Consider the following 53,201-nt stretch of genomic DNA (forward strand, 5'->3'; position numbering starts at 1 on the left):
AAGTGCCATGGCCTGGCACCGGCACCCCCCGAAATCGCGACCTTTGAATTCGCAGGACCGGCAAGGTTCTTGCATCCAAGCATCCCCGCGATAAGCGTTGAAGGCGGCGCTGTGATACCAGATATCCTTTAACGGGGTTTCCCCGATCCGCTCGAATGTGAGCTGTGGGATCGTTTGTGCTGCGTGACAAGGCAATACGTGCCCGTCGGGCGCGATGTTCAAGCCGACCATACCCCAACCGCCCATGCAGCGTTTTGGCGCGTTTGAGTGGTAGTCTGCGGGGACGTAGTCCAACACCAAACGCCCCTCCAGCCGCTTGCGTGCCTCTGCCACGATCTTGCTTGCCGTGTCGGCTTGCTCTTTCGTAGGCATCAAGGAATCGCGGTTCTTCAACGCCCAGCCGTGGAACTGCACGATAGCAACCTCGATCCGCCGGGCGCCCATATCCATCGCCATCTCGATGGCTTGGGGAAGCTGATGCAGGTTTTTCCGGTGCAAAACCGTGTTCAGCGTCAAGGGAATCCCGAGTTCCCCGATCCATTCGGCGGCTTGCATCTTCCGTTTGAAGCCGCCTTTGTAACCGCCGATGTAATCCGCCATCTCGGCATCAGTGCCTTGCAAAGATAGCTGAACATGGTCCAAACCTGCCTCGTCCAAATCTTGCAAGCGCCGTTCTGTCAGACCGATGGCAGAGGTGATGAGATTTGTGTAAAGACCGGCTGCCCGGGCTGCAGCCACGAGTTCTGTGAGGTCTCGCCGTGCCGCGGGTTCCCCGCCGGATAAGTGCAGTTGCAACACGCCCAGATCGGCGGCTTGGCGAAAGGCATCGGCCCAGACATGGGTCGGCAATTCCTGTTCCTTGCGCGCAAGATCCAGCGGGTTCGAGCAATAGGGGCAAGACAGCGGGCACCGGTGGGTCAACTCGGCCAGCATGGCAATGGGTGGTGGAACCTTCATGTGGCCACATCCATGATCCGCCGGATCATCAGCCCATGCAGATATTCCCCCACATCTGATGTGATCTGGTCCAACGGGGCGTCGTATTTATCGGCCAGTGTCCGGGCTATGGTTTCAAATGTGCGCGTTCCGTCGATCTCTAACAAGATGGCGTGGCCGATCGGATCCAGGCTGATCGTGCGCTCGGGCGCGAGCAGGACCCATTGGTTCCGCACCTTGTCATGGTGCAGGCGAACGCCCCGCGGGATCACCGGGATGCTGGCCGCAGGAAGGGTCATGACGCTTTGGCCGCCTGCGCCTTCAGAAAAGACCCGGGTTGCCAGGCACCGGGTGGGATCCGCGCCGGATCGACATAGGCTGCGTGGAGGGCATCCAACTGGGCCCACAAGACATCGGTTTTAAAGGTCAGGGCCGCTGCAGCGGCATCCTGTTTCTCTGCCGTGTCGGCATGGTCCAACACCCAGGACAGCCCGAATGCCACATCCTTGGGCGCTTCCTTGAGACGATTTTTGAAATAGGACAGGCTGCGATCATCAGCGAACGCATAGTTCGCCAACAGCCCCTCGATGCGCGCTGCGTGTATTTTCGGCGCGAAGAGTTCGGTCAGAGAGGCCGCTACCGCCTCCAGCAATGCCTTGTCGCGGACAAAGCGAACATAGGCGTCAACCGCAAACCGCGTCGCGGGCAGGACACCTTCCTTGCTGGCCACGTAATCGCGGTCCAGCCCCACGGCATCTGCCAAACGCAACCATCGCTCGATCCCGCCCTCATTGTCGCCGGTCCCGTCATGATCCTCGATCCGCGACCGCCAGGCGCGCCGTAATTTGGGATCGTCAACGCGGCTCATGAATGCCGCATCCTTCATGGGGATGCTTGACTGATAGTAAAAACGGTTGATCACCCAGGCCCGCACCTGATCGGGGCTGCACCCGCCGGAATGCAGAAGGTGATGGAAGGGGTGTTTATCGTGATAACGCTGGGCACCGATCTGGCGCAGCCGGACCTCGAATGCGGTCATTGTCATAGCTCGACCTCCAATCCATCATAGGCGATCTGCCATCCCTGCGCCTCGGCCATCTGACGTTCGGGCGCGTCGGGGCGCAAAACCGGATTGGTGTTATTCATGTGGACATAGATCTTTCGCCCAACATGCACATCAGCGAAGGCTGCCATTGATCCATCCGGTCCTGACATCGACATATGACCCATGCGCGCGCCGGTTTTTTGGCTGAGGCCCGCATCCACCATCTCGTTATCTTGCCAAAGTGTGCCGTCGAAAAACACGGCGTTCGCGCCGTGCAGGCGCTGTTTAAGATCGCCTGTCAAAGCGGCACATCCAGGTATGTAGTGGGCCGATGCGTTGGCAGTTTCCAAGTGAACACCCACGGTTTGCTCACCCTCTAGCTTGGTCTCGACCGTCCCGGTTTCAAGGTACAAGGGCACCTTGCCCGGCACGGGATAGAGCGTTGCAGTCAGTCCAGGCACAAGCTCAACCGGTGTATTCAGGGCAACGGTAACGCGATCGACAAACCGCGCATTTAACGCGTCGAACACGGAATTTGCAGCGATCACATCGTGGATTTCACGCGTCGCAAATAGCGTAAATGGCTGCTGTTCCCGAAGTGTCAGCAAGCCTGCGATGTGATCAATATCACCATTGGTGAGTAGAACTGCTTTGATCGGGCTCACGCGCAGGTCGGTCGGATGAAGCTGATGTGACTGCCGCAGCTGTTCCCGAATGTCAGGCGACGCGTTGATAACCGCCCAGCATGTATCATTGGCCGAAACTGCCATGGATGACTGCGTTTGTGCCGGTATGGCCCCGGCCCGCGCAAGATTGCAATTCTCGCAACCGCAATTCCATTGCGGCAAGCCGCCACCTGCGGCAGCCCCGAGAATATGCGCGCGAAGACCCATTCAGTTGCTCCGCGCGCAGGTCTTCAGAACAGGGGATCGTTCTCGTGGTCGTCCTGATCCGGGCCATACATGTTGATTTCCATGCCGCACTCGATCTCGCGGATGATTGGTTTCTTCCAAGCCATGCCTAACTCCTCCAGTTATCTTGTACCAGCCAAAGCGTAGGTCGTGGGACGGTGGCGCGTCTCTTGGACTATGGTCGCAGGATCATCACCTGATCGTGTCCGGGTGCGATGCATGATGTTGCTGTCTAGGCCGCGTTTCGGACCGGTCTTGCGGCACGCAGGCAATCAGCCAACCGGTCAAAGGCCGCATTGGGCCCGCTTGGGGCCTTTTCGGCAATGAAGGCATCAAGGGCTGGCCAGACTTGGACAGCGGCATCGACGTCACCGTCGCTTCCGGCGGAATAGAGACCGGATTGGATCATCATTTCCGCGCGGTCATAGGCGCCCAGGCGACGCCGGGCCAAGGCGATCAATGCGTTTTCATGGTCATTCGCGGCCCCGGGCAAACTGCGAGAGACCGAACGCAGAACGTCAATCGCTGGATAGCGTCCCCGTTCCGCGATCTCGCGATCCAATACAACATGACCGTCCAGAACGCCGCGCAACGTGTCAGCGATTGGCCCCTCCATGTCGGAGCCGGCGACCAGAACAGAGAAAATCGCGGTGATATCACCGTTTGTGCCGCCTTGCCCGGGTCCTGCCCGCTCGGCCAGGGACATGATCAGGTGCGCTGTTGACGGCGGGAAGCCATGCAATCCCACACCTTCGCCAGCGGCCAATGCGATTTCGCGATGCGCTTCGGCAAACCGGGTGATTGAGTCCGCCAGGAAAAAGACCTGTTTGCCTGCATCGCGAAAATGCTCCGCCACCGTCATGGCCGACCAGACGGCGCGGCGGCGGGCGATGGGCGGCTGATCCGAAGTTGCCGCCACCACCACAGTTTTTGCCATGCGTTCCGGCCCCAATGTCTTGTCGACGAATTCGCGGACTTCTCGGCCCCGTTCACCAACCAACGCAACCACGATCACATCCGCGTCGACATTCTGCGCCAGCTGACCCAGAAGCATCGATTTCCCGACACCGGACCCGGCAAAAAGGCCCATCCGCTGACCGCGGACCAAAGGCAGGATCGTATCGAAAACAGCCAATCCCGTTGCCATGCGCGGCCCTAAATGTCGCCTTTGGGTGGCCGGTGGCGGCGCGGCGCGCAAACTGCGGGACACAGGACCTTGGATCAGGCTGCCGCCATCCAATGCGGCGCCATAAGGGTCAATGACATGGCCAAGCCAACTGTCATCAGGTGCCAATTCCGATCTGCCGATCCACGTAACCTGCTCCCCAATGCGCAGGCCGTCACAGGAGCGGTCGGGTAAGACCGTGACAGCATCGGTATTGATATCGATGATCTCCCCCATGGCACCCCCTATGGCGACTTGATCGCCGATGGCTGCCATCCGGCTCAGCCCGGTCACCCGAACCACGGTGCTCCCTGCACTGATCACGCGTCCGATCTGGTGTTCAACATTCGTATCGGCGATGCGATTGCATAAATCTTTAAATGATTGATCTTCCAAATCCGCTCTCCCCGTTTCTGGCTCTTACCGTTTCTAAAGGAATCGCAATTAAGACTTGGTTGAAAGCCGGTGGAGAAGCCCCGATGTTTGACAAACTAGAGATATTTCAACTTGCTGGCGGGATGGCCCGCCATGCTGGCGCTCGACAAAACGTCATTGCGCGCAATCTCGCGAATACAGACACGCCCGGCTTCAAATCCCAGGATATCTCCTCCTTTGCGCGTTCGGTTGATGGGTCCTCTGATACTGGGTTGCGCGCCTCCCGCGTCGGTCATCTTACGGATGCGAGTGCCGCGGGCGGCTGGCGCGTTTCCGATGCGGGCGGGGGCTCCAATGCACCCAATGGCAATTCCGTCTCCCTTGAGGGTGAGATGGTGAAAGCCGCCGAAACCCAACAACAGCATACGACCGCGATCAGCATATATCGCAGCGCGATCGATATCCTTTCCACCAGTCTTGGTCGACGGTAAGTGTGAGAACAAAGTATGAACGATTTAACACAAACCCTGGCGGTGTCGGCAAGTGCCATGAAGGCTCAGTCGACCCGGCTTCGCTATATCTCCGAAAACATCGCCAATACGGACACACCGGGATTTCGGCGCAAGATGACTTCCTTTGAGCAGGTCAAAGAGGGTGGCGAGGTTTCGGGCAAGATACAGACAGGCGGCGTCAGACTGGACCGTACGGACTTGCCACAGGTGTTTGATCCGTCTCATCCCATGGCGGACGAGACCGGATATTACGAAGGATCCAACGTCGAGATGCTGATCGAGATGTCGGACGCGCGCCAGGCGCAGCGCAGCTACGAAGCCAACATAAAAATGTTTGATCAGGCCCGGAAGATGGCCAGCAGCCTGCTTGAGCTGCTCAGAAGATAAGGAGATCCAGAATGGATGTACGGTCTACGATTGCGGCGCAAACCTATCAGGGTGCGCGTCCGGTTACTGAACCCACGGCAAAGCCGGAGGGGATGGGCGAAGGGCTGGCGAAGGTCACGCAGGACTTCGCCTCAATTCTCCAAAATGGGGAGCAGGTGGCCAAGGATGCAACTGTCGGCAAAGCCGACACGCATTCCCTGGTCCAAGCCCTGTCGCAGACAAAGCTGGCGGTCGAAACCGCTGTAACGGTCAGGAACAAACTGGTCGAGGCTTATCAGGAAATCCTGCGGATGCCGGTCTGACACCATGAATGAAGCCGTGTTCTATGACACCTTGCGCGAAGGACTCTGGGTCGCTTTGATCATTTCTGCCCCGATCCTTGCCGTGGCGCTGGTGACTGGCGTTGTGATCGGTCTTTTTCAGGCCCTCACGTCGGTTCAGGAAATGACGTTGACCTTTGTGCCCAAGCTCGGCGCGATGCTGGCGGTATTTTGGATGACCATGGGCTTCATGACCCAAACCCTCAAGACGTTTTTCGACAGCAGCCTGATCCCGCTGATCGCCGGAGGTTAATGATGAGTACTGGATATGTGACCCTGACCCGGCAGGTTGGCCTGATGCGCGAAATGCAATCTGTGGCCAACAACCTGGCAAATATGTCTACCACGGGCTTCCGTAAAGAAGGGGTCATTTTCTCGGAAGTGATCCGCGGGGTCGATGGTCCGGCGGGCTCTGTGTCCATGGGTGCAGCGCGCGTCCGACATACTGACCTCCAGCAAGGATCCCTAACGGCAACCGGCGGTCGCTTTGATTTCGCAATCGAAGGCGACGGATTTTTCATGGTCGCAACGTCAGAGGGTGAGCGGTTGACCCGGGCGGGTGTCTTCACGCCGAACGAGGCCAGCGAATTGGTCAACCCCGATGGCCATGCCCTGCTCGACCTTGGTGGCGCACCTGTCTTTGTTCCGCCTGATGCACGCAGTGTTGCGTTATCATCCGATGGCACACTCAGTGCGGATGGTCGCCCGCTGACGCAGATAGGCGTCTTTGTTCCCTCTGACCGCAATGATCTACAGCGCGAAAGTGGGACCCTGTTTTCTGCCAAAAATGGCGTTGAACCCGCTCCCAACGCGCGGTTGATGCAGGGATTTGTCGAGGGATCCAATGTCAACCCGCTGCTTGAGATCACCCGCATGATTGAGGTCCAGCGGAGCTATGAACTGGGCCAGTCGTTCCGCGACAAGGAAAGCGAGCGGACGTCAAAAATGATCGAAACAATTGTCGGCTAATCCCGAAAGGACCCACTGATGCAGGCCTTGAAAACCGCAGCCACGGGAATGAGCGCGCAGCAGATGCGCGTCGACGTGATCTCCAATAACCTCGCGAACATGAGCACCACTGGCTACAATGCCCGTCGGGCGGAATTTGCCGACCTGCACTATCGCCAGCTCGCAAAGCCTGGAACGGTGAATGCCTCTGACGGCAGCGTGTTGCCGACCGGCGTGCAATTGGGATTGGGGGTGCGGCCCTCCTCTGTTGCCATGGAGTTGGCCCAAGGGAGTCTGTCTCAGTCCGGTGGTGATCTGGATGTGGCGATCGAGGGGGAAGGATATCTTGAGGTGACGCTGCCCTCTGGCGATGCAGCCTACACCCGGGATGGTGCGCTAAAGCGCACAGGCGACGGTCTGATCGTCAATTCAGACGGCCTGCAGGTGGCGCCCGGTATCACCATTCCGGATGATACCCGCTCGATCTCCATCAATGCCAATGGAGAGATTTTTGGATATTTCGACGGGCAGATCGAGGCAGAACTGCTGGGGCAATTAACCCTTGTCGATTTCTCCAATGGCAAAGGGCTTGAAGCCATGGGTAGCAGCATTTTCCGGGAGACTGAAGCGTCCGGTCCGCCGATCCAGGGCATTCCCGGCGAGGCCGGTCTTGGCACAATCCGGCAGGGGTATCTCGAAGACAGCTCGGTTGATGCCGTTCGCGAGATCACCGACCTGATTGAAGCCCAGCGGGGCTATGAATTGAACGCCAAGGTCATTACTGCGGCTGATCAGATGCTCAGTGCAACGGCACAGGTCCGCTGATGCTGATACGTACCTTGATCGCCCTGGCTTTCGTGATCTCGGGATCGGCGGTTGCGGCCGAAACCCTGATCGCGGCACGCACCATCCGCCCTCTGACCTTGCTTTCCGCAGCGGATGTCACCGTCGTGAAAGACAAAGTACCGGGGGCGCTGCAGCACCCGCTTGATGTGGTGGGTATGGAGGCACGTGTTGCACTTTACGCGGGCCGTCCCATTCGCCCGGGCGATGTGGGTCCCCCGGCCCTGGTCGAACGCAACCAGATCGTCACCTTGTTATACGATCGGTCCGGATTGCGCATCGCAACCGAAGCCCGCGCGTTGGGACGTGCGGGGGAGGGGGACACGCTGCGCGTCATGAATCTCTCATCGCGCTCAACCGTTTCCGGCCGCGTAGATCACCATGGCCGGGTCATTGTCGGCCCAAGTGGCTCGCTCCTTGAAGACATGGAAAAGAATTAATGCGTCTCATCATCCCGGTTCTGTTGCTATTGACCATCTTGCCGTCATGTGGACGCCTTGGTCACCTGGGCAAAGCTCCTGAATTCACACCGATTGAGGCGGGTAACCAGCACCACGCCATGTCGGTCACGCCTTTGCCGGTCAGCCTTGAAGACCCACGTGACAGTGCGTCGGCTTCGTTGTGGAGCCGGGATCGTCGATCCCTGCTGGGAGATCGCAGGGCTGGTACGCGCGGTGACATCATGACCATCGTCATAGAAATCGATGAGCGGGCCGAGATATCGAACAGCACGCAACGGTCACGCGATGGCTCCGAAAACCTGAGCCTGCCGTCTTTCTTCGGTATTCCGCAGCGGATCAACGAAAAGCTTCCGGCCGGTGCATCCCTCGATGATGCGGTGACGACAAATTCAAATAGTAGCAGCGCGGGCGCCGGATCGGTACGTCGCAATGAGAAGCTGACACTCCGTGTCGCCGCAACCGTGGTCGATGTTCTTCAAAACGGGGTGTTGCGGATCGAAGGGTCGCAAGAAGTGCGCGTGAATTTCGAGATCCGGGAATTGCTGGTAAGCGGCTATGTCCGGCCAGAGGATATCTCGCGCCAAAACGAGATCACGTATGACAAGATCGCCTCGGCCCGGATCTCCTATGGTGGTCGCGGCCAGATCAGTGATGTGCAGCAGCCGCGCTATGGCCAGCAGATCGCCGATATCATCCTGCCATTCTAAAGGATAAAACACATGGGAAAGATCCTCCCCATCCTGTTGGCTGTCATCGGTCTGGGTGCCGGTGCTGGCGCTGGCTTTGTGTTGAAGCCTGAACCAACCGAAATGTCCATGGAATGCGCCTGCTCCGACAGTGATCACACCGAAGAGCCCAAGGCAAAAGAGCCCGAGAAGGCTGCCCCGGACGATCCGCGGGACTACATCAAACTCAACAATCAATTTATCGTGCCAATCGTTAGTGAAGCCCGCGTCAATGCCCTGGTTGTGATGTCGATCAGTATCGAGGTGCTACCTGAGGAGCGCGATACCGTGTACCAGCGCGAACCAAAATTGCGCGACAGTTTTCTGCAGGTTCTATTCGACCACGCAAATGCGGGCGGGTTCGACGGCAACTTTACGGTCGGGACCAAGATGTCTTCTCTACGTCGCGCATTGCTCGAAACCGCCCAAGCAACGCTCGGGGATCGTGTGACCGGAGTGCTGGTGACGGATATTGCGCGGCAGGATAACTGACCCGCACAGTCAAGCAGCTTTGGTCTTGATCGCGGCTGCCGGGGTCTGATCAATGTGAGTGACAGTGCTGTAATGGGCTGTCTCTTCGAACGCCGCTTTCCAATCAAACGATGCCGCGCGGCCAATTTTTGCTCTAGTTCTGCCAATCACGAACGCCATTGTGGAATTCTATCGGATACGACTGGATGGGCAGTCGATATTGGTCCGGCAGCTACTCGGCTGTCTTATGGGTAAGTTCCAAGGCGACCTGGTGGCGGCCAAATGAGCGTTGGGTGGCGGTGCGTTCCCGGATCGTCGCTGCGCGGGCTCGGGCCAGTGACATGTTCAATTTCCCTCGCTGTGTTTCCGCCCATCGCAACCATTGAGCGTCCACTACTATTTGAGCTGGGCTGACCTGTTCTGTGATCTTCAGACCGGACAGCACTTTTATTCTGTCCTGTTCGAGGTTGTCTAAAGCCATTCGACAGGCGATTTCAGCTTGTGACTTCTCCCTGAGCCGCACTTGTGCCGTTTGAAAAACCGCGTCGGTAATCTGGGTCAATCGCTTGAGTTTGTTACGATCCTTGATCTTCATGCCGAAGAGCCTTTCCTGGATGTGTAGGATTTTTGTGCCTGGGCCTGCATATCTTCGGCGAAACGAATGGCGACCGCGACGGGTTGATAATACTGCTCCTCGATCTCGGCGCCGATTGAGACGCTCGCATGAAGCGCGCGCGCCGTGGGCGGATCGCTATGGATGGGAATAGCAGCTTCTTGCGCAATTTCGCGGATGCGGGCTGCAATCTCGTCCGTTCCTTTGGCCACGCAAACGGGTGCCGTTCCTCGGGCGCGATCCCATTTTAAGGCGACAGCAAAATGGGTGGGATTGACGATGATCACACTGGCCTCGGGCACATCCTGCAACATCTGATTGCTGGCGATTTCCATCCCTCTCTGGCGGCGCTGTTGCTTGAGGTGCGGATCGCCTTCCGCATCCTTTGCTTCGTCCTTGAGTTCCTTGTGCGACATCCTGTTTTTGCGCATGTGATCGCTGTATTGCCACATATAGTCGACCCCCCCGATAACGAAGGAAACGATCGCAACGACGGCCAGAAATTCAAATCCGAGGTTCAGAAAGAGCTGTGTCACAAGACCAGGGCTGTAGATCAGCGAATAGATGATCTCTTCAATTTGTGTGCTGAGAAACACACCCAGGATTGCGGAGATGACGAAGAGTTTGACGGCGCTTTTCACGAACTCGAACAGGCCGGATCGGCCAAACTTGTTCTTGGCGTTGCTGATCACGGAAATCCGCGACAGTTTGGGCTCCAGTTTGCTGGGGGCGAAGATCAGGGAACGTTGGGCAAAGATGGACAATAAAACCAAAGTCGCCGGGACGGCGAACCAAGGCCATGTTGCGCGGCCGGTTGCGTCTAGCAGACCACCCGATAGGGCGACATTGCCATCTCGAAAAAAGATAGGGGCCAAGGTGTCTGCCTTGGCGATTATGCCGGCCCCGAAGTCCATGAACTGTTGGAGACTTGCAGCACCCAACGCACCTCCGGCGAGCAGCAGTCCGGCGTAAGCCGCAGCCGTGTTCAGATCTGTTGAGCGGGGCACCTCCCCTTTTTTGCGGGCATCTTCCAGCTTTTTGGCGCTGGGTTCATTTTGCTTGTCATCGTCATCATCTTGCTCCGCCATGTCACCCCCCGAACGGTGCGGCCAGGCGTGCGTTCAGCGCAGTCAGCCAGAATTGGAGCATCAAGGGCGCGCAGAGCATCAGAAGGCCAAGACCGGCGGCTGTTATCGCGGGCGCCCCAACCAGGACAACCATCAGTTGCGGCATCGCCTTGTTGATCGCGCCCAGGGCCAGGTTGTAGATAAAGGATGCCACGACAAAGGGGGCCGCTAACGTAAAGCCGAGTGAGAAGCTGCGGGCAACTGTGCCGGTCCCCCATTCCCCCAGTTGCGCACCGCCCATGGCGGCGCCAGGTGGGAAGATCTCATAGGTCAAGAGCACCGCTTCGATGAGCCGGAGGTGAAGGTCAGCGATGACCGCAATTGTCAGACCAGCCACGACAAGAAGTTGCCCAATGGCAGGTTGGGCTTCGACCATCGGCGATGCACCGAATATCTGCGACAGTGAAGTGGCATTTGCGGCGATCGAACCCGCCACCTGCAGGGCAATGATCATCAGTCTGATTGACAGGCCGAAGGCCAGGCCAATGATCGCTTCGGACACCATGAGCCAGGTGACTGGCAAGCGATCCATAACGAGGGATGTTGCCGTTTCCGTCATCGGAAGCAGGATGACGGTCATCGCAAGGGCCAGCACGAGGCGGATATTTTGGGGTATTGATCTCTCCCCAAAGACCGGCAGAACCGCAAAAGCTGCGCCGACTCTCAGAAAGATCAGCACGGCGTGCCAAAGGCCATCTTTCGCTACTGGAACGATTTGGGCCAGCGCGTCAATCATGCAGGCACAAGCCCGACAATCGAGGGGTTGGTCTCCATTCCAATCTCTTCAAATGACAGGACCGGTGACGAAATTCCCCGCGCAGATAGAACAGTGCGCAGAAACCGTCTGCGGCGCCCTGATGTGATCACTGCAGGGTTGACGCCGCTATCCGCCGCTGTCGCAAGCCATTCCGCGACGCCATCTGCCAGTTTGTTGAACTCTTCAGGAGGCAAGGCGATGTCAGGATGTTGGGTATTCGCGTCCAACTGGTATTTGGTGAAGGTATTTTCCCATTCCGGCGCAAGCTGCAGCATAGGGACGGTTCCATCAGGGCGGCGCATTTCGGCCACCAGTTGAAAGCCCAGTCGTTGGCGTACATGCTCGCAGATGGCCTCGGGTTGGGTGAAGGCAGAGCGCGCTTCGGCGACCGCCTCCAGGACAAGCGCGAGGTTTCGGATAGAGACTTGCTCTTCCAGCAGCAGCCGCAATACGCTGAGCAGCAGATCGACCGGCACCTTGTCTGGCACCAGTTCATCGATCATTTTTCGGTTGGCGTCGGCACGCATTTGATCGCTCAGATTGGTCATTTCTTCTAGCAAGCGCCGTAGGGCTTTCAACGTCATCAGCCTGCTGAAGTTTTTCTTGATCACCTCCAACAGATGCGTCGCCAGCACCTCTGTTGGTGTGACGATGGTTGTACCGGTGAGTGCAGCTTCCTCGCGCAAATCCTCGGTGATCCAGCGGGCAGGGGCTCCGTAGACGGGCTCCGAGACATCCTCGCCGGGAGGCAAAAGCGCAGGTTCGTTTGATACAAGAGCCAAGAGTTGATCCGGTGCCAACATGTCGCGTGCCTGCTCAACGCCATGGATGCGGATCGTGTAAGTGCGTGGCAATAACGATGCATTATCGGTCAGTCGGATTTCAGGGAGGATAACCCCATAGGTTGTAGCAACATGGCTGCGCATATTGCTGATCCGAGCATCCAGTCCGGTGGCCGGATCAAGGACCATACCTACCAGATCTGGAGCGAATTCGACGTGGATGTCGTCAAGATCCAGCAGATCGCCCATGGATTTCTCCACCGGACCTTCGGCTTCGATATCGTCGTCTTTGGCGAGGTCATCTTGAACACGATCCCGTTGATAGGCGATGTAGGCGCAAATACCCAAGGTCGTAGCACCTGCCAGGAACGGCAGAAATGGCAGACCGGGCACCAGGGCGAAGAGGGCCATCAAGACCGCAACCGTTGCCAACGCAGCCGGGTGTTTGCCAAGTTGACCGAATATGGCGAGATCAGTGGCGCCTTTGGCGCCTCCACGCGCCAAAAGCAGGGCCGAGGCAATGGAGATGATCACAGCTGGAATCTGCGAGACGAGCCCGTCGCCCACCGTCAGGATTGCATAGGTCTCAAAAGCCTTCCCCAAGGGCATGCCGTGCAGCGTCAACCCGATAATAAGGCCCATAACCAAATTCAGGATCGTGATGAGGAGCCCCGCGACTGCATCCCCCTTTACGAATTTCGATGCACCATCGAGGGAGCCAAAGAAGGTGGTTTCCGCCTGTTCTCGTTCCCGGCGCTCTTTTGCCTCCGAATGGCCGATAGCCCCGGCCGCCATGTCACTGTCGATCGCGAGTTGTTTGCCTGGCATGCCATCAAGGGCGAAGCGGGCGCTTACCTCTGCCATGCGGGTAGCGCCCTTTGTGATCACCATGAAATTCACGATCAGCAGGACACCAAAGACAACCAAACCCATAAAAACGCTGCCGCCCATGACGAACATCGCGAAGCCCTGAATGACATCACCTGCGGCATGGGTGCCATTGTGACCTTCACCGATGATCAGCTTGGTGGATGATACATTCAGTGAGAGGCGCAGCATCAAAGACGCCAACAGAATTGTCGGGAAGGACGAAAAATCCAGCGGTCTTTCAATGAACAATGTGATTGTGAAGATAAGGATGGCCAAGGCAAAGGATGCCGCCAAGCCAATGTCTAAAATCCACGCTGGCATGGGCAGGATCATCATGATGATGACCGCCATCAGAGCGATCGCCAAAAGAACTGTTGGGCGAAAAACTGAAGACAGCGTCAGGATCATTGGTACTGCCTTTGTTGCCTCATCAGGGGCGAAACAGATCTGGCAGATCTCGTGGGATCAGCCAGTTTGAAGCTTAGTTTGCCAATGTCGGTCTCGAAAGTCGCAATGCCTGCGGGTGATTTGTCCATTCTGGCCAAAGATCCTGATATTTATCCGGGTGGTGGGGCGAGTGGTTCTTCTGCGAGAAGGGCGTCAGCAGCTTGGCGCAAGGCGCGGCTTTGCGTGACGAGATTACGTCCTTGTTCCCTGGTAACCGGAGTAAGTGTGATCGAAGCCGCCGCCGGGTCACCGTTGTCTTGCAAGCTAAAGTCCCCGGATCCAGGTATATTGTCCTCCGCCTTCGTTTCTGAGGGTAGAGCGACAAACTCTCGCTGAGCGTCAGTTCCAAGCTTTTCAATATCTGACTGAATGCCGACGAACCAAGCCAATTGCGCTGCTTTGTTCTGCTCTCCAGCAGAAACATAGCCCTGAATTGCATCCTGATAACGCCCAATGGCAGCCATGGCGTTGGCGCGAATGATTTTTGCGTCTTCTGACTCTTCTCCTGCAAGTGTCGCCAGCGCCTCCCGGGGCTTGCCAAGCTCAAGTTGTATCCGGGCCCATAACAGTTTGTCGGTGGCGGGGGCGTCTCTATCTGGCGTACCAACCAGCGATGAAGCATCCTTTGCAAATCCCAAGTTCAGCAGCCGTTCCGCCAAATCAGGGATAGTCTTTTCCCTCAACGGCCTCTCGCCGTTCGTGATCTGTTCCGAGAAAAAGGAGGTCAGAAAGCGTTCGTCTTCCGCATTTTTTACCAGCTTAGCGATCACATCCTGACGGGCTTCTTGCAAAATCATGATGTCGGAGTTTGTCGCGTCCAGGGTTGAGAATGCGCCTTCAAAGTCGTTGCCGATCGCCTTTGCTAAAGCGAGTGCTGCGCTCAGTTTGCTGGCGATTTCTTGCCCGCGTTGTTCATAAATAATGGCTTCTGCCAATGTGCGCGTCTTCGCAGGAACAGGGGCACCCTGATCATTTCTGAGGGTCATTAACGTCAGCAAAGCCTGTGGCGTTGTCTCGGTATTTTCCGCAACCAGTGCCTTCAGTCGGCGCTCAGCCTGCTGTTCCTGGCCCATCTGTAATTCCTGCTCCGCAACGGCTTGTTTAACGGCGGGTGCGATAGTCTCGGCTGACCGTGTGACCGAATTTTGGATCGCAGCGGCAATTTCTGTCAGCCCAATTTCGCTCAGACGACCCATCAGGCTTGGCGCAATCTGCTGCTTCAAATGGTCGGGCAGCGCAAAAAAACTGGCCTGTACCGCGTTAGTATTGATTTCACTGCTATTCAGATCGCCGGAACCCGATAAAACGGCCCACAGCGCTGAAGCATTGTTGCAATTCGATAAGCCTTGGAAGATGCGGTCAGATGGTGCGATACCCTCGTCGACAATGTGCGAAAGGGTGTTAATTTGCGCGATGCTGGGATGCTGTTCCGAAGAGAGTGCTTGAAGGAGAAAACGTGCTTCGGCTCCAAAGCCAAGATATAGGTAGATAATCGCCATATCCGTTTTCTGATCGCGACTTGGTTGCCCCACCAGATCACCCAACAGGGCGCGTTGTTCTGCAAGAAGTTCAGCCGCCGTCATATCGCCACCGCGATCAGTCAGAGCCAGTTCCGAAGCAAGCTGGCAGTTTTTCTGATTGTTTCCTCGAGCATTTGCGCGCAAACGCTCGCGAACTTGATCAAACACTGTCTGAGAAGCCAGGTTATCGGGTATTGCCCCGGCTTCTTCGCCACTGCTTTGCAGGTTGGGATCTGCTGCAGGTATCTGCAGGGTAATCAGTCCCTGGCTTGACGCTCGTCCCAACTGTTCGATCAGTGCTGTTTCAAGCGTATCTACCGTTATGCTTTCGTTCGACTTGAAGAGAGGTGAAATCTCAATTGCTGGCGTCGTCGGTACTCTGATGCTTGGTTGGATCTGGGTTGGCGAAGTCGTCACGCCGATCACATCATTGGTTAGCGGCAATGTCTGATCTTCGCGTGGTTTAGGATCAGCGACTACTTCAAACGGACTATTAGGGTCGGCAGTGCCAGTAACGATATCGATGACCAATGTGTTGTTTGGGATTTCAAATGGCTTGATGTAACATGTACATTCTACAGTCAGATTGAGCGCGCCAGTGGTTTTATCGAAAGAAATCGATTGCAATCGATCACGGGGAATCAGGTCAAAGACTTGATCCAGGCCAAGGCTGATCCCTTGGCGACCAAGAGTAATCGCATAACCATCATCGGTACGTTTTGCGTCCCAACTGGTTTCCTCGGCAAAGACCATGACCAAGCGTGAGAAGTTTTCGTGCTCTCCCGACAGAACCCGGACATCTTCTGCCGAAGCGCATGCTGCCCAAGTGCAGAACCCGGCCACCACTAAAAGCGACCGCATTAAGCAGCTTCCTGTTGCTTGGTTTCTTTCAGCGCGTCTTCCAATTCGGAATAGCTGGGGCGGCAGTGGCCCGGCGTGTTCTGACGCCCTACTTCGATGCAGATGTTGGTGGCGTGATTGTGCAGATTGGCGACCAAGACTTCCCGGATCAACTGATAGAAATGGCCGTCCTCTTCGACGACGGTTTTCACCTTCGCGGCGAAAGGACCGACTAAACCATATGCCAGAAAAACGCCGAGGAACGTACCAACCAGAGCACCGCCGATCAGCTTACCCAGCACTTCAGGAGGCTGATCGATCGAGCCCATGGTCTTGATCACGCCGAGAACGGCGGCGACAATCCCGAGTGCTGGCAATCCGTCGGCCACCGTTTGCAACGCATGGCTGGAATGCATGGCATGGTGGAGATTTGCCTCCATCCGTTTTTCCAGAACTTCTTCGACCTGGTGGGGGTCATCATAGTTCATTGAAGCAGAGCGAAGCGTATCACAGATCAGATTGATCGCTTCGGCATCACTCAGAATTTTTGGATAACGTGAGAAAATTGAAGAGTCGCTGGGTGCCTCTATGTGCTCTTCAAGCGCAACCGGGTTTTGGCGGGCCAATCGGATCAGTTCGAACAACAGACAAAGAAGATCGCGGTAGTCATGATGGGCCCATTTCGGCCCTTTGAACACTTTGCCCAAGTCGCGCAGGGTTTGCTTAATCCCGGCCATATCATTTGAAATCACAAAGGCTCCGACGGCGGCACCGCCAATCATGGTCATCTCATATGGCAAGGATTTCAGTATGATACCCATCTTGCCGCCGGCGGCGAGATAGCCCCCGAAAACCATCACAAAAATGATAACGATACCGACAATGCCGATCATGGTTGTATCTCCGCCCTACGCGTTCTGCTTATCCTCTTTTGACCCGAATCGGGTTAAGGCCTGCTGAACACGTGTTCAATCCGTTGGGGCATTGAGGTTCCGCCCGGACAATATCAGGCTGACGGAATAGGCTGTTTCAGGTCTAAGCCCAGACATGACCGCCGCTGCCGCGTCAGGTTTCATCCGACCCAAAAAGCCTGCAGCGAATGTTGGCGTCATCTCTTGAAACAGTGCGACAGCATCCTTGGGCTTCATATTTTCGTAGACGCGGGTAAGCCGGTCCAGATCGCTTTCCGCAGCGGTCCCGGCGACTGCCATCGTCTCTTCCAGCCTGGTTTCAGCCTCTTCTAAAGCCCTGAGATTGGCGGTCACCTCCTTCTGGATACGGTTTAACGTCACCTCGCGACTCCGCAAGGCTTCCTCGCGTCGGGTGACTTGTTTTTCGCGTTCCAGCAAGCGGGCGAGCAACTCCGATACACCGCGACCAGTTTCGTTTTTAGGCATGCTCTCGGCCTTTTCGGCGGTGGGAATACCCTTGGCAATTGCAACGCCGGCTGTTTCGCTCATTCGGATCAAACCAGACCCCAGAAAGAGCGACGCGATGATTACCAAGGCACCTCGGCCCGGTTTTTTGATACTCTTTCGCGTCCGGCTCATACCAGCGCCTCCGCCAAGCTGTCTTGCTCGCGTTTGCGGCGCACTCTGCGCACCTTGCGCGGCTCCGCCGAGGTTTTGGGTAGATCGTGGGTTGATGCCAATAGCAATTCCAACCGAGAGGTCGCAGCCTCTGCCCGAGCCGTGAGGTCCTTCAACTCCTTGGCCGATCCGGCCGCCGTCTGTTGAGCACCTTTCAAGGCTTTTGTCAGATCATCGACCTGAACGGAAAGGACCGCAACAGCCCCACCCATGCCCTGCTCAAGATTGGTGAATTTTTTCAACTTACGCGACAACACAAAGCAGTAGAGCGCTGCGCAACCAGCTGCGGCAATCAAAAGCAAATCAGCAATAAAAGACATCATTATCCCTCAGTTGATCACGAATTCGGTAATGAGCAGGTCTCGCACCCGGCCATCCCCCACAACGAGCTGAACGCGGCGCAACATCTGCGCCCGCAACCGCAAAAGGGAGGTCGGATCTTCCAATTCCTGCGTGCTCAACGCGCGCAGATAGCCGTTCAACACATCGCTCACGCGGGGCATCAACGTGGCGACCTCATCAGATTGACCATCGACCACTTCCAAATGGCCCCGAAAACGCAGATGCGAGGTGTGTCCGGCTTCATTCAGAGAGATGATCAAGGGATCAATGGGCACGAATGCCACAGATGGCAAAGCAGCTGCCGGCTTTTCATGGGCGACGTCCTCGCCCTTGTCGCCGGTTCCGCCGATCAATCCACTATAGGTCGCATAGAAGCCCCCCCCGCCCAAAGCGACGGCAAGGACCAGGCCGATCAAAGGCGGCAGTTTCGATTTCTTCGGGGGTGCCTCGGCTTCGGCTTCTGAAGCATCGGACATCGCGGGGCCTCCTGACTCTCGGATGCCCCTCTATAGCCCCAGGACGACTAACCGATTGTTAAGTCAGATGGGCCATGGATAGCACATCCGGGCAGAAGCCCCTTTAGCAGGAGAAGAGTGGTGCAAAACCTCGTGTCCATCTGGTCATCCCTGGACGCCCGCCGCCGCGTTATCGTTGTTTTGGCGACGATCGCCGTCTTTGCATCGGTGATGTTGATGTCCCGCATGGCATCGAATCCCAACATGACGCTGCTTTATGCAGGCCTTGATAACAGTGCGGCCGGTGAGGTCGTTCAGTCCCTGGAACAGCGGGGAGAGCCTTATGATGTGCGGGGAGGTTCGATTTTTGTTCCATCCGCCCGGCGGGATGAGCTGCGCATGACATTGGCCAGTGAAGGCCTGCCAGCGGCGGGGGCCGCCGGGTATGAACTGCTGGACGGTTTGTCGGGTTTCGGCACGACATCCCAAATGTTTGACGCCGCATATTGGCGCGCGAAAGAGGGTGAGTTGGCCCGCACCATGTTGGCCAGTCCCCTGGTCTCCTCGGCCAGAGTGCACATCTCGGCCCCTGATTCGCAGCCTTTCCGCCGCAGCCAGACTGCAGCCGCATCCGTTTTCATATCACCGGCCCAGGGCGGACTGAGCCCGGCACAGGCCAAGGCGTTTCGGTACTTGGTCGCATCTGCCGTCACCGGCCTGAGCGCTGACGCCGTATCGGTCATCGATGGATCAACGGGTGTTGTGATCGCGGGTGACGAACCCGAAGCGGGCGCACAACTCAACAGTGACCGTGCGACTGCCCTGAAAAATGGCGTTGAGCGTCTGCTCGAGGCCCATGTGGGTCGTGGAAATGCCATTGTGGAATTGAGTGTTGAAACCGAAACGGCCAGCGAAGCCATTACCGAGCGTCGTTTTGATCCCGACAGCCGGGTTGCGATCAGCACGGATACCGAGGAGCGGACCAATTCGGAGAGCGGCGAAAACGCCAATGTCACGGTCGCCAGTAACCTGCCCGATGGTGACGCCGCCGCTGGCGGAAGCAGCTCCAGTCAGAACAGCGAGACCCGGGAGCGGGTGAATTTCGAGGTGTCAGAGACCCAGCGGGAGATCCTCAAAGCGCCCGGTGCCGTGACCCGGCTGACAGTCGCGGTTTTGGTCGATGGCAGAATGACCGTCGATGCAAATGGCGCCGAACAATGGGCGCCGCGCTCTCAGGAGGAATTGGACGCGCTGGAAGAACTTGTGGCTTCCGCGGTGGGTTACAGTGAGGTGCGCGGTGATGTGATCACCATAAAGTCTCTTCAATTTGAAGCACCTGCACCATTGGGTACTGAGGCCAGCCCATCGCTGTTGCAAAACCTCAATGTCGACCTGACCCATCTGATCCAGATTGCGATCCTCGCACTGGTAGCGGTGGCGATCAGCCTGTTTGTGGTGCGCCCGATCCTGACAAAACCCCAGCCCGAGATTGCGGCGGCACCTGCGCTGGCGTCCCCGGCCCCTCCGCCCGCAGCCGTCGCGGCCAGTGCGCCAGCAGTTGCGCTGGATGGGGAGATTGAGAGCGGCTTTGATCTGCCGGACGTAGCTGGCAATCAGAACTTCGATTTCAATTTGGAAAGCGGCGGTGAGGGCTTGCCCGATCTTGCCAGCTTGGGAGGTGAGACCGCCGATCCCGTCGATAGATTGCGGCAAATGATCGAAGAGCGACAGGATGAGACGCTCGAAGTGCTGCGCGGCTGGATGCAAGACGAGAAAGAAAGCGTATGACCTTGAGAGCTGTCATTCTGGAAAATTTCGACACCACGAAACCGGCACCCAAGGCTGCTTTTGCAGCGAACCAGGGTGAGCCAAAGGAGCAGTGGCTGGACGTTTTTGAGCGCGGCTACAAAGACGGCTGGGACGACGCAATCAAGGCGAGCGAGGCGGAGCAGGATCGGATCGGCGTGGAATTGTCCGGGAACCTGGCGGACCTTGGTTTCACATATCAAGAGGCCCGCGCGGCCGTTCTCAAGGAGATGCGGCCGCTCTTGGAAGGACTGTTGAGCAAGGTGTTGCCTGCCTCGACCCGCGATCTTTTGAACCACCGGCTGTTGGATGAGTTGGCGGAACTGGCGGACAAGGCGGCACATGTGACCCCTCGCATTGTAATCGCCCCCGCGAATCGCAGCCTGATCGAGGGTCTGCTGGCCGATCAAACGGCACTTCCCGTCGTGATCGAAGAGGAGCCCTCCCTTGGCGAAGGGCAGGCCTATTTCCAGTTCGGAGCATCCGAGCAGAAGATCGATCTGGATGCGGCCTTTGAGAGCCTTTCCGCCATCATCTCGGATTTCTTTGATCATATCGCAGAACCTCAGGAGAAGGCCTATGGATAATACCGCTGCAACCGGCGCGTCTAACCCGTTTTCGCAAGTCCCGGTCGAGGTCACCATCTGCGTGGGCAAGGCGCACCCTAAGGTACGGGACCTTCTGAGCCTCGAACCCCAATCCGTCCTGTTGTTGGACAAAACTGTGGATGACCCGGTCGAGCTTTATGTCGGCCAGCGCCTCATTGCCCGGGGGGTATTAGAGGAGGAAGAGGGCCAACAACCTGCACGTCTGGTCGTTCGATTGACCGAGGTTGCCCAACCTGACGGCGAACTGTGATCACTATGGGCCCGTCCTGTCGCTGGTTCGGTCTGGGGGCAGCGCTGCTGGTGGCGTCGGCTCAAACGGCTGGGGCGCAGGGCATCTCCATCGATCTTGGCGAAGGGGGATCGTTGTCTGCGGCCAGCCTTCAACTGATCGCCTTGATCACGGTGCTCAGCCTCGTACCGGGGCTTGCAATTATGATCACGTGTTTCCCGTTTATCGTGACCGTGTTGTCGATCTTGCGCCAGGCTTTGGGCCTTCAGCAATCGCCACCAAACATGTTGATCGTCACACTTGCATTGTTTTTGACGTACTTCGTCATGGACCCCGTGTTTACGGAAGCTTGGACCCGTGGCATCCAACCCTTTGTTGACAATCAGATGGAACCGGCCGAAGCCTTTACGCAGACCATGGCACCATTTCGCATCTTCATGGCAGCCCGCATCGATCCTGACACCTTTGGCAGCCTCTATGAGCTTCGCGAAACCGTCCCGCTGGAGGGTGAGATTTCCGATGCGCCCCTGTCTCTCTTGGTGCCATCGTTTCTTTTGAGCGAGATCGAGCGCGCGTTCCAGATCGGTTTTCTGATCTTCCTGCCGTTCCTGATCATTGACCTCGTCGTTGCAGCCGTCCTGATGTCCATGGGTATGATGATGGTCCCACCGGTGATCGTCTCCTTGCCGTTCAAGCTGGCGTTTTTCGTGGTCGCAGATGGTTGGGCGCTGATTTCCGGCGCCCTGGTCCGCAGTTACTTCTGACTTGCCTTGCCATCACATGCGTCCCCGCCCTGGTCCAAAAGGCTCGAAACCACCTGTCTTGCGCCACAGTCCCGCCCAGTTCTCGCTGTATTCCCGGATTCGTAAACAATGAGAGGCGCGGGGATGAAGGCGGATCCGGGTGATCGCAATCGAGGGGGCTTTGGCTCCCTAAGCTGCTTTGCGCTGGCGATCCTTGTTCTGGCGGTTGGCGGCTTGGCCTATCTTGGCGAGCTTCATAAGGCTGAAATGCGCCGCCTCGCCTTGTCCAACGACCCCCCTGCACTGACCCAGATTGCTGCACTGCAGGCAACCGATATTGGACCGGCAGGCGAGGCACGGATCATCGCTCAGGTTGACTTCACTCTCCGGCAAACGGTTGGATTTGATGGTGTGCCGGGCCTGTCAAACGCGTACATCCTGCCTCTTCTACCATCTGACGCAACGGGTGCGATACCGCCACAAGCGCTTGGTGTTTTGATTTACACAGGTGATGCGGCGAATTTCAACGACACGAGCCTTGAGGCGCTGCTCACGAATATCGTGGGCGTGGGTCAGTTTGGCCCGATCCTCGAATTGCACGGTCTGACCGAGGAAAACTGGCAGTATGGACCGCTGATCTCCCGCGCGTTCGACGGTGCTAACCGTCCCCTCTCGGATAACCCATTGATTTTCGCGCCTTTGCAAGGCTCTCGCGCAACTGCATTGGAGCCAACACCGCCGGGCGCCAGCATGATCGTCGCGTCTGGTGTTGCCGGGCTTTTGCTTGTTTTGGGCGTGGGGCTGATCGCCTTTGGATCCGGCGCCAAGGCCAAAAAGAAAAAGGCTGCGATCGTCACCCATGTCATGCTGTCACCCTATGCGCCGCAGATGGTTTCGGGCGAAGATGGTGCGCGCGCTGTTCAAAAGCTGTTGGTCCCGAACGGCTCTATGGGGGCCGATATGCCGGGCGGTGTCTACAGCCCGCCCAAAGAGGGTCTGACCGAATTTGCGCAAACCACCGATCCCCTTGATGCCTATGAAAGCGAGATCACCTATCTGGAGGAACGCCTGAACCATGCGGCCAAAGCCGGTCGCCGCAGCAAACGCCGTCCGCAGCGACAGGCCGACCCCGGTTCAGGCCCGACCCTGACCGTGCATTCCAACGACCATTACGACGACACGGTCGACCCGGGTCAGACCGCGGAACTGGAGGCTGTCGAATACGAGGCCGCCCCCCCTGATGTGGATACAGTACCGCTGGATGATGCGGATCCGTTTGTGCGCCGCCTGGACCGGTTGAAATAGCAGGGCGCCCCGGTCAGATGGCCACCTTAACATCTGGCAAATCAAGCGCCCCAATCAGATCGCGCAGTTCCTGACGGGCGGCGACATTCGACAGGCTCATCTTTTCGACCCCCACATCTTTCAGGTCCAGCAGCGTCAGACCCCGGGGAAACAACTCGCGAAAGATCACGCGCTCACCAAACCCCGGCGCCACCCGGAACCCGATCCGTTTGCTCAGCCGTCGCAGCGCGTCTCCGACCTTTTTCTTGTTGATCATCTGTTGCGCGCCAAGCCGGTTGCGCACGACGATCCAATCTATGGGCTTCAAGCCGGCTTCTGCGCGGGCCTGTCGCGCGGCCCAGACCATTTCGGCATAAACTGACGGGCCCAGAATGCGCCCATCCGCCGGATCGATCCGCGCCAGCAGGTCGAAATCGACAAAGCTGTCATTCAGTGGCGTAATCAGCGTATCCGCAAGCGAATGCGCCATCTGGCTCAATCGCGTGTAGGATCCGGGGCAATCGATCAGGATGAAATCCATCTCTGTCCGAAACGCCTCAATCGCGGTGCTGAGTTGTCGATCTTTTTCGTGCTCTCCGTTCAGCAGCTGATCCGCTGGGATCTGCGGCAACTCCCGATAGACCGGAGATGGCAGGGACAGGCCCGCCCGCGCGCAATGCGCCTCCCGGTTTTCCACATAACGCCCCATGGAGCGCTGGCGCAAATCCAGGTCCAAGGCCCCCACGCGGTGCCCCATGCGGGCCAGGGCCGTGGCCACATGCATGGATGTCGTGGACTTTCCAGATCCGCCCTTTTCGTTGCCGACAACGATGATATGCGCCATGCTCGTGACCCTTGGAAGATGCGCCCCCATCGCGCCGCGCCTGTTTAAGGCGCGACGCTGGAGAGGGAAAGCCGAATGGGCCGGTCTTACGTCACTTCCTGAAAGTCGGCACCGCGAAACACACGCACTGGAGCACCACGTTGCAATTGCTGATGCCTGTGGTGGATCTCACGCTGGCTGTCCGCGGCATGGGCCGCGGCCTCCACACTCACCAGAACCCGCAGCCGCGCCAAAGCTGCCGCCTTGTTGCGATGTTGCGACCGTTGATCTCGGGCGACCACCGCATGGTTGCGCCAAATGGCCCGCACGGCGCTGTCGGTCGTGTTCTGGTGCTGGCCCCCGGGACCACCGGCCCGGAAGCTTTCGAACCGAACCTCCGTTGCGTCCAGATGAACATTAAGGCCAGCGGGCGCAGGCAAGGCGAAGACGCCGACAAACCAGTTCTGCCGCTTATGGCCAGGGCGCAACGGGCTTTTGTGCCGCCAAAGGATCGCCCCTTCCCAATGTGCCGCAAATCTGGCCGCATCACCGCCCTGCACGGCGATGGTCGCCGATGTCGGGCCGTGTTTTGCCGCGCGCTCCGCGATATCGACGTCCAGCCCATGCTCTGCGGCCGCGTCGTGTATGCGGCGCAAGACGCCAGCGACGGCCAACCGACATTCCGCCGGTCCATTGCCGCTGCTGAGCAACAGATATGCCGCGCCCATCACCGCACCGCTTTCTTGTAGGTCAGAACCGGACGCATGACCGCCGCGATGCGGGCCAAGCCAAACTGATCAAGGTCCTGCACCACCGCTTTTGCTGATTTGTAGGCGGTCCCGGCCTCTTCAACCAACAGGTCCCGGTCCTCGCATATGATCCGTCCGCCAAACGGATTGCGGGACATCCGCGCCATGTCAGACTTCTTGCACCGCACCCGCCCATGCATCGACGACCGGTCATAACGGCGGCCTGCCCCGTGCGCCAAGGAATCCAATGCGTCCGCTCCGGCCCGAGGGGACAGGACATAGCTGTGGCTATCGCGCGATCCGGCCAGCGGCACCAACGGCTCTACCACGGCGGCCGCGCCTTTGCGATGCAGCCATTGATGACCATACCGGCTCAGATGGTTATGGGGCGCATCGGCCAGGCGGCTCGCTTGTGCGCCCAGGGCGATGGCGGCGCGCTCCGCGATCATCTGCCGGTTCAAGGCCGCCCAACGGGTCGCCTGGTCGTGCAAGGCCAGATACTGCACCGCTTCAGGCCCCGCGGGATCGAAGCCTGCATTCCAACGCCCTTCCAGACGGTTAAAAATCGCCGCCCCCATCCCGCGGGATCCGGAATGCACCATCACGCATAGTGTGCCTTCTGCCAGGCTGGTGGTCGCACTGGTCTCAACCACTTGCAGTTCGCAAAAGTGGTTCCCGCCGCCGATCGTGCCCAAGGCCGTAGCCCAGTCCTGCGGCAGCCCAGCCTCTGTCAGAACCTCCGCCATGTGATCAGCGGGGTCTTCCAATACGCGCAATCGCCGCGCAGCCTTGTCCAGTTTCAACCGCCGCAGGGGCAGATCCAACTCGAACAACGCCATGCCACAGCCGATATCCGGCCCGATCAACTGCGGATAGATCCGGTCCGCCAGAAAGGCCGCACCCACCGGGCCATACCGCCCGGGATGCAAATCGGGAAAGGCCGCGATCCGGCGCATGCCCGGCCAACCCGCGACGTGGTTCAGTTGATCCTCCGCCCGGCCTTCAATCCAGGCGCCAGGAGAATAGAATTTCGAGATCGCAGCCATATCGGCCGCGACATCCATGACAGAATTGCCCATGGGATCGTCTTTCGTCCAAAGGTCCGCGAAACGCAGACCATCATACTGGAAAGCCAGCTCCGGCTGGCAGACGGGACAGCATCAGCGCAAATGCGCGGTCAGGCTGTCCGGCCCTGAAAAGGGGAGGTGTCATATGTCATCGGCAACTCTCCTTTTATTAAAGACGATTAACCGCTGTGCTATGGCGTCTGTTCCTGCCGATCAACGGCTTTTAGACAAGCTGCAAATGTGTTGCATATATACAACAAAAAGCTCCGCAGACTATATCAGCAGAGCTTTTGTAACACGTATCGATAGCTGGATTAAAAACCCAGGCCCTCGTACTTTTTCTTGAACTTCGACACGCGACCGCCCGTATCCATCAGTTTGGCGTTGCCGCCGGTCCAGGCCGGATGGACGCTTGGGTCGATGTCCAGCGACAGCTGGTCGCCTTCTGCGCCATAGGTCGATTTCATTTGAACGATCGTACCGTCGGTCATCTTGACGTTGATCATGTGGTATTCGGGGTGCAGATTTTTTTTCATCTCGCTCTCCCTCAGGCTCTCTTGGGCTTGTAGTTGGTCTGTTCGGCGATCCGGGCCGACTTACCGCGACGCTCGCGCAGGTAATACAGTTTGGCGCGGCGGACGCGACCACGGCGCACGACAGTGATGCTGTCAATGTTGGTGGAATGCAGGGGGAACACACGTTCAACCCCTTCCCCAAAGCTGATCTTGCGAACGGTAAAGCTGCCGGCGATCCCATCGCCATTGCGCCGCCCGATGCAGACCCCTTCGTAATTCTGAACACGGGTGCGGGTGCCTTCGGTCACCTTAAAGCCCACGCGCACGGTGTCGCCTGCCTTGAAATCTGGAATGTCGTTGCCAAGCGCAGCGACCTGCTCGGCTTCCAGTTGTGCGATCAGATCCATCTGCCGCGTCTCCTATGTTGCTCGTGGTTGATCCACGAAGATGTGCGCGCCCTCAGAGCTCTTGGTCTCCATCCGGGTCCCTACCGTGCCGTGCACAGTAAGCCCGCCAGAGGTCAGGGCGTCGTTCCTTGGTCAGCCGTTCGGCTTCGCGCTTGCGCCAGCGGGCGATCTCTGCGTGGTGGCCAGACAGGAGAATGTCGGGCACCGCGCGACCCTGCCACTGGGTTGGGCGCGTATAGTGTGGGTGTTCAAGCAAGCCGTCGGAAAAGCTTTCATCCTCGACTGATGCCTGATTCCCAAGAACTCGCGGTATAAGTCGGACCGTTGCATCGATCAAGGCTTGCGCCGCGATCTCGCCCCCGGTCAGGACGAAATCACCCAACGAAACCTCTTGGATTTGATGTTCCTGCAATACCCGCTCGTCCACGCCCTCAAACCGGCCACAAAGCAAGGTTATCCCGTCAGCCTGGGCCCAGTCCTGCGCCATGGCCTGGTCAAAAGGTTGTCCCCGCGGGGACAGATAAATCTTGGGCCATTTCGCGGCATCCTCGGGGGCGCCCCGACCGGCCTGTTGCAAGGCCCGATGCACCACATCGGCACGCAGGACCATGCCTGCCCCACCGCCTGCCGGGGTATCATCGACATTGCGGTGCTTGCCCATGCCGAATGTTCGCAAGTCTATCGTCTCCAACGCCCAAAGCCCCTCCTGCAAGGCCCGCCCCGTCAATGAGGCACCTAGCACACCCGGGAAAGCTTCCGGAAACAGTGTAATCACCTTGGCGCGCCACGCCCCTTTCAAGGCAGGCGTTGGTGTCATCAGGTCACGCGGTGTGGTCGAAGCGCTGATCGATAGCCGCCCGTGGGACTTCGGGGTATCGGTCATGGCCCGGCCTTGGTCCCGACGATCAGCCGCTCCTGGCTGGCATCCCCCAGTAAGGCGATGGCACCGTCCGAAATCTCGGTATCCGTCAGCCACTGCTTGCCGCTGGCCGTCGGGTGATAGCCCAGGATGCAGACCTGCTGCCGGATATCGGACCGCGGGTCTGGATCGCGCTCCCGTTCCATCGCCGGGTCCCACGAAAGGGACCCATGGACCCGCACCAATCGACCATCGGGCCGCAACATGTCGGCAATCGGACGTGCCATGTGAACCATATCGCCATGGATCCAGACCAGCGCCACGTCAAAAGGCCCCTCGGGCAAGCGCGTCACCGCATCGGGCGCTTTCAGGTCCATGGGGCAGGAATTGGCGCCAATTTCGGTGGCCAAAGCTTCGGGGGAGCGGGCCACAAGCGTCAGGTCAGGCACCCGCGCCGCCAACCAACGGGTCGCGTCGGCCAACATTCCGGTCCCCCCCACGACCAGCGCGTTGGTGCGCAGGTCAGTCATCTGGGAACAGCCCCTCAGGCGGGTCGGCGATGACCCGGCCCGTTGTCAGATCGACGGTCGGGACGATTTCGCGGGTGAAGGGCAGCAGGACGGTGGATTTCAGACCGGGGCCAAACACCTCCAACAGATCACCAGCGCCATGGTCATGGACCGCTCGAATCTTGCCCAACGAGATGCCCCCGGTATCCAGCACCTCCAACCCGATCAGATCGGTGTGGTAGAATTCATCGTCAGGCAGATCGGGCAGGACGGAGCGGTCCGCATATAATCGCAGGCCCTTCAGCGCGTCGGCCTCTTCCTTGGTGTTGACCCCCGAGAGCCGGGCCGAAAATCCGTTCTTCACCTTTCGCGTGATCGTCAATGTGTAGCTCTTGGCCCCGTCTTCCGAGGTCAACGCACCGTAATTGGCGACATCTTCCGGGATGGCGCAAAAGCTTTTCAACCGCGCTTCGCCCCGCACCCCGTAAGAGCCCGCGATGGCGGCGACACAGATCAGATCTTTGTCTGTCATGGCGTTCCTTTAACGGGTCTCGATGGGCAGGTCACGGCGGCGTTCCTCCCATCCCAGGGTTTCCAGTTCCGGGGTCTCGCCCTCCGCCTCGGGCCACCCAAGGCAGAGGTAGCCGACAAGGACCCAGTCATCCGGCACATCCAGACGACGGGCCAGTGCCTGCGCATCCAGGATCGACACCCAACCGATCCCCAAACCTTTGGCCCGGGCCCGCAACCACATCAGCGTGATGGCGCATACGACGGAATAACGCCGCATCTCTGGCATGGATTGAGCACCCAAACCACGCCCTTTGTCCGAGCTTTCGTCAGAGAACACGGCCAGATGCACCGGCGCCTCCTCCATGCCCGACAGCTTGAGCGCACTGTAGTCTGCGGCCTCATCTCCGCCATAGCCCGCCAGCGCCGCAGCATTGGCCTGCTTGTAATTGGCCAAGGCCGCGGCGCGGGCCGCAGGGGTTTGAACCCGGACAAGGCGCCACGTTTCCGACAGGCCGACCGATGGCGCCAAACGAAAGGCGTCAAGGCAATGGGTCACCAACGCCTCTTCCACCGGGTCGCTGCGGAAGCGGCGCACATCGCGGCGCAACCGCATCAGCAGTGTCAGTTGGTCCTGGAAGTCGTCCGGAAATGCAGCCATGCCCGGACGCGCCCTTAGCTTTCGGAGGCCGCTTCGGCTTCGGCAGGGGCCTCGGCCGCTTCGGCGGCCTTGGCGGCTTTTTCCTCGGCCCGCTCTTCAGCTTTCTTTCCGGGCTTGGCCTTATTGGGGTTGTTGCGCTCCTTTTTCTCAATCTTGCCAGCAGCTTCGAGGAAACGGCTGACCCGATCCGTCGGCTGCGCGCCTTGGCCCAACCAGTAATCAACCCGCTCCATGTTCATCTTGACGCGGTCTTCGCTGTCCTTGGGCAGGAGGGGATTATAGGTGCCCAGCTTTTCGATGAAGCGCCCATCGCGCGGCATGCGGCTGTCGGAGGCCACGATGCTGTAGAAGGGACGTTTTTTTGAGCCGCCGCGGGCGAGACGAATTTTCATGGCCATGGTGTTTTCTCCTTAATGGCGTTCAGTTTGGCGCAAGCTATCCACTTGTTATCCTTGCGCTTTTTTGTGGTGCTGAATGACTTCAGCGATGATGAAGTTCAGGAACTTCTTGGCAAATTCCGGGTCAAGATTGGCCCGTTTTGCCAGGTCTTCGAGCCGTGCGATCTGGGCCGTCTCGCGGCTGGGATCGGACGGGGGAAGGTCATGTGCGGCCTTGAGATGCCCCACTTCTTGTGTGTGTTTGAAGCGCTCCCCCAAGGTATAGACGAGGATCGCATCGAGCCGGTCGATGCTTTCGCGATGCTCTTTCAGCAGGGCTGCGGCACGGGTGGCGGTGTCGGTCATGTCTTCAGGCTCCAAACATCTGGCATACACATTCCATGCACAAACCATACATATCCCGTACATACGGGGCGGGCGGGCAACGGGCGGGTCATGCAACAGCGCTTTGGCTGGTGTCATAGCGATAGACCAGGGCCCCGGGCCATGGTTTCGCTGCGTCGAGGTCCTGTTGACCGCCCAGACGCCGGGCCAACCGGGTCGCGCGGTCATTGCCGGGCCACATGTAGCTGACCAGCGCCGAAAGACCCTGCGCCCGGCTGGCCCAGTCGCGCATGGCGTTGGCCGCTTCAAACGCGATGCCCTGGCCCTCTGCCTCGGCCGTCAGAACCCAGCCGAGTTCGGGTTCCGGAAAATCGGGGTGCCGGGAGATGCCTACAAGCCCGGCAAACCGATCCCCCTCGTCGATGGCCAAGGGGCCGATGCCGTGAAGAACCCATTCCGCGACGGACAGGCAGTAATCCTTCCATGCGGCGTTTCGATCATAGGGGCCGTTGAGGAACCGGGCCCGGGGCGATGCCAGCACCTGGGCATAGGGTTCGAAATCCCCGGTGGTCGGTGCCCGCAGTACCAGCCGCGCCGTTTCCAAAAGCGGAATGCTGACATTGGCAGAGACTGTCGCGGATGCAAAGGCGGATGAGGAGGTGGCGGCCCGGGTCATGCGGCCTCCGGGTCTGTGGGGCGGTGGCGATAGACCACATCGTGGCTGTCGATGGTGGGCGCTTGCGGGTCAAGCACGGCGCCCATGCGCAAGGCCAGATCGACGGAGCGGATGTTATGCGGATCCAGATAGCTGACCGCGCCGTCCCATCCCAACTGGTCGAAGAAATAATCGCGTGTGGCGGTCACGGCCTCCAGCGCGATGCCGCGTCCTTCGACCCCGGGCCAGATCATCCACGCGATCTCCCGTTCGGGGTAGCCCGCGGGGAACCAGCCACCGGCCATGCCAAGGCTATGATCCGACCCACGCTCCGTGATGGCCCACATGCCGAAACCGCGGATCTGCCAATGGCCCATTTCGGCGGCATAGAGCATCCAGGTCTCGTATTCATTCAGCGGGCCGCCCATGAAACGCGACTGACGCGACCGAAACAGCACCTCGAAATCTGGATAGTCGTCGGGGGAGGGACCACGCAGGATCAGGCGGTCGGTTTCGATCACGGGAATTTCGCTATGGGGCATTGCGCAGCTCCTCAGGTGAGGGGTGGCGCCAGACATCCATGGTACCATAGCGGTGATGATCGAACGTGCCGTCGTGACGCGCGCCTAACCGCTCAGCCAAGGCGATGGAGCGGGTATTGGCCGGATCGATCAGGCTGATCGCCGTGGTCCAGCCGAGTGTGTCATAGGCCCAGCTGCGGGCTGCCAAAGCGGCCTCACGGGCGATGCCGCGCCCTTCGGCGGTCTCCATGATGGTCCAACTGATCTCGGGTTCGGGCCAATCCTCTGGATACCAGGGGCCGACATGTCCGCAATAGAGACCGGTTTCCTTTTCTTCGATCGCGAAGGTGCCATAGCCGCGCAAGGTCCAATGGCCGATTTGGCTGGCAACGGAGCGCCAGACATTGGTGGGGTGCATCGGTCCACCGACAAACGCAGACCGCTCGGTCTGGTAAAAGGCCTGTTCGTGGGGGATGTCGGCGGCCGTGATCGAGCGCAGGATCAGGCGATCTGTCGCCAGGGTTGGTTGTGTCATGCGGCCCCCGTCGGGTGGCGAAAGACGAGGCAGGTGGAGGCATCTTGCGGCGTGGGGACGGGCGCGTCATGGTCCTGCACCGCGCCCAGGCGTTTGGCCAGCGCGATAGAGCGGTCATTGCCCGGTGCGATATAGCTCACGATATCGGTCCAGCCGAGGGTGTTGCGGGCGTGGGCGCGGGTGGCCAAGGCGGCCTCGTGCGCGTAGCCCTTGCCCTCATGTTCGGTGGACCAGATGTGCCAGCCGATTTCGGTTTCGGGCCAGTTGATCGGGTGCCATGGACCGGCAAGGCCGATGGCCGCGCTCTCTCCGCTTGGGACGATGGCGAAGAGGCCGTATCCGCGCAGGTCCCAATGGCCTGCGAACGCCGCGAGCTTGCGCCAGGCATCGGCGGCATTGGCGGGGCCGCCCACATATCGCGACCGGTCAGTCGCGTAAAAGGCGAGGGCGGCATCCACATCCAGGTGGTTGGGGCGGCGCAGGATCAAACGCTGTGTTTCCAGTCGCTCGGTCATGGGGTGGCCTTTTCGCGCAAGGCCGGAAGGTGGGCGAGCAGCATCCCCCCGGCCATGGCGGCGAAGAAGATCACGGCGGAGCGTCCGCCCCAGGCGAGGACGGCCAAGGCCGGGCCGGGGCAGAGGCCCACCAGCGCCCAGCCGAGGCCGAAGAGGGCCGAACCACCGATGAGGCGGCGGTCGAGCCGGGGTTCGGCGGGGGCCGGCATGGGGCTGCCCAAGCGGGATTGCGTGCGCTGGGCGGCGATGCGCCAGGCGGCCAGCATTGGCAGGATCGCCCCGCCAAGGACAAAGGCCAGGGTCGGGTCCCACGCGCCGAAAATGTCCAGCCAGCCCTGGACCTTGGCCGTGTCGGTCATACCGGAGACCAGGAGGCCCAACCCGAAAAGGCTGCCGCAGAGCAAGGCGATGAGGGCACGGATCATAGCCAGCCCAGCCCGTGGCGCAGAACCGCCATCGTCAGGAACCCGGCTGCCAGATAGATCGCGGTGGCCGCGATCCCGCGTTTGGACAAACGGGAGATGCCGCAGACCCCGTGACCCGATGTGCAGCCATTGGCCAGGCGGGTGCCGATGCCCACGGCCAGTCCGCCTGCGATCAACAGGGCGGGATTGGCAGTCATGTTGGTTTCGGGTGCGCCGCCTGCTGCGATGGTCAGGATCAGCGGTGCGAGGATGACACCAGCGACAAAGGCCAGCGGTTCGGCCGTGCGGTTCGTTCCGTCGAGCAGCCGCCCGATGATGCCAGAGGCGCCCATGATGCGGCCCGAGATCAGCAGGTACATGGCGGCGGCGGTGCCGATCATCAGCCCGCCCATGAGGCCAAATATCCAGTCGATGGGCATCAGTCGGGTCTTCGGTGGCGATAGACCACGTCGCCTGGATCAGGACGCGAGGCATCGGGGTCAATGGTGGCGCCTAACCGTTCGGCCAAGGCACGGGAGCGGGTGTTGGGCGGGTCGATATAGCTGACGAAGCTGTCGAGCGTCAGGGTGGCGAAGGCCCAGTCGCGGGCGGCTGTCGCAGCCTCGAACGCGATGCCTTGGCCTTCGGCTTCGGGTTGGACGAACCAGCCAAGTTCGGGTTCGGGGTAGTTGTCGGGTTGGGTCAGGCCGACGGAGCCCAGGAAGGTCTGGTCGCCATGGCGGGTGAGCGACCAGCAGCCAAAGCCCTCGGTCACCCAGGAGGCTGTGTCGATGGCAAAGGCGGCACGTGCGTCGCGCAGGTCGAACGGGCCTCCCATGAAATGCGCGCGATCCGACATCATTGTGGCGGCATAGGCGTCGAAATCCGCGCGGGCAGGCGCGCGGAGGAGCAGGCGGTCGGTGGACAAGACCGGGATGCGGGCGGCGATGTCGTTCATAGAGCCCCCGTCGCGTGGTTGCGGATTGGCGCAGCGTCGAAGGGAGCGGCCATTTTGGCATCTAGGATGGCGCCCGGTTTGCGGGCCATCCCGAGCGCCCGCCCCGTATGGCGTAGCTGCCCTATATACATCCCGAAACCGCTGCCCGGCATCGCGGCAAATCTCTGCCAGGCCGTTGGTCGGGTGAGGTGGGCACCAACCGCGGTGCTTTGCGGATCAGCGTGGAACATAGCATCATCGCCAAAATCGCTGGGCAGGGGCGGGCAAAGGGTCAAACGCTTCCTTTGCAGCGGCGCGTTCTGGGGTTCGGGGGGTGTCATGCGTCTGGTCCAGGATGGCGCCAGATGCCCATCGTGCCGAACATGGCGTGGTCATAGTCCCGTTCGCGGATGCAGCCCAGGCGCCGGGCGACCCCTTCGGATCCCAGATTGCCCTCGGCGATCAGGCTGACAGCCGTAGTCCAACCCAGCGTGCCGTAGACCCATTCACGTGCCGCTTTTGCCGCTTCGCTGGCATAACCGTGGCCCTCAAAGCCATTCATCAGGTCCCAGCCAAGCTCGGGTTCGGGCCAGCCATGGGGGTTCCACGGCCCGACGATACCCGCGAAGGCGCCTGTCTCCCGGATCTCAACGCCAAACCGGCCATAGCCACGCAGGGTCCAATGCCCGATCTCAGTGGCAAGCGTCCGCCAGGCGCGATCGGCGTCCGCGGGTCCGCCCACGAACCGGGCGCGGTCTGAGGCATAGAATTCGGCCAAGACGGGAAAGTCCCCTTCGGCGAGGGCTCTCAGGCGTAGACGGTCGGTTTCCAGAACGGGAATGGAGAAGGGAGAGCTAGTCATAGTTTCGGTCCCGGATGGCGGTGAAGGTCGTGGTGGATGCCATCGATTGTCAGCGTGGTTTCATGCTGCGCTCCCAAACGTGTGGCCAAAGCGATGGAGCGCGCATTCGACGGTGCGATCAGGCTGATGAATGTGGTCCATCCAAGACGTTGATAGCACCAGTCCCGCGCAGCAGTCGCAGCCTCATAGGCGATGCCGCGGCCCTCTGCGGCATCGGTCCAGAGCGTCCAACTCAGCTCTGTTTCCGGCGTTCCGTCAGGCTGATAGGGTCCAACATGTCCGATGGCCGCGTCGGTGCTGCGCTCCACGATAGTGAACCGGCCGAAACCGCGAATGGCCCAGTGCCCCCAGAACCCGGAAAAGCCATGCCAAGTCGCGCGTGGCGTCTTGGGCCCACCAACCGGCGCCGCGCGCGCTGACGTGTAATAGGCCCGGTAGGCGGTCCAATCGTCGGGCGACGGCATCCGAAGTGTCAGCCTGTCTGTTTGTAGGGTTGGGGCGATCATTGGCTTGGCCCTGGATGGCGGTACAGGTCGAAAGTGCCGCTGTCATTGGTCACCGGTCCTTCGCGATGGGCGCCCAGCCGGGTGGCCAAGGCGGCAGAGCGGGTATTGGCCGGGTCGATGACACTGGTCAGGGTCGTCCAACCGAGTGTGTCAAAGCACCAGTTGCGGGCCGTCAGCGCGGCTTCATGGGCAATACCGCGCCCCTCTGCTGCATCGGTCCAGAGGGTCCAGGTCAGTTCCGGCTCCGCATGGCCTTCGGGCATGTAGGGGCCGACATGGCCAATCGGCGCCCCCGTCGCGTGCTCAACTATGGTGAAACGACCAAAACCGTGGATCGCCCAATGGCCCCAGAAGCCTGCAAAACGGTGCCAGGCCTCGCGTGCTGATATCGGGCCGCCCACGCCGACAGACCTGTTGGACGTGTAGTAGTCGCGGTAAGCAGGCCAGTCACGCGGGTCCGTCATGCGCAGGGTCAGGCGGTTTGTTCCAAGCGTGGGCGCGATCACGGAGCGGACTCCATCGGATGGACCCAAACGGTGACGTCGCTGCGATGATCCGCGGCGCTCGCGGGTGCGGCGCCGAGTTTGCGGGCCAGCTTTTCGGACGGGGTGTTGCCGTCGATAATGTAGCTGACTAAGCGCCGCGGTGTCAGAACAGTTTTAGCGTAGCTCAGCCCGGCCCGCGCGGCTTCCAGGGCAAAGCCGTGACCTTCGTGGCCGTCGAACAAGGCCCAACCCAGTTCCATATCGGCCTTGCTTGGCGGGTTATGGACGCCGGAATAGCCAACCGGCTGGCCGTCATGCTCAATCATCCACCAGCCAAAGCCCTTGAGGTGCCAGTGACCCAGGATCGCGGCAAAGCTGCGGAAGGCCTGTTTCTCATCCAGAATGCCACCGGCCCCAACCGCGCGCGCGCCGGTAATGAAAGCACGATAAACCGGCCAGTCCGCCATGGTAGGCGCGCGCAGGATCAAGCGCTCGGTCCGGAGCGTCGGGACGATCATCGGGTGGTCTCCATGGGGTGGGTCCAGATGGTGACATCCTCAAATTCAGTCGATGGGCCTTCGGGCGCGGCGCCCAACTTCGTAGCCAGCGCTTCCGACGGGGTGTTGCCGTTGAAGATGTAGCTGACCAGACGCTGGGGGCGGATAACGGCCCTGGCATAGCGCAGCCCCGCCCGTGCGGCCTCATGGGCGAAACCCTGGCCTTCTTGGCCGTCAAACAGGGCCCAGCCGATCTCCATCTCCTGTTTGTAGGGTGGGTTGTGGATACCGGAATAGCCGACGGCCTGGCCCTGGTGTTCGATCATCCACCAGCCAAAGCCCTTAAGCTGCCAATGGCCCAACATGCCCGCGAAGGTCAGCCACGCTTGTTTCGTGTCGAGCGGTCCGCCGATGCCGCCTGCGCGGGGGCCATCCACGAATGATGCATAGGCGGGCCAATCCGCCATGGTCGGCGCCCGTAGGGTCAGGCGTTCTGTGTGGAGAACAGGGATCATCGGGCAACCCCGTGGCGATAGACCAGCGTGTCGGGCTCCCCCGGCGCGGTGCCTTCGCAGGCCGCGCCAAGCCGTTCGGCCACCTGGCGCGACGCGCTGTTTGTGGCGTCGATGTAACTGACGAAACGGCCCTGGCCCAGGACACCAAACCCATGGTCGCGCAAAGCTACGGCAGCCTCCGTTGCGTAGCCTTGGCCTCGTGCGGTCTCGGCCAGCATCCAGCCAAGCTCGGGCTCCAAATCCTCCCACTCCATAGCGAGCAGGACAAAGCCGAGGGTTTCGCCGGTCTCGCGATGCTCCAGCGCCATCAGACCCGAGCCGCGCAAGAGCCAGCCTGCAGTATACACGCAGAATTCCTCCCAGGCCGCCTCGGACCCGCCGTCAAAGTCGCCGTTCAGAAACAGCGCCTCCCAAACCGTGAAATCCTCCAAGACAGGCGCACGCAGGATCAGCCGCCGGGTTTTAAGCCGGGGGAGCGCCGCGCGATGGGCCCGAGCCGCCACCGCAGCGGGGCCGGTTGGAGGGATCAGGCAGGGTTGCATTACTTCTTCTTGCCGAACCCGCTAAGGCCCGGGGGCAACTGCATGCCGCCCCCAAGGCCGGGCAACATGCCCTTGGGGGGCGAAATGCCCTTTGGCAGGGCGCCTTGGGCTGCGGCAAGCTCTGCCGGGTCGGGCCCGCCTTTGCCCATCAGACCTGACATCATGCCCTTGAGCATGCCGCGCTTGCCCATCTTCTTCATCATGTCCGACATCTGGCGGTGCTGTTTCAGCAGCTTGTTGAGCTCGCTCACCTCCATCCCCGCGCCCCGGGCGATGCGTTTCTTGCGGCTTGCCTGGAGGATCTGGGGCGCGGCGCGCTCCTTTTTGGTCATCGAGTTGATCAGCGCGATCTGGCGTTTGATGATGCTGTCATCAAAACCCGCTTCATCCATCTGCTTTTGCATCTTGCCCATGCCAGGCATCATGCCCATCAGCCCTTCCATGCCGCCCATCTTCATCATCTGTTCCAGCTGGCTGCGCAGATCGTTCATGTTGAACTGACCCTTCTGGAAGCGCTTCATCATGCGCTCGGCCTGTTCGGCCTCGATGGTTTCCTGCGCCTTTTCCACCAGGGAGACGATGTCGCCCATGCCCAGGATGCGGCCCGCGATCCGGTCCGGGTGGAATTCTTCGATCGCGTCCATCTTTTCGCCCAGGCCCACGAATTTGATGGGCTGGCCGGTGACCGCGCGCATGGAGAGCGCCGCCCCGCCGCGCCCATCCCCATCCATCCGGGTCAGGACCACACCGGAAATGCCGATGCGCTGGTCGAAGTTTTCTGCCGTGTTCACCGCGTCTTGACCCGTCAGGCCGTCGACGACCAGGAGCGTCTCGCGCGGGTTTGCAACGTCGCGCACCGCCTCGACCTGTTGCATCAACTCTTCATCGATGGACAGGCGGCCCGCCGTGTCGAGCATGTAAACGTCATAACCGCCCATTGTGGCCTGCTGTTTGGCGCGTTTGGCGATGGCGACGGGATCCTGACCCTTGACGATGGGCAACGTGTCGACGCCGATCTGGGTGCCGAGGATGGCCAGTTGTTCCATCGCCGCGGGGCGGTTGACGTCAAGGGACGCCATTAGGATGCGCTTGCCATTTCGCTCCGTCAGGCGCTTGGCGAGTTTGGCGGTGGTCGTAGTCTTACCGGAGCCCTGAAGACCCACCATCAGGATCGGCGCTGGCGGGTTATCGACCTTGAGCGCGCCCGGATCCTGATCGTCACCGGCCAGAACATGAACCAGTTCGTCGTGGACGATCTTCACCACCTGCTGGCCCGGTGTGACGGATTTGGTGACCGCCTGTCCGGTGGCCTTTTCCTGGACCGCCTTGACGAAATCGCGCGCGACGGGGAGGGAGACATCGGCCTCCAACAGCGCCACGCGGACCTCGCGCAGGGCGGTTTTGACGTCATCCTGGCTGAGCGCGCCCTGCTTGGTCAGCCGGTCGAAGACACCGGACAGGCGTTCGGACAGATTTTCAAACATGGCCGGGCTCCTTTGCGCCGTTGTTTCGGTTGGCCTGACATATAAGCGGTCAGGATCGGAAAAGCACGAGCGCCCCCGTGGGCGCGACGCGCTGACGGAGGGCGATCCTGCATATGATCAGGACCGGATTGCTGTCGCGATCCGGAATATGTCACGGGGTAGGAGCTGTTTCGGGCCGAGTCAAGTATGGTTGGCTTTGGGAGTGCCTCCGGCGGGGATATTTATGGACACATGATTGGGGGCCGTGAGCGCGTCGATCAGTATCTGGCGCGCATTGGCCCAGGCGCCGGCGCTGCTTTGGGCATAGGCGTCCAGGCCGGGGGCGGAGTTAATCTCCAGAAGCGTTGGCTGGGTCAGGCGCTCTGCCATCAGGTCTACACCTGCTAGACGCAATCTGAGGGTATCGGCGGCCCGGATTGCCACTTCGGCGGCAGTTTGCGGCAGTTGGTCTGTCAGGTCGGTCAAGGTGCCGCCGGTTGAGAGGTTCGCGTTGGGCAGTAGAGCGACCGTCTGGTCAGAATGTGGGATGTCGTCCAATGTGAGTTTCGCGGCAGTCAGACTGCGGACCAAGCGTGGATCGGTTGAGGCGATGCGACGACCACGCCCGGTTTGGGACAACGCGTCCAGCTTCGTTGCGATCAGATCTGCGACCGAAGAGGTCCCATCGCCTGTGATCGTCAGGGACGCGCGGCGATAGGCGGCCCGAACCCGGCCATCCAGGACGAGCAGTCGGTAGTCGGCGCCGGGTATGGCGGCCTCAATACGGGCATGGGTCGTATGGCTCAGAAGGTCTGCCACGTCTGCTTGTAGATCCTTGGGGTTGTTGGCGCAGGTGACATCGGCGCCTTCCGCCCCCTTGTTCGGTTTGACGAAAACGGGATAGCCGTGGGTTTCGGCAAAGGTCTGGGCGGTTTTGTCTGGGGGCAGAGCGCGGGCGGCTGCAGGTGATTTCAGGGCAAGCCCACGGCGGAACCGATCGCTGACGATGAGGCATCCCGGGGCGGTCGGCAAACCCGCGGCGGCAAGTCGGTTGGCTGTGTAAGTCTTGTCCGCTGCCAAAGCGGATGCGGCATCCGCATTCACGGACAGGGCGTTGCCGACGAACACTCTTCTTGTGTTGCTGTGGTGGATTTCGCCGATATGCCGGTAGGTGGGTTCGATGAGAACACTGGCATTCAGGCTCACGGTTGCCTCGGCCAAAAGATGCAGAAACGGGCGGTCGGTTTCAGTCGGAATGAGGGGTTGCAGCACGGCGGTCTCGGATGTCGAAATTTGCTGGGGCAGGATTGCGCCAAAGGCGAGCGGGGCACAATGGGCGACATTCGCGGCCCTGGTTTTCAAACCTATCAGGTTTGGGCGCGGGGTATCCCAAGCACAGCCAGGCCAGTGCGGGTTGATCACCGGACATCGCTGGGCAGCTCCGTCCAAATTTCGGGGTGCCGACGGTTGTAACCGCCGCGCGGCACGCGCGGCGGCCGGGCCCAACACCTGATGAGGCCGACAGGCCGAGGGAAGGGGGCGGGAGCGCCACCGGTCGGGATCAGCGCGAGGCAGATCGATCCTTAAGCCGCATTGTCAGCCGGCGTGCTGGTGGTTAGCGCCAGGAACACGTCTTCCAGATCGGGTTCTTCGCTCGTTACATCGCTGATGCGGATCCCGGCGGCACGGACAGCATCCAGGATCGCATCGGCAGAGATCTCACTGCGCCGATAAGCAAAGGCCAGCACGCCACCTGGCCTGCGGGTCAGGTCAACCCCTGCGGGCAGGCCGATGGCAGGCGCGTCGCCGTCTGGAGTGATGACGAGCGTCTTTGCGTCAAGACGCCCGACCAGTGTGCTGGTCCTGTCCCGGGCGATGACCTCCCCGTGGTTCACAATGGCGATCTCGTCACACATCTCCTCGGCTTCTTCCAGGTAATGGGTCGTCAGAATGATCGTCGTGCCATGCTCTTCATTCATGCGGCGCACATTGGCCCACAGCATTTGGCGCAGTTCGATATCCACCCCGGCGGTTGGTTCATCCAGCACCAGCACGCGGGGCGAATGGACCAGCGCCTTGCCCAACAGCAGTCGCCGTCGCATCCCGCCCGACAGGGAGCGGGCATAGGCATCCGCCTTGTCCGACAGGCCGATCATCTCAAGGATCTCGTCGGTGCGGCGGTTTGCCCGCGGGATACCGTAAAGACCGGCCTGAACCTCAAGGGCAGCCCGGGGGGTGAAGAATGCGTCGAGGTTCAGTTCCTGTGGCATCACCCCAATGGCCGCCCGGCTTTGACGCGGGTTCACGTCTTGATCAAACCCCCAGATCTGCACCGTTCCGGCAGTTTTGCGCACCAGACCGGCCAAAATGTTTATCAGGGTAGATTTGCCGGCACCGTTGGGGCCCAACAGGCCAAAAATGCTGCCAGCCGGGATGGCAAGGTCAATACCTTTCAACGCCTCCTTGGTTGGGGCGTTTCCTTGCGCGGCGTAGGTTTTGCGCAGGCCGTCGATTTGGATAGCGGTATCGCCCATGGGGATGTCCTTTGGCCTTGTCCGCCCACACCGGATCGGTATTCTGACCCCAAATAGGCCGCCCGCCCGGGCGCGGCAACCAAGAAGGCCGGACCATGACTGCGGACATACCTGAAACCAAGATTGTCGACCGCTACCGGATCTCCTGCGATGGTGGTGAAGGGGCGTTGGGCCATCCGCGCGTCTGGTTGCAGATCCCCGAAGACCGCGGCTGGGTAAGATGTGGGTACTGCGATGCCCGCTATATCCACAGGGACTATGTGGAAGAGCAGGCGGAAAGCTGATTAGCTCCCCGTCCGCAACATGATCGTCATCCTTGATCCGGTGCCACCAGAGCCGCGCCAGAAGCCTTCCAACCCTTGATGCTTTGCGGGTAGAGCTTGACGTTGTCGATGCCGGAAACCTCCGATGCATAAAACCAGCTCAGCGCGCCCAATTCCCCGGTATTGCAAAAGCTCACCACGGGCTGGGACTGCCAATTCACTGGCTGACCCTTCATCATCGAAAGGATGGCCCAGGCTTCGGGCGTGTTGCCCGAGGCGCCGTGGGTCTGGTCGATCGGTCCATTCAAGGCGCCAGGCAGGGTGGTCGCCTGGCCCGCAGTGGCGCTAAACATCTTGGAAGGTCGAGCATCCAGCAACTGGCCGGGCTGGCTGCCGGTGACGAGCCCTTGGACATCGGACTGGGACGCGTACCACTGATCCGACATTGTCAGGTCGGCTGTGTAGCGTTGCGAGGGCCGCAAATTGATCTGTGTGCCGTCCAATGCGCTGAACCCGCCGGGCAACAGCGCCAATCGCGTGGCTCCCACTGATTTCAGAACCCAGTAAACGTAAGCCGCACGCCCGGTATCGAAGGCCGCAGCCGAGCCATGGAGGATCACAATCGGTTCATTCAGGCGCAGTCCGGCCGCGCCAATCGTCTGGCTGAGTTCGGCATCCGTTGGGGGTTGACCGGGATTGTCCCGTGGGCCCCGCCAGGCGCCATAGGGAATGTTGATGGTGCCGGGGAGCGCCCCTTTGGCGCGCGCCTTGTCAGACCGGATATCCAGGATCTGAACAGCACCATAGGCGGCCAGATCGCCCAATTTTTCAGGGTTAACCAAAACGCTCCAACGCTCATGTTCACGGTTGGACATGTTCGCAAAGGCAACGGTTTCCACTTTTTCCACGGGCATATCGAGGCATGGCAGATCAATCATCGTGCCAACCCGGACCAGATCCGGGTTTTCACCCAGTGTCGTAAAGTTCGCCTGAAAAATCGTTTGGTAATGGGATCGGTCACCGTAAGCCGCAGTCGCCACCGATCCGAGTGTATCGCCCGGCTCAATCCGATACGTCTGCCCGCAAATTTGCGCTGCTGAGATGGTGCCAAACGATATCAGAATAAACCCCAAAATAAATGCGCGCATCACCAACCCCAAACTTTCGTCTTCAGAATACCATAAAGATGACACAAAGTATTATGGTGATTCTGCAAATTCTTTTGCGTGAAAAAACCGTTTTTACCACTCAATACCCCATGCCGTACGGCAGATCTGTCAGGAGCGAGGACCGTGGCCGTCGATTGCGTGCCAACCGGTGTGGTCAATTCCGTGCCAGTTGGCCTATCTTGCCCGTGACAACAACGGGGTGGGTCATATGGGCGAAACGGGTTTCGGAAACGGGCATCATCTGCATCTGATCGATGGCTCGGCCTTTATCTTTCGGGCCTATCACGCCTTGCCGCCGTTGACCCGGAAATCCGATGGGCTGCCGGTGGGGGCGGTTAGCGGATTTTGCAACATGCTGCAGAAATATGTCGAAGGGAATACCGGCCCCGATGCGCCGACCCATGTGGCGGTGATCTTTGACAAGGGCAGCCATACGTTTCGCAATGACATCTATGACCAGTACAAAGCCAATCGTGAGGCCATGCCCGAGGAGCTGCGCCCCCAGATCCCGCTGACCCGCGATGCCACCCGCGCCTTCAACATCGCCTGTCAGGAGATCGAGGGATACGAGGCTGACGATATCATCGCCACCCTGGCCGTACAGGCGCGCGAGGCGGGCGGGCGGGTCACCATCATCAGTTCGGACAAGGATCTGATGCAGCTGGTCGGCGGCGGGGTCGAAATGCTGGACGCCATGAAGAACAAGCGCATCGGTGTGGAGGAGGTCGAGCAAAAATTCGGGGTTGGCCCCGACCGCGTCGTTGATGTGCAGGCCCTCGCGGGCGACTCGGTCGATAACGTGCCCGGCGCGCCGGGGATCGGGATCAAGACCGCAGCCCTGTTGATCAACGAATTTGGCGATCTGGAAAGCCTGCTGGGGCGGACGGGCGAGATCAAACAACCCAAGCGCCGTCAATCGCTGGAAGACAATGCCGATTTGATCCGCGTCTCGAAACGGCTGGTGCAATTGGATTGCGAGACGCCGCTGGACTTTACCCTTGATGATTTGGAGGTGCGCGACCCGGAGCCCGGGCCTTTGATGGACTTCCTGAACCTCATGGAATTCCGCACCCTGACCCGCCGCATCGGGGAGATCATGGGGGTGGAGATCCCTGCCATGCCCCAGGTCACTCCGGCTGCCGCCCCCGAATCCCCTGAACAGCCCCCCTTTGACCGTGACGCCTATGAAACCGTCAGCACGGCGGAGGCGCTGCAGGTCTGGCTCGACCGGATCTATGAACGCGGCTGGGTCGCGGTGGACACCGAAACCACCGGCTTGAACGAGATGACGGCGGATCTGGTTGGCATCTGTCTTGCCGTTGAGCCTGGGCAGGCCTGCTACATCCCGCTGACCCACCGAGCGCAAGGCGGGGATGATCTGTTCGCTGATGCGTCGCTGGCGGAAGGGCAGTTGCCCCTTGAAACCGTTTTGGAAACACTGACGCCGATGCTGCGGGACCCGTCGATCCTGAAGATCGGGCAGAATATGAAATACGATGCCAAGATCTTTGCCCGGTTGAACATCGACGTGGCCCCCATCGATGACACGATGCTGATGTCCTATGCCATGCATGGCGGCTTGCATAACCACGGCATGGACACGCTGTCGGACCGCTATCTGAACCACCAGCCGATCCCGATCAAAGAGTTGATTGGCTCGGGCAAGTCGCAGATCACCTTCGACCATGTGCCCATTGCCGAGGCCACGAAATATGCAGCTGAGGATGCGGATATCACCCTGCGCCTGTGGCAGATGTTCAAACCGCAACTGCATCAGGTGAAGGTCACCACGGTCTATGAGACCCTCGAACGGCCGCTTGTGCCGGTGCTGGCGCGGATGGAACGCGCAGGCATCAAGGTCGACCGCGATGTGCTGAGCCGCATGTCCAACGCCTTTAGCCAGAAAATGGCCGGTCTGGAGGCGGAGATCCACGAACTGGCCGGTGAGGAATTCAAAGTCAGCTCGCCCAAACAGCTGGGCGAGATCCTGTTCGACAAACTCAGCCTGCCCGGCGGCAAGAAGGGAAAGACCGGGGCCTATGCCACGGGTGCCGATATTCTGGAGGATCTGGCGACCGAGCATGACCTGCCCGGTCGGGTGCTGGACTGGCGGCAGCTGAGCAAGCTGAAATCAACCTATACCGACGCGCTACAGGACCACATCAATGCCGAAACCGGGCGGGTCCATACGTCCTACTCCATCGCCGGAGCGAACACTGGGCGTCTGGCCTCGACCGACCCCAACTTACAAAACATCCCCGTGCGCACGGAAGAGGGCCGACGGATCCGGGAGGCATTTATTGCGGAGCCGGGCAAGGTTCTGGTCTCCCTCGACTATAGCCAGATCGAGCTTCGGATCCTGGCCCATATCGCGGGCATCGACGCGCTGAAAAAGGCATTCAGCGAGGGGTTGGACATCCACGCCATGACCGCGTCCGAGATGTTTGACGTGCCGCTGGACGAGATGACGCCAGAAATCAGGCGCCAGGCGAAGGCGATCAATTTCGGCGTGATCTACGGTATCTCTGGCTTTGGTCTGGCGCGCAACCTGCGGATCCCGCGGGGCGAGGCGCAGGCCTTTATCGACCGGTATTTCGAACGGTTCCCCGGCATCAAGGATTACATGGACGCCACCGTGAAATTCGCCAAGGAGAACGGTCGCGTCGAAACCCTGTTCGGGCGCAAGATCAACACGCCTGAGATCAATGCCAAGGGCCCCGCCGCCGGTTTCGCCAAGCGCGCCGCAATCAACGCGCCGATCCAGGGCACAGCCGCTGATATCATCCGCCGCGCCATGGTCCGGATGGAAGATGCCATCGCCGATCTGCCCGCCACGATGCTGCTACAGGTCCATGACGAACTGATCTTTGAGGTTGAGGAAGACGGGGTTGATGCCACTGTCAAGGCTGTGCGCGATGTTATGGAAGCCGCCGCTGACCCTGCCGTTCATCTGGATGTGCCCCTCGTCGTCGATGCCGGGCGGGGCGCCAATTGGGCAGAGGCGCATTGATGACGGATGTTAAGGTGACCCGCGCTGGCTTTGGCGAGGTGGAGGTCACGCTTAACACCTATGACTTTGACGATGGGCTGCTGCTATCTGGGGCGAAGGCTGCTTTGGCTTCGTTCCTCGCCCGTGGCGAAGCCGCCAAGTTAGAGGCCACGCGTCACGTTTTTGCGTATGCGCGGGATTTTGGCGACAGCGTCGGATGGTAGGATCTGGGAACGAAGCAACCCGTCGATCCAGATCAGATCTGGTCCCACGTCCAACCGGGTGGGATTTCTTTGGTCGACCGCGGCCAAAACGCCCCGTGGCATGTCAGCCTGGACTGCAACTGCGATTGGGAACAGGAGCATGGCCTGCAACTGGTATGGCTGAAGGGCATGACCCTGGTATAGGTCGGCGCATATGATGGCCATGTCACGAATGAACATGCCTATGACAACCCTGGCTATCGCGATATCGTCTACAAAGCCTTCGATCCAAAGTGGACCACGCGCCGGGATGGCTGACCCTATCCAAACTTGGTAGGAGTTGCGCGTTTTTGGCTTGGCGTTGGCTCTGCCTCGGGTGGAGGGGGCGACAAGTTGGGGAAATCCGGTGCTCAAGGCCATGGCAAGCTTTGGACATGGTGGAGCCCCTATGTGGATGCAGCGATCTTTAAGGGTTTGGTCGAAGAGGGCGAGATGCTGATGGCCGCTGACCCGGAAACATTTGTTCTGCAAGATCATTACGCCTCGCATAGCCTGATCTTTGTTGCAGGCGGCTGGATTGACCAGGACTGGGCGCGCTAGGCTGATCGCGACATGCGGGACATGACGCCGAAACGCGTCTTGAAAACCTGGGAGGCTGAGCAGAATGGCGTGGCCGACCGAGGATGCGCGAAGGTGGACGTCAAATCCCGTGCCGATCTGCGGACCTGGCTGCTCGCAAACCACGAGGCGGCGGCGTTCATCTGGCTTGTGACTTACAACAGCACACCGCGTACTAACTTGACTATCCCTCAATCATTCAGGAACTGACCTGCTTGGGCTGGATCGACGGTGTCACCCGCAAGGCCGATGATGACCGGACAAGCGTGTTGATCGCCCCGCGCAACCCGAAATCGGCCTGGTCAGCGATCAACAAAGCGCATGTGGATGCGGCCCGGTCCTCAGGGGCGATGACCCCGGCGGGCGAAGCCGCCATTGCCGCGACGCAAGCCAACGGCATATGGAGCTTTCTAAACGATGTCGAATGCCCTGATCATTTGATTGCGGCCCTCAAGGCGGCCCGGAGCCTGGATGGGTGGAACGCCTATCCACCAAACGTCAAACGCGGTGCGCTTGAATGGATCAAGACCGCGAAAACTGCGCCGACCCGAACCAAACGCATCACCGATCTTGCGGAAAACGTGGCCCAGGGCACCCGGCCCAGCCCATTTCGGTGGTAATCCGCATTACTCTGGCCCGGCCGTCATCCGCAGGGACAGGCGGCGGGCGAAAGGTGCGATGACATAGGCGGTCGGGCAGGCGACCGCCCAGGAAAACAACCAATTCTGCGTCCAAAGTGTGATCAGGGCCGGGTCCATCCCCACTGATCGGAGCGTGGCGATGCCGGCGACGATGAACGACATCAACCCTGACAGGATGGCCGCAAACAGGATAGGTTGAAAGCGTTGAGGGATCATATCAGTCCTCTGGCAAATCGGCCGACGGGATGATGGGAAAGAACACGCCGCCTGAGTGAACGCCGAACCAGCGGTCGCCCCCATGGTCCGAATGGCTGCCCTGATCGACCAGCCGGTAAAAACTTTTGCGGTCGATAAGGGCCTCAAGATTGTTGCGGATCAGCACGTAGGGGGAGGGCTCGCCGGTCTTTGGATCCCGCTCCACCCGGATCGGATGGTCTGGCCCCGCCGTCACGACATCGCCCACTTGTGTCGTGAATTGCAGATCCTCGCCGATCGGCTCGATATCGACGGCGACGAATGGCGCATCCTCGACTACGATGCCCACCTTTTCGACTGGCGTCACAAGGAAATACCGGTCGTCCTCCTTGCGCAGGATCGACGAGAACAACTTGACCAGAGGTGCCCGTCCAATCGGCGTTCCCTCATAAAACCAGGTGCCGTCACGGGCGATCCGCATGTCGATATCGCCGCAAAAGGGTGGGTTCCACAGATGAACCGGCGCACCGCCCTCTTTGGTGGCAGCCCGGGCAGAGGCGGCCAATCCTTCGGCATTTGGTGTCACGATCTTTTGTGCGGGCATCTTTGCCATTTGGTTCTCCAGCCATATCTGCCTTTATAGCGCTTACAGGTAATATCAAAGGACGCCGCGTCATGACCACTCCGCAAGATCTTGTCGCTGATATCGAGACGCTGGGCGAGAAGCTGGGCAAAGCTAAGGCCAGCATCACCAAACGCTTTATCGGACAAGAGCGTGTTGTGGACCTGACCTTGTCGGCATTGATCTGCGGTGGCCATGGTTTGTTGATCGGTCTGCCGGGGCTGGGCAAGACCCGTCTGGTCGATACGCTTAGCACCGTGATGGGGCTCAACGGCAACCGGATCCAGTTTACGCCCGACCTGATGCCCGCGGATATTCTGGGCTCGGAAGTGCTGGAAACCGGCAAGGATGGCGCGCGGGCCTTCAAATTCATCGAAGGTCCGATTTTTTGCCAGCTTCTGATGGCGGATGAGATCAACCGCGCCAGTCCACGGACGCAATCGGCCCTTTTGCAAGCCATGCAGGAGAAAGAAGTGACGATCGCCGGTGAGCATCGCCCCCTCGGCGCGCCATTCCATGTGCTGGCCACACAGAATCCAATTGAGCAGGAGGGGACATATCCGCTGCCAGAGGCGCAGTTGGACCGCTTCCTGGTCCAGATCGACGTGCCCTATCCAGACCGCGCGACAGAGCGGGACATCCTGCTGGCCACGACCGGCACGGAGGAAGAGGAGGCCACCGCGGAATTCACCGCCGAAGAACTGCTCCATGCGCAAACGACCTTGCGGCGGATGCCCGTGGGGGAGGCCGTCATGGACCTGATCCTGGATCTCGTCCGCTCCTGCCGCCCGGCCGAGGCTGATGCACCAGAGGCCATTCGCACCAATGTCAGTTGGGGCCCCGGCCCCCGCGCGGCCCAGGCCCTGATGATGACCGTGCGGTCCCAGGCCTTGCTGGACGGGCGGCTTGCGCCCTCGGTCGAGGATGTGATGACCATGGCCGGCCCAGTCTTGCAGCACCGGATGGCCCTGACCTTTGCCGCCCGCGCCCGGGGAGAAGATCTGGCCCAGATCATCCGCCAGGTCGCCGAAGGCGTCACCCGGGTCGAGGCTGCCGCGTGAGCGACGCATCCCAATCCGGGCTGACCCAGACGGGACCACGCCTGCGGTCCCGGTCGGAGGCATTGGCGGGCACGATGCCGCCCTTGCTGGCAGATGCCGAACGGTTGGCCTCAACGGTGGTCTTGGGGGCCCATGGCCGTCGCCGCTCTGGTATGGGCGACGAGTTTTGGCAATACCGCCCCATGGCCCACGGGGATGAGGCGCGGATGATCGACTGGCGCCGGTCGGCCAAGTCGGACGTGCACTTCATAAAGGAAAAGGAATGGCAGGCGGCCCAAAGCGTGCTCATTTGGGTCGATGACAGCCAATCCATGGCCTTTACCGGTGATAAGAACCGCGCCACCAAATCTGACCGGGCCCGTCTGTTGGCTTTGGCCATGTCGGTTTTGCTGGTCCGGGGCGGCGAACGTGTCGGTCTGTCCACCATCGGTCAGGCCCCCCGTAGCGGCCCGGTGCAACTTGTGCGGATCGCCGAGGCGCTGACCTCGGACCGCGACAGCGGCGACTACGGTGTGCCGCAAACGACCGGACTGCCGTTCCAGTCCCGCGCGATCTTTATCTCCGATTTCATGGGCGACATGGCCCCGGTCGAGGCTGCGATGGCCAAGGCAGCGGATCGCGGCGTGCGCGGCGCGATGTTGCAAGTGCTCGACCCGATGGAAGAGAGCTTCCCCTTTGACGGCCGCACCATATTCGAAAGCATGGGTGGCAGTCTGCGACACGAGACACTGAAAGCGGGTGATCTGAAAACCCGCTATCTCGACCGGCTGGCCGAACGGAAAGGGAGACTCACCGCTCTTACGCAACAGGCCGCGTGGCAGTTCGACACGCACCACACCGATGGCTCGGCCCAGGCGGCGCTCTTGTGGCTCTATCGCGCGACGGAGCGGATGCACTGATGTTCATGCTTGGCCCCATCGGCTTTACCGCCCCGCTGCTACTTTTGGCGCTGATCGCCTTGCCGATCCTATGGCTGATCCTGCGGGCCATTCCGCCTGCACCGATCCGCCGCCGCTTTCCCGGCGTGGCACTATTGCTCGGCCTGACCGACGACGAAAGCCAGACCGACCGCACGCCTTGGTGGCTGCTGTTGCTGCGGATGCTGGCGGCGGCGCTGATCATCCTGGGATTTGCCGGGCCGGTTCTGAACCCCCAGGTCGAACGCGACGGGACGGGGCCGCTTTTGATTGTCATGGACGGCACCTGGGCCGATGCCCGCGACTGGCCCCGCCGACTGGACCGGGTCGAAGGCCTGCTGGACGAGGCGAGCCGAGCCGGGCGCACCGTCGCCGTGATCCGACTGACGGACCTGCCCGCCGGTGATCTGCCGTTTCAAGCCGCCGAATCCTGGTCATCGCGCCTCAACAATCTTACGCCCTACCCGTGGGAGCCCGACACCGACACCGTGACCGCCTGGGCCGAAGCGCTGGACGGGAATTTTGAGACATTCTGGATGTCAGATGGCCTGAACCGCGATCACCGCGATCCGGTCCTGTCTGCTTTGGAGGCCCGGGGTACCGTGACCGTGTTCGAAAGTCCGCGCCCGGTTTTGGCCCTGCGACCCGCCCGGTTTGAGGATGGCGTGGTCAAATTGACCGCCATCCGTGCCGTCCCCGGGGTCGAACGTGCCGTTACGGTCACTGCCCGCGGACTGGATCCGTCCGGCGTTGAACGCGCGCTGGCCACCGCCGAGATGACATTCGAAGCCGACGCGACAGAGGCGGAACTGGACCTGTCCCTTCCCCCCGAATTGCGCAACCGCGTCACCCGGTTTGAACTGACCGGCATCCGCTCTGCCGGGGCCGTCACCCTCACCGATGACGCCTTGAAACGGCGGGAGGTTGCAATGATCGCGGGCACCAGCGACCGCGAAGGGCTAGAATTGCTTTCCCCCCTCCATTACTTGCGCCAAGCGCTGGTTCCCACGGCCGATATCATCGACGGCACATTGGGCGACGTCCTGTTGGCCAATCCCGATGCCATCATCTTTGCCGATGTCGCCAATGTGACAGAGACCGAGCAGGACGCCCTTCTGGACTGGCTGGATCAAGGGGGGTTGCTGCTGAGGTTTGCCGGGCCGCGCCTCGCAGCCTCCGATGTCAGCCGCCGTGAAGAGGATCCGCTGATGCCCATCCGCCTGCGCGAAGGCGGGCGCACCGTCGGTGGCGCCATGAGTTGGGGGGAACCCAAGGCGCTCCAACCCTTCGCCGAGGACTCGCCCTTCTACGGCCTCGGCATCCCCGAAGAGGTGGCCGTCACCGCACAGGTCATGGCCCAGCCGGGCCCGGAACTCAGCGAACGTGTCATTGCCGCCCTGGTCGATGGCACGCCATTGGTCACGCGCAAGCGGATCGGGGACGGTCAGGTCATCCTGTTCCATGTCACCGCCAATGCGGAATGGTCGTCCCTGCCGCTGTCGGGGCTTTACGTCTCGATGCTTGAACGTATGGCGATCTCAACCCGTCCCTCCAACCCCACCGCCGAAGAGTTGCAGGGCACCACCTGGACGCCCCAAGAAGTGCTAGACGGGTTCGGCACCGCCCGCGATGCCGGCACCCTGCCGGGCGTGGCGGGTGAGGATCTGGCCGGGGGACAACTTGGCCCCGACCTTGCGCCAGGTCTTTATGCAGGCGAAGATCGCAGTATCGCCGTCAATGTCGCCCGCGATGATACCACTCTGTCGCCCACGTCCTGGCCTGCCCGCATCGTGGTGGAAGGGCTGGCCCTGGCCCGAGAAACGGTGCTGAAAGGATATGCCTTGACCTTCGCCCTGATGCTCCTGGCCGTCGATATGATCGCCTCGCTGTTCCTGTCCGGTAGGCTCCGCGGCCCGCGGGGTGGGATCGCTGCCGTATTGGCGCTGTTCCTTTTGATGCCGCAAGGGGCCGATGCGCAGGACCAGGACGATGCGCTCGCCCTTTCCGCCACAAGCGAGGTCGTTTTGGCACATGTCGTCACGGGCGATGGCCGGTTGGATGATCTGGCCTTTGCCGGGCTCACGGGCCTGTCCGAGACGCTGCGCCGCAGGACCTCCATTGAACCGGCAGAGCCTTTGGCGGTGAACCTCGAAACCGACGAGCTTGCCTTTTTCCCCTTCCTCTACTGGCCCATCAGTGAGGCGCAGCCGATACCTTCCAGTGACGCCTATGCCAAGCTCAACCGTTACCTGCGTTCTGGTGGCATGATCCTGTTCGACACCCGCGATGCCAATGTCGGACGCTTCGGCAGCGGTACGCCGGAAGGACGCAAGCTGCAACAACTGGCCCGTCCGCTGGATGTGCCTGCGCTGGAACCCATCCCCTCCGATCACGTCCTGACCCGCACGTTCTACCTTTTGCAGGATTTCCCGGGCCGCTATGCCAGCCGCGATGTCTGGGTCGAAGCGGCCCCCGCCGATGCCGAACAGGTCGAGGGGATGCCCTTTCGCAACCTCAATGACGGTGTGACACCCGTAGTGATCGGCGGCAATGACTGGGCCTCGGCCTGGGCCGTCGACCGCACCGGGGGGGCGATGTTCCCCGTGGGCCGTGGCTATGCCGGGGAGCGCCAGCGCGAAATCGCGAACCGCTTCGGCGTCAACCTGATCATGCATGTTCTGACCGGCAACTATAAGTCGGACCAGGTTCATGTCCCCGCCCTTTTGGATAGGCTTGGCCAATGAACGCAGTCATCTACGACCCGCTCCTGCCGTGGCCGGTGATCATCGCCGCGGCCATCCTCGCTACTGTGTTCGTCGGCTTTTCCCTCTGGCGCGGTCTGAAGGGCTGGTGGCTGCGGGGGCTCGCCGCCGCTGTCCTGTTGCTGGCCGTTGCCAACCCGTCGCTCCAGCAGGAAGAGCGGACACCGCTTTCCGACATCGTGCTGATGGTCGTCGATGAAAGCGCGAGCCAGCGCATCGCCGACCGCCGGGATCAAACGGCGGAGGCCGTGGCCCAGATCACCGCCGATGTGGAGGCGATGCCCAACACCGAATTGCGCACCGTCACCGTCCGCGATGGGGAGGATAACACCGGCACCCTCGCCATGACCGCCCTGGCCGATCTGATGGCAGAGGAGCCGCGCGCCCGCATTGCAGGCGCCATCCTTGTGTCAGACGGACAGGTCCATGACATCGACCGTCTGCCAGATCTGCCCGCACCCCTGCATCTGCTGATGACCGGCAAGGACACCGATTGGGATCGTCGTCTCATCATCAAGAACGCTCCCGCATTTGCCATCATCGACGAAGAAATCACCTTAACCCTGCGGGTAGAGGATAGCGGTGCGATCCCTGCCAGCGCAGGCGATACCGCCGCCTTGACCATCGCCGTCGACGGGGAGGAAGGCCAGACCTACCAGGTGCCCGTGGGCGAAGATCTCGAACTGCCCGTCACGCTGTCCCATGGCGGCATGAACGTGATCCAGTTCAATGTGGACGTTGACGATACGGAACTGACCGAACGCAATAATGCCGCGGTTGTTCAGATCAACGGCGTGCGCGACCGCCTGCGCGTCTTGCTGGTCAGCGGGGAGCCGCATCCCGGCGAACGCACATGG

General features: G+C 60.3%; 69 protein-coding genes (2 of these 69 cut by a window edge). 23 read left to right on the plus strand and 46 right to left on the minus strand.

Going from position 1 to position 53,201, the window contains the following annotated elements:
* The 6 genes from pqqE to IU397_RS01210 all read right to left on the minus strand — a co-directional run.
* A protein-coding gene (gene pqqE, locus IU397_RS01185; RefSeq protein WP_204409762.1) for a pyrroloquinoline quinone biosynthesis protein PqqE crosses the window boundary here: on the minus strand, positions 1-957 show its 5' portion. It extends 126 nt beyond the left edge of the window; the window shows 957 of its 1,083 coding nt (coding positions 1-957); its start codon is at positions 955-957; its stop codon lies beyond the left edge, outside the window.
* Positions 954-1,235: a pyrroloquinoline quinone biosynthesis peptide chaperone PqqD gene (gene pqqD / locus IU397_RS01190; protein WP_204409764.1), complete on the minus strand. Its 282-nt coding sequence runs from the start codon at positions 1,233-1,235 to the stop codon at positions 954-956. The genes pqqE and pqqD overlap by 4 nt, the downstream gene beginning before the upstream one ends.
* Positions 1,232-1,981, minus strand: a complete 750-nt coding sequence (pqqC, locus tag IU397_RS01195; protein ID WP_204409766.1) for a pyrroloquinoline-quinone synthase PqqC — start codon at positions 1,979-1,981, stop codon at positions 1,232-1,234. The genes pqqD and pqqC overlap by 4 nt, the downstream gene beginning before the upstream one ends.
* On the minus strand, positions 1,978-2,874 hold the full coding sequence (pqqB, locus tag IU397_RS01200) for a pyrroloquinoline quinone biosynthesis protein PqqB (RefSeq protein ID WP_204409768.1): 897 nt from the start codon (positions 2,872-2,874) through the stop codon (positions 1,978-1,980). The genes pqqC and pqqB overlap by 4 nt, the downstream gene beginning before the upstream one ends.
* Before the next feature lie 23 nt (positions 2,875-2,897).
* Positions 2,898-2,999: a pyrroloquinoline quinone precursor peptide PqqA gene (pqqA, locus tag IU397_RS01205; RefSeq protein ID WP_204409770.1), complete on the minus strand. Its 102-nt coding sequence runs from the start codon at positions 2,997-2,999 to the stop codon at positions 2,898-2,900.
* Between the two features lie 125 nt (positions 3,000-3,124).
* Complete coding sequence (locus IU397_RS01210) at positions 3,125-4,453, minus strand: FliI/YscN family ATPase (protein WP_204409772.1); 1,329 nt, start codon at positions 4,451-4,453, stop codon at positions 3,125-3,127.
* 83 nt (positions 4,454-4,536) lie between these two features.
* Here IU397_RS01210 and IU397_RS01215 point away from each other — a divergent pair, with 83 nt between their 5' ends.
* The 9 genes from IU397_RS01215 to IU397_RS01255 are packed head-to-tail and all read left to right on the plus strand — an operon-like array spanning position 4,537 to position 9,120.
* Positions 4,537-4,923, plus strand: coding sequence for a FlgB family protein (locus tag IU397_RS01215; RefSeq protein WP_204409774.1), 387 nt, complete (start codon positions 4,537-4,539; stop codon positions 4,921-4,923).
* Between the two features lie 15 nt (positions 4,924-4,938).
* The gene (flgC, locus tag IU397_RS01220; protein WP_204409776.1) at positions 4,939-5,331 is read left to right on the plus strand and encodes a flagellar basal body rod protein FlgC; all 393 of its coding nucleotides are present in this window, start codon (positions 4,939-4,941) and stop codon (positions 5,329-5,331) included.
* 11 nt (positions 5,332-5,342) lie between these two features.
* Positions 5,343-5,633, plus strand: a complete 291-nt coding sequence (fliE, locus tag IU397_RS01225; RefSeq protein ID WP_204409778.1) for a flagellar hook-basal body complex protein FliE — start codon at positions 5,343-5,345, stop codon at positions 5,631-5,633.
* Between the two features lie 4 nt (positions 5,634-5,637).
* Entirely contained in the window at positions 5,638-5,904 is a 267-nt protein-coding gene (locus tag IU397_RS01230) for a flagellar biosynthetic protein FliQ (protein ID WP_204409780.1), read from the plus strand.
* Positions 5,904-6,620, plus strand: coding sequence for a flagellar hook-basal body complex protein (locus IU397_RS01235; RefSeq protein WP_204409782.1), 717 nt, complete (start codon positions 5,904-5,906; stop codon positions 6,618-6,620). The genes IU397_RS01230 and IU397_RS01235 overlap by 1 nt, the downstream gene beginning before the upstream one ends.
* A gap of 18 nt (positions 6,621-6,638) precedes the next feature.
* The gene (gene flgG, locus IU397_RS01240) at positions 6,639-7,424 is read left to right on the plus strand and encodes a flagellar basal-body rod protein FlgG (protein ID WP_204409783.1); all 786 of its coding nucleotides are present in this window, start codon (positions 6,639-6,641) and stop codon (positions 7,422-7,424) included.
* Entirely contained in the window at positions 7,424-7,882 is a 459-nt protein-coding gene (gene flgA, locus IU397_RS01245; RefSeq protein ID WP_204409785.1) for a flagellar basal body P-ring formation chaperone FlgA, read from the plus strand. The genes flgG and flgA overlap by 1 nt, the downstream gene beginning before the upstream one ends.
* Entirely contained in the window at positions 7,882-8,610 is a 729-nt protein-coding gene (gene flgH / locus IU397_RS01250) for a flagellar basal body L-ring protein FlgH (protein WP_204409787.1), read from the plus strand. Before flgA ends, flgH begins: the two co-directional genes overlap by 1 nt.
* 12 nt (positions 8,611-8,622) lie before the next feature.
* Positions 8,623-9,120, plus strand: a complete 498-nt coding sequence (locus tag IU397_RS01255; protein ID WP_204409789.1) for a flagellar basal body-associated FliL family protein — start codon at positions 8,623-8,625, stop codon at positions 9,118-9,120.
* Positions 9,121-9,331: 211 nt separating this feature from the next.
* Here the strand turns inward: IU397_RS01255 and IU397_RS01260 are convergent, their stop codons facing one another.
* The 9 genes from IU397_RS01260 to fliL all read right to left on the minus strand — a co-directional run bounded on the left by IU397_RS01260 (position 9,332) and on the right by fliL (position 18,462).
* On the minus strand, positions 9,332-9,694 hold the full coding sequence (locus IU397_RS01260) for a hypothetical protein (protein WP_204409791.1): 363 nt from the start codon (positions 9,692-9,694) through the stop codon (positions 9,332-9,334).
* Positions 9,691-10,800: a flagellar biosynthesis protein FlhB gene (locus IU397_RS01265; protein ID WP_204409793.1), complete on the minus strand. Its 1,110-nt coding sequence runs from the start codon at positions 10,798-10,800 to the stop codon at positions 9,691-9,693. The genes IU397_RS01260 and IU397_RS01265 overlap by 4 nt, the downstream gene beginning before the upstream one ends.
* Before the next feature lies 1 nt (position 10,801).
* A complete protein-coding gene (locus IU397_RS01270) occupies positions 10,802-11,575 on the minus strand; it encodes a flagellar biosynthetic protein FliR (protein ID WP_204409795.1) in 774 nt (257 codons plus the stop codon).
* Positions 11,572-13,656 (minus strand): flagellar biosynthesis protein FlhA, encoded by a 2,085-nt coding sequence (flhA, locus tag IU397_RS01275; RefSeq protein ID WP_204409798.1) that lies wholly within the window; start codon positions 13,654-13,656, stop codon positions 11,572-11,574. Before flhA ends, IU397_RS01270 begins: the two co-directional genes overlap by 4 nt.
* 149 nt (positions 13,657-13,805) lie before the next feature.
* Complete coding sequence (locus IU397_RS01280; RefSeq protein ID WP_204409801.1) at positions 13,806-16,076, minus strand: hypothetical protein; 2,271 nt, start codon at positions 16,074-16,076, stop codon at positions 13,806-13,808.
* Positions 16,076-16,948, minus strand: a complete 873-nt coding sequence (motA, locus tag IU397_RS01285; protein WP_204409803.1) for a flagellar motor stator protein MotA — start codon at positions 16,946-16,948, stop codon at positions 16,076-16,078. The genes IU397_RS01280 and motA overlap by 1 nt, the downstream gene beginning before the upstream one ends.
* Before the next feature lie 75 nt (positions 16,949-17,023).
* On the minus strand, positions 17,024-17,515 hold the full coding sequence (locus IU397_RS01290) for a MotE family protein (RefSeq protein ID WP_239479522.1): 492 nt from the start codon (positions 17,513-17,515) through the stop codon (positions 17,024-17,026).
* A gap of 86 nt (positions 17,516-17,601) precedes the next feature.
* A complete protein-coding gene (locus tag IU397_RS01295; RefSeq protein ID WP_370541589.1) occupies positions 17,602-17,967 on the minus strand; it encodes a hypothetical protein in 366 nt (121 codons plus the stop codon).
* A gap of 6 nt (positions 17,968-17,973) precedes the next feature.
* Entirely contained in the window at positions 17,974-18,462 is a 489-nt protein-coding gene (gene fliL / locus IU397_RS01300; protein WP_204409815.1) for a flagellar basal body-associated protein FliL, read from the minus strand.
* A 120-nt stretch (positions 18,463-18,582) separates the two neighbouring features.
* Between fliL and fliF the strand changes: the two genes are divergently transcribed.
* The 5 genes from fliF to IU397_RS01325 all read left to right on the plus strand — a co-directional run bounded on the left by fliF (position 18,583) and on the right by IU397_RS01325 (position 23,132).
* Entirely contained in the window at positions 18,583-20,229 is a 1,647-nt protein-coding gene (gene fliF / locus IU397_RS01305; RefSeq protein ID WP_204409817.1) for a flagellar basal-body MS-ring/collar protein FliF, read from the plus strand.
* Positions 20,226-20,834 carry a flagellar biosynthesis protein gene (locus tag IU397_RS01310; RefSeq protein WP_204409818.1) on the plus strand — a complete coding sequence of 203 codons (609 nt, stop codon included), beginning with the start codon at positions 20,226-20,228 and terminating at the stop codon, positions 20,832-20,834. The genes fliF and IU397_RS01310 overlap by 4 nt, the downstream gene beginning before the upstream one ends.
* Complete coding sequence (locus IU397_RS01315) at positions 20,827-21,105, plus strand: FliM/FliN family flagellar motor switch protein (RefSeq protein WP_204409820.1); 279 nt, start codon at positions 20,827-20,829, stop codon at positions 21,103-21,105. Before IU397_RS01310 ends, IU397_RS01315 begins: the two co-directional genes overlap by 8 nt.
* A 5-nt stretch (positions 21,106-21,110) precedes the next feature.
* Positions 21,111-21,848: a flagellar type III secretion system pore protein FliP gene (gene fliP / locus IU397_RS01320; RefSeq protein WP_204409822.1), complete on the plus strand. Its 738-nt coding sequence runs from the start codon at positions 21,111-21,113 to the stop codon at positions 21,846-21,848.
* Between the two features lie 123 nt (positions 21,849-21,971).
* Positions 21,972-23,132: a hypothetical protein gene (locus IU397_RS01325; protein WP_204409824.1), complete on the plus strand. Its 1,161-nt coding sequence runs from the start codon at positions 21,972-21,974 to the stop codon at positions 23,130-23,132.
* A 13-nt stretch (positions 23,133-23,145) separates the two neighbouring features.
* Here IU397_RS01325 and IU397_RS01330 read toward each other — a convergent pair whose 3' ends face one another.
* The 28 genes from IU397_RS01330 to IU397_RS01465 all read right to left on the minus strand — a co-directional run bounded on the left by IU397_RS01330 (position 23,146) and on the right by IU397_RS01465 (position 40,904).
* Complete coding sequence (locus tag IU397_RS01330) at positions 23,146-23,955, minus strand: division plane positioning ATPase MipZ (RefSeq protein ID WP_204409826.1); 810 nt, start codon at positions 23,953-23,955, stop codon at positions 23,146-23,148.
* 86 nt (positions 23,956-24,041) lie between these two features.
* Positions 24,042-24,662 (minus strand): peptide chain release factor H, encoded by a 621-nt coding sequence (prfH, locus tag IU397_RS01335; RefSeq protein WP_204409828.1) that lies wholly within the window; start codon positions 24,660-24,662, stop codon positions 24,042-24,044.
* On the minus strand, positions 24,662-25,762 hold the full coding sequence (locus IU397_RS01340) for an RNA ligase RtcB family protein (RefSeq protein ID WP_204409830.1): 1,101 nt from the start codon (positions 25,760-25,762) through the stop codon (positions 24,662-24,664). Before IU397_RS01340 ends, prfH begins: the two co-directional genes overlap by 1 nt.
* Before the next feature lie 302 nt (positions 25,763-26,064).
* Positions 26,065-26,286, minus strand: a complete 222-nt coding sequence (gene rpmE / locus IU397_RS01345) for a 50S ribosomal protein L31 (RefSeq protein ID WP_204409832.1) — start codon at positions 26,284-26,286, stop codon at positions 26,065-26,067.
* Between the two features lie 11 nt (positions 26,287-26,297).
* The gene (rplS, locus tag IU397_RS01350) at positions 26,298-26,672 is read right to left on the minus strand and encodes a 50S ribosomal protein L19 (RefSeq protein ID WP_204409837.1); all 375 of its coding nucleotides are present in this window, start codon (positions 26,670-26,672) and stop codon (positions 26,298-26,300) included.
* A 52-nt stretch (positions 26,673-26,724) separates the two neighbouring features.
* The gene (trmD, locus tag IU397_RS01355; protein ID WP_204409839.1) at positions 26,725-27,555 is read right to left on the minus strand and encodes a tRNA (guanosine(37)-N1)-methyltransferase TrmD; all 831 of its coding nucleotides are present in this window, start codon (positions 27,553-27,555) and stop codon (positions 26,725-26,727) included.
* Positions 27,552-28,061 (minus strand): hypothetical protein, encoded by a 510-nt coding sequence (locus tag IU397_RS01360; RefSeq protein ID WP_204409841.1) that lies wholly within the window; start codon positions 28,059-28,061, stop codon positions 27,552-27,554. Before IU397_RS01360 ends, trmD begins: the two co-directional genes overlap by 4 nt.
* Complete coding sequence (rimM, locus tag IU397_RS01365; RefSeq protein ID WP_204409843.1) at positions 28,054-28,572, minus strand: ribosome maturation factor RimM; 519 nt, start codon at positions 28,570-28,572, stop codon at positions 28,054-28,056. The genes IU397_RS01360 and rimM overlap by 8 nt, the downstream gene beginning before the upstream one ends.
* A 9-nt stretch (positions 28,573-28,581) precedes the next feature.
* Positions 28,582-29,211: a 5,6-dimethylbenzimidazole synthase gene (gene bluB, locus IU397_RS01370; protein WP_204409845.1), complete on the minus strand. Its 630-nt coding sequence runs from the start codon at positions 29,209-29,211 to the stop codon at positions 28,582-28,584.
* Between the two features lie 14 nt (positions 29,212-29,225).
* Positions 29,226-29,609 (minus strand): 30S ribosomal protein S16, encoded by a 384-nt coding sequence (gene rpsP / locus IU397_RS01375; protein ID WP_204409847.1) that lies wholly within the window; start codon positions 29,607-29,609, stop codon positions 29,226-29,228.
* Between the two features lie 48 nt (positions 29,610-29,657).
* Positions 29,658-29,954 (minus strand): chorismate mutase, encoded by a 297-nt coding sequence (locus IU397_RS01380; RefSeq protein ID WP_204409850.1) that lies wholly within the window; start codon positions 29,952-29,954, stop codon positions 29,658-29,660.
* 88 nt (positions 29,955-30,042) lie between these two features.
* Positions 30,043-30,609 carry a GNAT family N-acetyltransferase gene (locus IU397_RS01385; protein ID WP_204409852.1) on the minus strand — a complete coding sequence of 189 codons (567 nt, stop codon included), beginning with the start codon at positions 30,607-30,609 and terminating at the stop codon, positions 30,043-30,045.
* A complete protein-coding gene (locus IU397_RS01390; RefSeq protein ID WP_204409853.1) occupies positions 30,606-31,130 on the minus strand; it encodes a GNAT family N-acetyltransferase in 525 nt (174 codons plus the stop codon). The genes IU397_RS01385 and IU397_RS01390 overlap by 4 nt, the downstream gene beginning before the upstream one ends.
* Positions 31,120-31,644: a GNAT family N-acetyltransferase gene (locus tag IU397_RS01395; RefSeq protein ID WP_204409854.1), complete on the minus strand. Its 525-nt coding sequence runs from the start codon at positions 31,642-31,644 to the stop codon at positions 31,120-31,122. Before IU397_RS01395 ends, IU397_RS01390 begins: the two co-directional genes overlap by 11 nt.
* Positions 31,641-32,159, minus strand: coding sequence for a GNAT family N-acetyltransferase (locus IU397_RS01400; protein WP_204409855.1), 519 nt, complete (start codon positions 32,157-32,159; stop codon positions 31,641-31,643). Before IU397_RS01400 ends, IU397_RS01395 begins: the two co-directional genes overlap by 4 nt.
* Entirely contained in the window at positions 32,156-32,584 is a 429-nt protein-coding gene (locus IU397_RS01405; protein ID WP_204409856.1) for a DUF6691 family protein, read from the minus strand. Before IU397_RS01405 ends, IU397_RS01400 begins: the two co-directional genes overlap by 4 nt.
* Positions 32,581-33,003 (minus strand): YeeE/YedE family protein, encoded by a 423-nt coding sequence (locus IU397_RS01410; RefSeq protein ID WP_204409857.1) that lies wholly within the window; start codon positions 33,001-33,003, stop codon positions 32,581-32,583. The genes IU397_RS01405 and IU397_RS01410 overlap by 4 nt, the downstream gene beginning before the upstream one ends.
* Positions 33,003-33,521: a GNAT family N-acetyltransferase gene (locus IU397_RS01415; protein WP_204409859.1), complete on the minus strand. Its 519-nt coding sequence runs from the start codon at positions 33,519-33,521 to the stop codon at positions 33,003-33,005. The genes IU397_RS01410 and IU397_RS01415 overlap by 1 nt, the downstream gene beginning before the upstream one ends.
* Positions 33,518-33,841, minus strand: a complete 324-nt coding sequence (locus tag IU397_RS01420; RefSeq protein WP_204409861.1) for a hypothetical protein — start codon at positions 33,839-33,841, stop codon at positions 33,518-33,520. Before IU397_RS01420 ends, IU397_RS01415 begins: the two co-directional genes overlap by 4 nt.
* Positions 33,838-34,362, minus strand: coding sequence for a GNAT family N-acetyltransferase (locus IU397_RS01425; RefSeq protein WP_204409863.1), 525 nt, complete (start codon positions 34,360-34,362; stop codon positions 33,838-33,840). Before IU397_RS01425 ends, IU397_RS01420 begins: the two co-directional genes overlap by 4 nt.
* On the minus strand, positions 34,359-34,868 hold the full coding sequence (locus tag IU397_RS01430) for a GNAT family N-acetyltransferase (RefSeq protein ID WP_239479523.1): 510 nt from the start codon (positions 34,866-34,868) through the stop codon (positions 34,359-34,361). The genes IU397_RS01425 and IU397_RS01430 overlap by 4 nt, the downstream gene beginning before the upstream one ends.
* A complete protein-coding gene (locus tag IU397_RS01435) occupies positions 34,865-35,374 on the minus strand; it encodes a GNAT family N-acetyltransferase (protein ID WP_370541590.1) in 510 nt (169 codons plus the stop codon). The genes IU397_RS01430 and IU397_RS01435 overlap by 4 nt, the downstream gene beginning before the upstream one ends.
* Positions 35,371-35,871: a GNAT family N-acetyltransferase gene (locus tag IU397_RS01440; RefSeq protein ID WP_204409865.1), complete on the minus strand. Its 501-nt coding sequence runs from the start codon at positions 35,869-35,871 to the stop codon at positions 35,371-35,373. The genes IU397_RS01435 and IU397_RS01440 overlap by 4 nt, the downstream gene beginning before the upstream one ends.
* A complete protein-coding gene (locus IU397_RS01445; protein ID WP_204409867.1) occupies positions 35,868-36,365 on the minus strand; it encodes a GNAT family N-acetyltransferase in 498 nt (165 codons plus the stop codon). The genes IU397_RS01440 and IU397_RS01445 overlap by 4 nt, the downstream gene beginning before the upstream one ends.
* Complete coding sequence (locus tag IU397_RS01450) at positions 36,362-36,907, minus strand: GNAT family N-acetyltransferase (protein WP_204409870.1); 546 nt, start codon at positions 36,905-36,907, stop codon at positions 36,362-36,364. The genes IU397_RS01445 and IU397_RS01450 overlap by 4 nt, the downstream gene beginning before the upstream one ends.
* Positions 36,907-38,391, minus strand: a complete 1,485-nt coding sequence (ffh, locus tag IU397_RS01455) for a signal recognition particle protein (protein WP_204409872.1) — start codon at positions 38,389-38,391, stop codon at positions 36,907-36,909. Before ffh ends, IU397_RS01450 begins: the two co-directional genes overlap by 1 nt.
* Before the next feature lie 180 nt (positions 38,392-38,571).
* On the minus strand, positions 38,572-39,732 hold the full coding sequence (locus IU397_RS01460) for a hypothetical protein (protein ID WP_204409874.1): 1,161 nt from the start codon (positions 39,730-39,732) through the stop codon (positions 38,572-38,574).
* 221 nt (positions 39,733-39,953) lie between these two features.
* Entirely contained in the window at positions 39,954-40,904 is a 951-nt protein-coding gene (locus IU397_RS01465) for an ABC transporter ATP-binding protein (RefSeq protein WP_204409876.1), read from the minus strand.
* 95 nt (positions 40,905-40,999) lie between these two features.
* Here IU397_RS01465 and IU397_RS01470 point away from each other — a divergent pair, with 95 nt between their 5' ends.
* The gene (locus IU397_RS01470) at positions 41,000-41,188 is read left to right on the plus strand and encodes a zinc-finger domain-containing protein (protein WP_204409878.1); all 189 of its coding nucleotides are present in this window, start codon (positions 41,000-41,002) and stop codon (positions 41,186-41,188) included.
* 26 nt (positions 41,189-41,214) lie between these two features.
* Here IU397_RS01470 and IU397_RS01475 read toward each other — a convergent pair whose 3' ends face one another.
* Positions 41,215-42,315 (minus strand): rhodanese-like domain-containing protein, encoded by a 1,101-nt coding sequence (locus IU397_RS01475; protein ID WP_204409880.1) that lies wholly within the window; start codon positions 42,313-42,315, stop codon positions 41,215-41,217.
* 229 nt (positions 42,316-42,544) lie between these two features.
* Here IU397_RS01475 and polA point away from each other — a divergent pair, with 229 nt between their 5' ends.
* The 4 genes from polA to IU397_RS01495 all read left to right on the plus strand — a co-directional run bounded on the left by polA (position 42,545) and on the right by IU397_RS01495 (position 46,766).
* Complete coding sequence (gene polA / locus IU397_RS01480) at positions 42,545-45,346, plus strand: DNA polymerase I (protein WP_204409882.1); 2,802 nt, start codon at positions 42,545-42,547, stop codon at positions 45,344-45,346.
* Positions 45,346-45,549 carry a hypothetical protein gene (locus tag IU397_RS01485; protein ID WP_204409884.1) on the plus strand — a complete coding sequence of 68 codons (204 nt, stop codon included), beginning with the start codon at positions 45,346-45,348 and terminating at the stop codon, positions 45,547-45,549. The genes polA and IU397_RS01485 overlap by 1 nt, the downstream gene beginning before the upstream one ends.
* Before the next feature lie 372 nt (positions 45,550-45,921).
* On the plus strand, positions 45,922-46,128 hold the full coding sequence (locus IU397_RS01490; protein WP_204409885.1) for a hypothetical protein: 207 nt from the start codon (positions 45,922-45,924) through the stop codon (positions 46,126-46,128).
* A 233-nt stretch (positions 46,129-46,361) separates the two neighbouring features.
* Positions 46,362-46,766: a YdeI family protein gene (locus IU397_RS01495; RefSeq protein WP_204409887.1), complete on the plus strand. Its 405-nt coding sequence runs from the start codon at positions 46,362-46,364 to the stop codon at positions 46,764-46,766.
* A 6-nt stretch (positions 46,767-46,772) separates the two neighbouring features.
* Here the strand turns inward: IU397_RS01495 and IU397_RS01500 are convergent, their stop codons facing one another.
* Positions 46,773-47,003, minus strand: coding sequence for a DUF2798 domain-containing protein (locus IU397_RS01500; RefSeq protein ID WP_204409889.1), 231 nt, complete (start codon positions 47,001-47,003; stop codon positions 46,773-46,775).
* 1 nt (position 47,004) lies between these two features.
* Positions 47,005-47,586 carry a DUF1285 domain-containing protein gene (locus tag IU397_RS01505; protein WP_204410567.1) on the minus strand — a complete coding sequence of 194 codons (582 nt, stop codon included), beginning with the start codon at positions 47,584-47,586 and terminating at the stop codon, positions 47,005-47,007.
* Between the two features lie 71 nt (positions 47,587-47,657).
* Between IU397_RS01505 and IU397_RS01510 the strand changes: the two genes are divergently transcribed.
* The 4 genes from IU397_RS01510 to IU397_RS01525 all read left to right on the plus strand — a co-directional run.
* On the plus strand, positions 47,658-48,665 hold the full coding sequence (locus tag IU397_RS01510) for a MoxR family ATPase (protein WP_204409891.1): 1,008 nt from the start codon (positions 47,658-47,660) through the stop codon (positions 48,663-48,665).
* A gap of 74 nt (positions 48,666-48,739) precedes the next feature.
* Positions 48,740-49,564, plus strand: coding sequence for a DUF58 domain-containing protein (locus IU397_RS01515; protein WP_204410570.1), 825 nt, complete (start codon positions 48,740-48,742; stop codon positions 49,562-49,564).
* Positions 49,564-52,326, plus strand: coding sequence for a DUF4159 domain-containing protein (locus tag IU397_RS01520; RefSeq protein WP_204409894.1), 2,763 nt, complete (start codon positions 49,564-49,566; stop codon positions 52,324-52,326). The genes IU397_RS01515 and IU397_RS01520 overlap by 1 nt, the downstream gene beginning before the upstream one ends.
* Positions 52,323-53,201, plus strand: partial view of a hypothetical protein gene (locus tag IU397_RS01525; RefSeq protein WP_204409896.1) — the 5' end (the start) only. Its footprint extends 1,191 nt past the window's final position; only the first 879 of its 2,070 coding nucleotides appear in the window; its start codon is at positions 52,323-52,325; its stop codon lies off the right edge, out of view. Before IU397_RS01520 ends, IU397_RS01525 begins: the two co-directional genes overlap by 4 nt.

Source organism: Actibacterium sp. 188UL27-1, assembly GCF_016901225.1.
Taxonomy (GTDB): Bacteria; Pseudomonadota; Alphaproteobacteria; order Rhodobacterales; family Rhodobacteraceae; genus 188UL27-1.

Coding starts and splice junctions, on each gene's coding strand:
- pqqD (WP_204409764.1), bottom strand. CDS start 1,235: ATGACCCTTCCTGCGGCCAGCATCCCGGTGATCCCGCGGGGCGTTCGC.
- pqqC (WP_204409766.1), bottom strand. CDS start 1,981: ATGACAATGACCGCATTCGAGGTCCGGCTGCGCCAGATCGGTGCCCAG.
- pqqB (WP_204409768.1), bottom strand. CDS start 2,874: ATGGGTCTTCGCGCGCATATTCTCGGGGCTGCCGCAGGTGGCGGCTTG.
- pqqA (WP_204409770.1), bottom strand. CDS start 2,999: ATGGCTTGGAAGAAACCAATCATCCGCGAGATCGAGTGCGGCATGGAA.
- IU397_RS01215 (WP_204409774.1), top strand. CDS start 4,537: ATGTTTGACAAACTAGAGATATTTCAACTTGCTGGCGGGATGGCCCGC.
- flgC (WP_204409776.1), top strand. CDS start 4,939: ATGAACGATTTAACACAAACCCTGGCGGTGTCGGCAAGTGCCATGAAG.
- fliE (WP_204409778.1), top strand. CDS start 5,343: ATGGATGTACGGTCTACGATTGCGGCGCAAACCTATCAGGGTGCGCGT.
- IU397_RS01230 (WP_204409780.1), top strand. CDS start 5,638: ATGAATGAAGCCGTGTTCTATGACACCTTGCGCGAAGGACTCTGGGTC.
- IU397_RS01235 (WP_204409782.1), top strand. CDS start 5,904: ATGATGAGTACTGGATATGTGACCCTGACCCGGCAGGTTGGCCTGATG.
- flgG (WP_204409783.1), top strand. CDS start 6,639: ATGCAGGCCTTGAAAACCGCAGCCACGGGAATGAGCGCGCAGCAGATG.
- flgA (WP_204409785.1), top strand. CDS start 7,424: ATGCTGATACGTACCTTGATCGCCCTGGCTTTCGTGATCTCGGGATCG.
- flgH (WP_204409787.1), top strand. CDS start 7,882: ATGCGTCTCATCATCCCGGTTCTGTTGCTATTGACCATCTTGCCGTCA.
- IU397_RS01255 (WP_204409789.1), top strand. CDS start 8,623: ATGGGAAAGATCCTCCCCATCCTGTTGGCTGTCATCGGTCTGGGTGCC.
- IU397_RS01260 (WP_204409791.1), bottom strand. CDS start 9,694: ATGAAGATCAAGGATCGTAACAAACTCAAGCGATTGACCCAGATTACC.
- IU397_RS01265 (WP_204409793.1), bottom strand. CDS start 10,800: ATGGCGGAGCAAGATGATGACGATGACAAGCAAAATGAACCCAGCGCC.
- IU397_RS01270 (WP_204409795.1), bottom strand. CDS start 11,575: ATGATTGACGCGCTGGCCCAAATCGTTCCAGTAGCGAAAGATGGCCTT.
- flhA (WP_204409798.1), bottom strand. CDS start 13,656: ATGATCCTGACGCTGTCTTCAGTTTTTCGCCCAACAGTTCTTTTGGCG.
- IU397_RS01280 (WP_204409801.1), bottom strand. CDS start 16,076: ATGCGGTCGCTTTTAGTGGTGGCCGGGTTCTGCACTTGGGCAGCATGC.
- motA (WP_204409803.1), bottom strand. CDS start 16,948: ATGATCGGCATTGTCGGTATCGTTATCATTTTTGTGATGGTTTTCGGG.
- IU397_RS01290 (WP_239479522.1), bottom strand. CDS start 17,515: ATGAGCGAAACAGCCGGCGTTGCAATTGCCAAGGGTATTCCCACCGCC.
- IU397_RS01295 (WP_370541589.1), bottom strand. CDS start 17,967: ATGATGTCTTTTATTGCTGATTTGCTTTTGATTGCCGCAGCTGGTTGC.
- fliL (WP_204409815.1), bottom strand. CDS start 18,462: ATGTCCGATGCTTCAGAAGCCGAAGCCGAGGCACCCCCGAAGAAATCG.
- IU397_RS01310 (WP_204409818.1), top strand. CDS start 20,226: ATGACCTTGAGAGCTGTCATTCTGGAAAATTTCGACACCACGAAACCG.
- IU397_RS01315 (WP_204409820.1), top strand. CDS start 20,827: ATGGATAATACCGCTGCAACCGGCGCGTCTAACCCGTTTTCGCAAGTC.
- fliP (WP_204409822.1), top strand. CDS start 21,111: ATGGGCCCGTCCTGTCGCTGGTTCGGTCTGGGGGCAGCGCTGCTGGTG.
- IU397_RS01325 (WP_204409824.1), top strand. CDS start 21,972: ATGAAGGCGGATCCGGGTGATCGCAATCGAGGGGGCTTTGGCTCCCTA.
- IU397_RS01330 (WP_204409826.1), bottom strand. CDS start 23,955: ATGGCGCATATCATCGTTGTCGGCAACGAAAAGGGCGGATCTGGAAAG.
- prfH (WP_204409828.1), bottom strand. CDS start 24,662: ATGGGCGCGGCATATCTGTTGCTCAGCAGCGGCAATGGACCGGCGGAA.
- IU397_RS01340 (WP_204409830.1), bottom strand. CDS start 25,762: ATGGGCAATTCTGTCATGGATGTCGCGGCCGATATGGCTGCGATCTCG.
- rpmE (WP_204409832.1), bottom strand. CDS start 26,286: ATGAAAAAAAATCTGCACCCCGAATACCACATGATCAACGTCAAGATG.
- rplS (WP_204409837.1), bottom strand. CDS start 26,672: ATGGATCTGATCGCACAACTGGAAGCCGAGCAGGTCGCTGCGCTTGGC.
- trmD (WP_204409839.1), bottom strand. CDS start 27,555: ATGACCGATACCCCGAAGTCCCACGGGCGGCTATCGATCAGCGCTTCG.
- IU397_RS01360 (WP_204409841.1), bottom strand. CDS start 28,061: ATGACTGACCTGCGCACCAACGCGCTGGTCGTGGGGGGGACCGGAATG.
- rimM (WP_204409843.1), bottom strand. CDS start 28,572: ATGACAGACAAAGATCTGATCTGTGTCGCCGCCATCGCGGGCTCTTAC.
- bluB (WP_204409845.1), bottom strand. CDS start 29,211: ATGGCTGCATTTCCGGACGACTTCCAGGACCAACTGACACTGCTGATG.
- rpsP (WP_204409847.1), bottom strand. CDS start 29,609: ATGGCCATGAAAATTCGTCTCGCCCGCGGCGGCTCAAAAAAACGTCCC.
- IU397_RS01380 (WP_204409850.1), bottom strand. CDS start 29,954: ATGACCGACACCGCCACCCGTGCCGCAGCCCTGCTGAAAGAGCATCGC.
- IU397_RS01385 (WP_204409852.1), bottom strand. CDS start 30,609: ATGACCCGGGCCGCCACCTCCTCATCCGCCTTTGCATCCGCGACAGTC.
- IU397_RS01390 (WP_204409853.1), bottom strand. CDS start 31,130: ATGCCCCATAGCGAAATTCCCGTGATCGAAACCGACCGCCTGATCCTG.
- IU397_RS01395 (WP_204409854.1), bottom strand. CDS start 31,644: ATGACACAACCAACCCTGGCGACAGATCGCCTGATCCTGCGCTCGATC.
- IU397_RS01400 (WP_204409855.1), bottom strand. CDS start 32,159: ATGACCGAGCGACTGGAAACACAGCGTTTGATCCTGCGCCGCCCCAAC.
- IU397_RS01405 (WP_204409856.1), bottom strand. CDS start 32,584: ATGATCCGTGCCCTCATCGCCTTGCTCTGCGGCAGCCTTTTCGGGTTG.
- IU397_RS01410 (WP_204409857.1), bottom strand. CDS start 33,003: ATGCCCATCGACTGGATATTTGGCCTCATGGGCGGGCTGATGATCGGC.
- IU397_RS01415 (WP_204409859.1), bottom strand. CDS start 33,521: ATGAACGACATCGCCGCCCGCATCCCGGTCTTGTCCACCGACCGCCTG.
- IU397_RS01420 (WP_204409861.1), bottom strand. CDS start 33,841: ATGACACCCCCCGAACCCCAGAACGCGCCGCTGCAAAGGAAGCGTTTG.
- IU397_RS01425 (WP_204409863.1), bottom strand. CDS start 34,362: ATGACTAGCTCTCCCTTCTCCATTCCCGTTCTGGAAACCGACCGTCTA.
- IU397_RS01430 (WP_239479523.1), bottom strand. CDS start 34,868: ATGATCGCCCCAACCCTACAAACAGACAGGCTGACACTTCGGATGCCG.
- IU397_RS01440 (WP_204409865.1), bottom strand. CDS start 35,871: ATGATCGTCCCGACGCTCCGGACCGAGCGCTTGATCCTGCGCGCGCCT.
- IU397_RS01445 (WP_204409867.1), bottom strand. CDS start 36,365: ATGATCCCTGTTCTCCACACAGAACGCCTGACCCTACGGGCGCCGACC.
- IU397_RS01450 (WP_204409870.1), bottom strand. CDS start 36,907: ATGCAACCCTGCCTGATCCCTCCAACCGGCCCCGCTGCGGTGGCGGCT.
- ffh (WP_204409872.1), bottom strand. CDS start 38,391: ATGTTTGAAAATCTGTCCGAACGCCTGTCCGGTGTCTTCGACCGGCTG.
- IU397_RS01465 (WP_204409876.1), bottom strand. CDS start 40,904: ATGGGCGATACCGCTATCCAAATCGACGGCCTGCGCAAAACCTACGCC.
- IU397_RS01470 (WP_204409878.1), top strand. CDS start 41,000: ATGACTGCGGACATACCTGAAACCAAGATTGTCGACCGCTACCGGATC.
- IU397_RS01475 (WP_204409880.1), bottom strand. CDS start 42,315: ATGCGCGCATTTATTTTGGGGTTTATTCTGATATCGTTTGGCACCATC.
- polA (WP_204409882.1), top strand. CDS start 42,545: ATGGGCGAAACGGGTTTCGGAAACGGGCATCATCTGCATCTGATCGAT.
- IU397_RS01485 (WP_204409884.1), top strand. CDS start 45,346: ATGACGGATGTTAAGGTGACCCGCGCTGGCTTTGGCGAGGTGGAGGTC.
- IU397_RS01500 (WP_204409889.1), bottom strand. CDS start 47,003: ATGATCCCTCAACGCTTTCAACCTATCCTGTTTGCGGCCATCCTGTCA.
- IU397_RS01505 (WP_204410567.1), bottom strand. CDS start 47,586: ATGCCCGCACAAAAGATCGTGACACCAAATGCCGAAGGATTGGCCGCC.
- IU397_RS01510 (WP_204409891.1), top strand. CDS start 47,658: ATGACCACTCCGCAAGATCTTGTCGCTGATATCGAGACGCTGGGCGAG.
- IU397_RS01515 (WP_204410570.1), top strand. CDS start 48,740: ATGCCGCCCTTGCTGGCAGATGCCGAACGGTTGGCCTCAACGGTGGTC.
- IU397_RS01520 (WP_204409894.1), top strand. CDS start 49,564: ATGTTCATGCTTGGCCCCATCGGCTTTACCGCCCCGCTGCTACTTTTG.